This window comes from Geodermatophilus sp. CPCC 205506 (genome assembly GCF_051383635.1).
Taxonomy (GTDB): Bacteria; Actinomycetota; Actinomycetes; order Mycobacteriales; family Geodermatophilaceae; genus Geodermatophilus.
Genome location: NZ_JALPKP010000010.1, coordinates 1 through 57,392, shown reverse-complemented (window position 1 = coordinate 57,392; position 57,392 = coordinate 1). Strand labels below are relative to the sequence as shown.

At 73.8% G+C, this 57,392-nt stretch carries 53 protein-coding genes (1 of these 53 running past the window's edge); 10 read left to right on the top strand and 43 right to left on the bottom strand.

Going from position 1 to position 57,392, the window contains the following annotated elements; genetic code table 11:
- From MY520_RS07905 to MY520_RS07870, 8 genes are all read right to left on the bottom strand, one after another.
- Positions 1–686, bottom strand: partial view of a hypothetical protein gene (locus MY520_RS07905; protein ID WP_436691539.1) — the 5' portion only. The gene continues 427 nt to the left of window position 1, outside the view; 686 of the gene's 1,113 nt are visible here — the first part of the coding sequence; its start codon is at positions 684–686; the stop codon falls past the left edge of the window.
- Entirely contained in the window at positions 683–2,407 is a 1,725-nt protein-coding gene (locus MY520_RS07900) for a right-handed parallel beta-helix repeat-containing protein (protein ID WP_436691538.1), read from the bottom strand. The genes MY520_RS07905 and MY520_RS07900 overlap by 4 nt, the downstream gene beginning before the upstream one ends.
- Positions 2,404–3,666, bottom strand: coding sequence for a glycosyltransferase (locus MY520_RS07895; protein ID WP_436691537.1), 1,263 nt, complete (start codon positions 3,664–3,666; stop codon positions 2,404–2,406). The genes MY520_RS07900 and MY520_RS07895 overlap by 4 nt, the downstream gene beginning before the upstream one ends.
- Positions 3,667–4,100: 434 nt before the next feature.
- A complete protein-coding gene (locus MY520_RS07890; RefSeq protein WP_436691536.1) occupies positions 4,101–5,024 on the bottom strand; it encodes an SDR family oxidoreductase in 924 nt (307 codons plus the stop codon).
- Between the two features lie 65 nt (positions 5,025–5,089).
- Positions 5,090–5,953: an SDR family NAD(P)-dependent oxidoreductase gene (locus tag MY520_RS07885; RefSeq protein WP_436691535.1), complete on the bottom strand. Its 864-nt coding sequence runs from the start codon at positions 5,951–5,953 to the stop codon at positions 5,090–5,092.
- Positions 5,950–6,822, bottom strand: coding sequence for an SDR family NAD(P)-dependent oxidoreductase (locus MY520_RS07880; RefSeq protein ID WP_436691534.1), 873 nt, complete (start codon positions 6,820–6,822; stop codon positions 5,950–5,952). Before MY520_RS07880 ends, MY520_RS07885 begins: the two co-directional genes overlap by 4 nt.
- Positions 6,819–7,922 (bottom strand): hypothetical protein, encoded by a 1,104-nt coding sequence (locus MY520_RS07875; protein WP_436691533.1) that lies wholly within the window; start codon positions 7,920–7,922, stop codon positions 6,819–6,821. Before MY520_RS07875 ends, MY520_RS07880 begins: the two co-directional genes overlap by 4 nt.
- Entirely contained in the window at positions 7,919–8,485 is a 567-nt protein-coding gene (locus tag MY520_RS07870) for a UGSC family (seleno)protein (RefSeq protein WP_436691532.1), read from the bottom strand. The genes MY520_RS07875 and MY520_RS07870 overlap by 4 nt, the downstream gene beginning before the upstream one ends.
- Positions 8,486–8,863: 378 nt before the next feature.
- Between MY520_RS07870 and MY520_RS07865 the strand changes: the two genes are divergently transcribed.
- Positions 8,864–9,715: an IclR family transcriptional regulator gene (locus MY520_RS07865; RefSeq protein ID WP_436691531.1), complete on the top strand. Its 852-nt coding sequence runs from the start codon at positions 8,864–8,866 to the stop codon at positions 9,713–9,715.
- Positions 9,716–9,854: 139 nt separating this feature from the next.
- On the opposite strand, the gene MY520_RS07860 is transcribed toward MY520_RS07865, so the two are convergent.
- From MY520_RS07860 to MY520_RS07850, 3 genes are read right to left on the bottom strand one after another with little or no spacing between them, the layout of a single operon-like run.
- A complete protein-coding gene (locus tag MY520_RS07860; protein WP_436691530.1) occupies positions 9,855–10,979 on the bottom strand; it encodes an NDMA-dependent alcohol dehydrogenase in 1,125 nt (374 codons plus the stop codon).
- A gap of 10 nt (positions 10,980–10,989) precedes the next feature.
- Positions 10,990–12,468 (bottom strand): aldehyde dehydrogenase family protein, encoded by a 1,479-nt coding sequence (locus tag MY520_RS07855; protein ID WP_436691529.1) that lies wholly within the window; start codon positions 12,466–12,468, stop codon positions 10,990–10,992.
- 11 nt (positions 12,469–12,479) lie between these two features.
- A complete protein-coding gene (locus MY520_RS07850) occupies positions 12,480–13,589 on the bottom strand; it encodes an NDMA-dependent alcohol dehydrogenase (RefSeq protein ID WP_436691528.1) in 1,110 nt (369 codons plus the stop codon).
- 410 nt (positions 13,590–13,999) lie between these two features.
- Here MY520_RS07850 and MY520_RS07845 point away from each other — a divergent pair, with 410 nt between their 5' ends.
- The 3 genes from MY520_RS07845 (at position 14,000) to MY520_RS07835 (ending at position 16,434) form a co-directional block, all read left to right on the top strand.
- The gene (locus MY520_RS07845; RefSeq protein ID WP_436691527.1) at positions 14,000–14,764 is read left to right on the top strand and encodes a CoA transferase subunit A; all 765 of its coding nucleotides are present in this window, start codon (positions 14,000–14,002) and stop codon (positions 14,762–14,764) included.
- Entirely contained in the window at positions 14,764–15,435 is a 672-nt protein-coding gene (locus MY520_RS07840; protein WP_436691526.1) for a 3-oxoacid CoA-transferase subunit B, read from the top strand. Before MY520_RS07845 ends, MY520_RS07840 begins: the two co-directional genes overlap by 1 nt.
- A 90-nt stretch (positions 15,436–15,525) precedes the next feature.
- A complete protein-coding gene (locus MY520_RS07835) occupies positions 15,526–16,434 on the top strand; it encodes an SDR family NAD(P)-dependent oxidoreductase (protein WP_436691525.1) in 909 nt (302 codons plus the stop codon).
- A gap of 171 nt (positions 16,435–16,605) precedes the next feature.
- Here MY520_RS07835 and MY520_RS07830 read toward each other — a convergent pair whose 3' ends face one another.
- The 9 genes from MY520_RS07830 to MY520_RS07790 all read right to left on the bottom strand — a co-directional run bounded on the left by MY520_RS07830 (position 16,606) and on the right by MY520_RS07790 (position 25,395).
- A complete protein-coding gene (locus MY520_RS07830) occupies positions 16,606–17,538 on the bottom strand; it encodes an SDR family NAD(P)-dependent oxidoreductase (RefSeq protein ID WP_436691524.1) in 933 nt (310 codons plus the stop codon).
- 154 nt (positions 17,539–17,692) lie between these two features.
- Entirely contained in the window at positions 17,693–17,926 is a 234-nt protein-coding gene (locus tag MY520_RS07825) for a hypothetical protein (protein WP_436691523.1), read from the bottom strand.
- Entirely contained in the window at positions 17,923–18,984 is a 1,062-nt protein-coding gene (locus MY520_RS07820; protein WP_436691522.1) for a hypothetical protein, read from the bottom strand. Before MY520_RS07820 ends, MY520_RS07825 begins: the two co-directional genes overlap by 4 nt.
- On the bottom strand, positions 18,981–19,535 hold the full coding sequence (locus MY520_RS07815) for a UGSC family (seleno)protein (RefSeq protein ID WP_436691521.1): 555 nt from the start codon (positions 19,533–19,535) through the stop codon (positions 18,981–18,983). Before MY520_RS07815 ends, MY520_RS07820 begins: the two co-directional genes overlap by 4 nt.
- A gap of 123 nt (positions 19,536–19,658) precedes the next feature.
- On the bottom strand, positions 19,659–20,771 hold the full coding sequence (locus MY520_RS07810) for an ABC transporter ATP-binding protein (RefSeq protein ID WP_436691520.1): 1,113 nt from the start codon (positions 20,769–20,771) through the stop codon (positions 19,659–19,661).
- Positions 20,768–21,871 (bottom strand): ABC transporter ATP-binding protein, encoded by a 1,104-nt coding sequence (locus MY520_RS07805; protein WP_436691519.1) that lies wholly within the window; start codon positions 21,869–21,871, stop codon positions 20,768–20,770. The genes MY520_RS07810 and MY520_RS07805 overlap by 4 nt, the downstream gene beginning before the upstream one ends.
- Positions 21,868–22,761: an ABC transporter permease gene (locus tag MY520_RS07800; protein ID WP_436691518.1), complete on the bottom strand. Its 894-nt coding sequence runs from the start codon at positions 22,759–22,761 to the stop codon at positions 21,868–21,870. The genes MY520_RS07805 and MY520_RS07800 overlap by 4 nt, the downstream gene beginning before the upstream one ends.
- Positions 22,748–23,788, bottom strand: coding sequence for an ABC transporter permease (locus MY520_RS07795; protein ID WP_436691517.1), 1,041 nt, complete (start codon positions 23,786–23,788; stop codon positions 22,748–22,750). The genes MY520_RS07800 and MY520_RS07795 overlap by 14 nt, the downstream gene beginning before the upstream one ends.
- Complete coding sequence (locus MY520_RS07790; protein ID WP_436691516.1) at positions 23,785–25,395, bottom strand: ABC transporter substrate-binding protein; 1,611 nt, start codon at positions 25,393–25,395, stop codon at positions 23,785–23,787. The genes MY520_RS07795 and MY520_RS07790 overlap by 4 nt, the downstream gene beginning before the upstream one ends.
- A 353-nt stretch (positions 25,396–25,748) precedes the next feature.
- Here MY520_RS07790 and MY520_RS07785 point away from each other — a divergent pair, with 353 nt between their 5' ends.
- A complete protein-coding gene (locus MY520_RS07785) occupies positions 25,749–26,609 on the top strand; it encodes an IclR family transcriptional regulator (protein ID WP_436691515.1) in 861 nt (286 codons plus the stop codon).
- A 40-nt stretch (positions 26,610–26,649) separates the two neighbouring features.
- Here MY520_RS07785 and MY520_RS07780 read toward each other — a convergent pair whose 3' ends face one another.
- The 3 genes from MY520_RS07780 to MY520_RS07770 all read right to left on the bottom strand — a co-directional run bounded on the left by MY520_RS07780 (position 26,650) and on the right by MY520_RS07770 (position 30,111).
- Positions 26,650–27,654 (bottom strand): amidohydrolase family protein, encoded by a 1,005-nt coding sequence (locus MY520_RS07780; RefSeq protein WP_436691514.1) that lies wholly within the window; start codon positions 27,652–27,654, stop codon positions 26,650–26,652.
- 23 nt (positions 27,655–27,677) lie between these two features.
- Positions 27,678–28,781: a zinc-dependent alcohol dehydrogenase gene (locus MY520_RS07775; protein WP_436691513.1), complete on the bottom strand. Its 1,104-nt coding sequence runs from the start codon at positions 28,779–28,781 to the stop codon at positions 27,678–27,680.
- Between the two features lie 181 nt (positions 28,782–28,962).
- On the bottom strand, positions 28,963–30,111 hold the full coding sequence (locus MY520_RS07770) for an alpha-hydroxy acid oxidase (protein ID WP_436691512.1): 1,149 nt from the start codon (positions 30,109–30,111) through the stop codon (positions 28,963–28,965).
- Between the two features lie 124 nt (positions 30,112–30,235).
- Here MY520_RS07770 and MY520_RS07765 point away from each other — a divergent pair, with 124 nt between their 5' ends.
- Together MY520_RS07765 and MY520_RS07760 are read left to right on the top strand one after the other, a co-directional pair.
- A complete protein-coding gene (locus MY520_RS07765; protein WP_436691511.1) occupies positions 30,236–30,853 on the top strand; it encodes a nitroreductase family protein in 618 nt (205 codons plus the stop codon).
- 38 nt (positions 30,854–30,891) lie between these two features.
- Positions 30,892–31,968, top strand: a complete 1,077-nt coding sequence (locus MY520_RS07760) for a molybdopterin-dependent oxidoreductase (RefSeq protein WP_436691510.1) — start codon at positions 30,892–30,894, stop codon at positions 31,966–31,968.
- A gap of 7 nt (positions 31,969–31,975) precedes the next feature.
- On the opposite strand, the gene hisH is transcribed toward MY520_RS07760, so the two are convergent.
- The 5 genes from hisH to hisD all read right to left on the bottom strand — a co-directional run bounded on the left by hisH (position 31,976) and on the right by hisD (position 35,891).
- The gene (gene hisH / locus MY520_RS07755) at positions 31,976–32,614 is read right to left on the bottom strand and encodes an imidazole glycerol phosphate synthase subunit HisH (protein WP_436691509.1); all 639 of its coding nucleotides are present in this window, start codon (positions 32,612–32,614) and stop codon (positions 31,976–31,978) included.
- Between the two features lie 66 nt (positions 32,615–32,680).
- Positions 32,681–32,857 (bottom strand): hypothetical protein, encoded by a 177-nt coding sequence (locus MY520_RS07750; protein ID WP_436691508.1) that lies wholly within the window; start codon positions 32,855–32,857, stop codon positions 32,681–32,683.
- A 4-nt stretch (positions 32,858–32,861) separates the two neighbouring features.
- Positions 32,862–33,458, bottom strand: coding sequence for an imidazoleglycerol-phosphate dehydratase HisB (gene hisB, locus MY520_RS07745; protein ID WP_436691507.1), 597 nt, complete (start codon positions 33,456–33,458; stop codon positions 32,862–32,864).
- Between the two features lie 4 nt (positions 33,459–33,462).
- Positions 33,463–34,632: a histidinol-phosphate transaminase gene (locus MY520_RS07740; RefSeq protein WP_436691506.1), complete on the bottom strand. Its 1,170-nt coding sequence runs from the start codon at positions 34,630–34,632 to the stop codon at positions 33,463–33,465.
- Positions 34,629–35,891: a histidinol dehydrogenase gene (hisD, locus tag MY520_RS07735; RefSeq protein ID WP_436691505.1), complete on the bottom strand. Its 1,263-nt coding sequence runs from the start codon at positions 35,889–35,891 to the stop codon at positions 34,629–34,631. Before hisD ends, MY520_RS07740 begins: the two co-directional genes overlap by 4 nt.
- A 147-nt stretch (positions 35,892–36,038) precedes the next feature.
- Between hisD and MY520_RS07730 the strand changes: the two genes are divergently transcribed.
- Positions 36,039–36,833, top strand: a complete 795-nt coding sequence (locus MY520_RS07730; RefSeq protein ID WP_436691504.1) for an LON peptidase substrate-binding domain-containing protein — start codon at positions 36,039–36,041, stop codon at positions 36,831–36,833.
- On the opposite strand, the gene MY520_RS07725 is transcribed toward MY520_RS07730, so the two are convergent.
- The 6 genes from MY520_RS07725 to lspA all read right to left on the bottom strand — a co-directional run bounded on the left by MY520_RS07725 (position 36,830) and on the right by lspA (position 44,336).
- On the bottom strand, positions 36,830–37,498 hold the full coding sequence (locus MY520_RS07725) for an LPXTG cell wall anchor domain-containing protein (protein ID WP_436691503.1): 669 nt from the start codon (positions 37,496–37,498) through the stop codon (positions 36,830–36,832). The two genes, MY520_RS07730 and MY520_RS07725, sit on opposite strands and share 4 nt — an antisense overlap.
- Positions 37,499–37,583: 85 nt before the next feature.
- Positions 37,584–41,150 carry a DNA polymerase III subunit alpha gene (gene dnaE, locus MY520_RS07720; RefSeq protein ID WP_436691502.1) on the bottom strand — a complete coding sequence of 1,189 codons (3,567 nt, stop codon included), beginning with the start codon at positions 41,148–41,150 and terminating at the stop codon, positions 37,584–37,586.
- 204 nt (positions 41,151–41,354) lie between these two features.
- Positions 41,355–41,780: a GNAT family N-acetyltransferase gene (locus tag MY520_RS07715; RefSeq protein WP_436691501.1), complete on the bottom strand. Its 426-nt coding sequence runs from the start codon at positions 41,778–41,780 to the stop codon at positions 41,355–41,357.
- The gene (locus MY520_RS07710) at positions 41,777–42,556 is read right to left on the bottom strand and encodes a CPBP family intramembrane glutamic endopeptidase (RefSeq protein WP_436691500.1); all 780 of its coding nucleotides are present in this window, start codon (positions 42,554–42,556) and stop codon (positions 41,777–41,779) included. The genes MY520_RS07715 and MY520_RS07710 overlap by 4 nt, the downstream gene beginning before the upstream one ends.
- A gap of 9 nt (positions 42,557–42,565) precedes the next feature.
- Positions 42,566–43,504, bottom strand: a complete 939-nt coding sequence (locus MY520_RS07705; RefSeq protein WP_436691499.1) for an RluA family pseudouridine synthase — start codon at positions 43,502–43,504, stop codon at positions 42,566–42,568.
- 103 nt (positions 43,505–43,607) lie between these two features.
- On the bottom strand, positions 43,608–44,336 hold the full coding sequence (gene lspA / locus MY520_RS07700; protein ID WP_436691498.1) for a signal peptidase II: 729 nt from the start codon (positions 44,334–44,336) through the stop codon (positions 43,608–43,610).
- A 98-nt stretch (positions 44,337–44,434) separates the two neighbouring features.
- On the opposite strand from lspA, the gene mqo reads away from it, so the two are divergent.
- Positions 44,435–45,925 carry a malate dehydrogenase (quinone) gene (gene mqo, locus MY520_RS07695; RefSeq protein WP_436691497.1) on the top strand — a complete coding sequence of 497 codons (1,491 nt, stop codon included), beginning with the start codon at positions 44,435–44,437 and terminating at the stop codon, positions 45,923–45,925.
- A gap of 35 nt (positions 45,926–45,960) precedes the next feature.
- On the opposite strand, the gene MY520_RS07690 is transcribed toward mqo, so the two are convergent.
- Positions 45,961–47,472, bottom strand: a complete 1,512-nt coding sequence (locus tag MY520_RS07690) for a potassium/proton antiporter (RefSeq protein WP_436691496.1) — start codon at positions 47,470–47,472, stop codon at positions 45,961–45,963.
- 122 nt (positions 47,473–47,594) lie between these two features.
- Between MY520_RS07690 and ileS the strand changes: the two genes are divergently transcribed.
- Positions 47,595–50,771: an isoleucine--tRNA ligase gene (gene ileS / locus MY520_RS07685; protein WP_436691495.1), complete on the top strand. Its 3,177-nt coding sequence runs from the start codon at positions 47,595–47,597 to the stop codon at positions 50,769–50,771.
- 66 nt (positions 50,772–50,837) lie between these two features.
- Here the strand turns inward: ileS and MY520_RS07680 are convergent, their stop codons facing one another.
- From MY520_RS07680 to MY520_RS07645, 8 genes are all read right to left on the bottom strand, one after another.
- Positions 50,838–51,557, bottom strand: a complete 720-nt coding sequence (locus tag MY520_RS07680) for a DivIVA domain-containing protein (protein ID WP_436691494.1) — start codon at positions 51,555–51,557, stop codon at positions 50,838–50,840.
- Between the two features lie 103 nt (positions 51,558–51,660).
- On the bottom strand, positions 51,661–51,960 hold the full coding sequence (locus MY520_RS07675; RefSeq protein ID WP_436691493.1) for a YggT family protein: 300 nt from the start codon (positions 51,958–51,960) through the stop codon (positions 51,661–51,663).
- Between the two features lie 54 nt (positions 51,961–52,014).
- Entirely contained in the window at positions 52,015–52,863 is an 849-nt protein-coding gene (locus MY520_RS07670; RefSeq protein ID WP_436691492.1) for a cell division protein SepF, read from the bottom strand.
- Positions 52,864–52,895: 32 nt separating this feature from the next.
- Positions 52,896–53,636: a YggS family pyridoxal phosphate-dependent enzyme gene (locus tag MY520_RS07665; protein WP_436691491.1), complete on the bottom strand. Its 741-nt coding sequence runs from the start codon at positions 53,634–53,636 to the stop codon at positions 52,896–52,898.
- 25 nt (positions 53,637–53,661) lie between these two features.
- The gene (gene pgeF, locus MY520_RS07660; RefSeq protein ID WP_436691490.1) at positions 53,662–54,393 is read right to left on the bottom strand and encodes a peptidoglycan editing factor PgeF; all 732 of its coding nucleotides are present in this window, start codon (positions 54,391–54,393) and stop codon (positions 53,662–53,664) included.
- A 10-nt stretch (positions 54,394–54,403) separates the two neighbouring features.
- The gene (gene ftsZ, locus MY520_RS07655) at positions 54,404–55,681 is read right to left on the bottom strand and encodes a cell division protein FtsZ (RefSeq protein ID WP_436691489.1); all 1,278 of its coding nucleotides are present in this window, start codon (positions 55,679–55,681) and stop codon (positions 54,404–54,406) included.
- A gap of 376 nt (positions 55,682–56,057) precedes the next feature.
- Positions 56,058–56,642 carry a peroxidase-related enzyme gene (locus MY520_RS07650; protein ID WP_436691488.1) on the bottom strand — a complete coding sequence of 195 codons (585 nt, stop codon included), beginning with the start codon at positions 56,640–56,642 and terminating at the stop codon, positions 56,058–56,060.
- Positions 56,643–56,663: 21 nt separating this feature from the next.
- A partial coding sequence (locus MY520_RS07645; RefSeq protein WP_436691487.1) for a cell division protein FtsQ/DivIB occupies positions 56,664–57,392 on the bottom strand: 729 nt, incomplete at its 5' end.

The following is a 57,392-nucleotide window of genomic DNA, read 5'->3' as shown; positions in this document are numbered from 1 at the left end:
CACCAGTTGCTCTCCGCGCTGCCCACGTAGATCCCCTCGCCGAAGCTGGGCTTGCGCAGCCCGGTGTCGCGGACGGTGTTCCCGGCGACGACGTTGTCGCTGCTGTGCGTGCGCAGGTGGATCGCCTCGTCGCCCATCGAGGTGACGAGCAGGCCCTCGAGGCGGATGCCGGACCCGGCGTCGACCATCACCCCCTTCTGCCCGCCGGTGACGGTCAGCCCGCTGACGTGCCAGTGCGTGGCCCCGCTCAGGTGCAGCGTGTAGTCGCCGTCGACCTCACCCCCGTCGAGCACCGCGCCCCGGCCTCCGCACAACCGGATCGGCGCACCCGGCGCGGCCTGGGCGGTGGCGAGGAAGTTGCCCGCGTACCGGCCGTCGGCCAGCCGGATCACCTGGCCGGGCCGGGCGTCGTCCAGCGCCCGCTGCAGGCCGGCGGCGTCGGTGACGTCGACCACCTCGCTCCCGGTGCACTCCGCCGGTGGCGTGCCGGCGGCCGGCGGCGGAACGCCCGGGGGCCGGTCCGGCGGTGAGGGGGTCGCGGACGAGGCCGGCGCGGACGACGACCCGCTCGCGTCCGGGCCGTCGTCGGAGGGTGAGGTGCAGGCGGCGGCCGCGAGCAGCCACAGGAGGACGGCGGAGCACCCGATCCGCCGGCGCGCGGGGTGCCGGGAGGCGACCCGGGTCATGCCGACGCCCCGGACGAGGGGGTGGCGCGGCCGACGTCCACGCGCAGCACCGGCGGCCGCTCCCGGAGCACCGGGTCCGGGTAGGGCGCCGTGCCCGGGGTCAGCGGGCGACGCCGCGCCCGCAGGGCGAGCGCCAGCGGGAGGCCCAGCACCAGGACCCAGAGGACGAGCGTGGGGTGGTCGGGGACGAAGCCGGCCCAGTAGTCCCAGTTGTCCCGGTCCCGCTCCCAGCCCTCGACGTCGTTGCCGGAGACGTGCACGGAGGAGGAGCCCGAGAGCCGGAAGGTGTCCAGGCCGCTGGGCCCCTGGCCGGCGACGGTGTTGCCCTGTACCGACGAGTCACGCACCGTGCCGACGACGGAGATGCCGTGGTCGGAGGCCCCTGCGACGGTGTTCCCGACGACGTCCGAGGTCGCGTCCTCCACCCGGATGGCCGTCTCGCCGCCCGTGACCTCGTTGCCGGAGACGGTCGCCGCGCCGCGCTGCACCGAGATGCCGAAGCGGTGGTCCCCGGAGACGACCGTGTCCTCGACGGTGGTCGGTGCCGAGGTCCCCTCGATCAGGATGCCGTCGCGGTTGTCGAACACCCGGGTACCGCGGATGGCGACCGAGTCCCCGTCGACGACGCGCACCCCGGCTCGGCCGTTGCCCTGGAGCCGCCCGCCGGTGATGACCACGTCCCCGTAGGTCCGCCACGAGGCGCCACCGGCCGACACCCCCTCGGCCAGTGGGCTGCCGCAGAAGTACATGCCGTACCTGCCGTTCCGCACGGCGGTGACGTCGGTGTAGCGCACCGACTCCGACCCCCGGTCGGCGGAGAAGCCGTGCCGGCCGTTGTCGTGGGCGACCGACGACCGGACCGTCGTCTGCTCGGTGCTCCGGTGCAGGGACAGGCCGTCCACCGTGTTGTCCGCGAAGGTTGTCCCCGAGATCTCGAGCCCCTCGCCCTGGGAGGCGAAGGCGCCGTAGTGGTTGGCCCGGAACGAGGAGTCGGTCACCGAGCCGGTGGCGACACTCGTGGAGCTCCCGGTCCAGGCCACCCCGCTCGTCCGGCCCGCCCAGAAGCCGAGGTTCGAGACGTCGGTCTGCCGGAAGGTCATCTCGCCGCCCGCGGTGCGGATGTAGGCCCGCCCGTCGCCGACCGTCTCGTCCGGTCCGCCGCGGCCCGGGTCCCAGCTTGCCACCCGCAGCCGCTGCCCCTCCGCCCCGGAGAGCTCGAGATCGGCCTTCCACGCCACGAGGGAGGCGAACCCGGTGGCCTCGCTGCGCAGGCGCAGGGACGTCCCCGGCGCGTCGACGACCAGCCGGGCACCGGGCGCCACGAACACGTTCCGGATGAGCAGCACCGCGCCGTCCGGCTGCACCTGGGCCGCTCCCAGGGTCTCGAGGTCGGCCAGGCCGTACGCGAGTCCGGCCGCCGTCAGGACGAGGGTGTCGACGCCACCCACCACGACGGTGTAGGGCCCCGACCCCGGGCGGATGGTCGAGACGAGGGTGAGCAGGCGCTGGTCCTCCTCGACGAGCAGGGTGCTCTGCCGGTCGGCACCCACGCCCGTCAGCGCCCTGATGAGGGCGACCGCCGCGCCCGGGGGCCCTGCGGCCTGAACCGCGCGGTCCGATCGCGGCCCGACGAGGGCGGAGACCCCGAGCGCGGCCGCGGTCACCACGAACGCGACCAGCAGGCGGCGGCCGGTGACCCGTCGCCGGCGGGGCCCGGTCACCCGGTCACCGGGGCGGGAGCGGCCGCCGGCGCGGTCGCCGGCGACAGGCTGGCCTCGTCCTGGGCCTCGCCGCCGGTGAGGTCGCTCCGGCGGGTGAGCCAGCCCTGCTTGTTCATGGTGAACAGCGCGTAGGTCTTGATGGGCAGCGCCACCAGCGCGATGACGACGGCCACCAGGGGCAGGATCAGCACGTCCGACGGCCGGCGCCGCAGGTGGCTCGTGCTGCGGATGGCCCGCCCGAGGACGACCCAGGCGAGAGCAAGGGACAGCGCCTGCCACCCGCGTCCGGACGCACCAGCCGCGACGACGTAGTAGACGGCGGCGAACATCGTCACCGGGGTGAGCAGGATCTGCAGCACGGTGACCTGGCTGACCAGTGGCACCCGCCACAGCCAGCCGTTCCACGCAGCGGTCAGGTAGCAGCGGTAGGAGTTCCGGCTCCAGCGGACCCGCTGCTTGCAGAAGGCGCGGAAGGTGCTCGGGAACATCGACACCGCCCGCGCGCTGGCCTGGTGCACCGTCTTGTACCCGCTGGCCAGCACCAGCCAGGTGAGCCGCCCGTCGTCGCCGGCGATGCAGCGGCGACCCAGGAAGAACTCGTGCTCCAGGTGCTCGAGCACCGGCAGGACGGCACTGCGCCGGTAGGCCGCGGTGCGGCCGGAGACGCAGACCACGGCACCGGCACGAGCGGTCGCCGGTACGTAGTCCAGGTACCGCAGGTTGATGATCCAGTCGGCGACCCGACGCCACAGGCTCGACGTCGGCTGGTAGACGTTCTGCCGGGTGCCGACCGCACCGACCGTCGGGTCGGCGAAGGGCATCTGCACCGAACTCAGCACCCCTGGCAGCCAGCTGGTGTCGGAGTCGCACAGCACGAGCACCTCGCCGGTCGCGGCCCGGATGCCGACCCCGAGGGCTGAGCGCTTGCCCTGGTGGGCGAAGGAGATCACCGTCAGCCGCGCGTCCTCCCGCGCGGTCAGCCGTGTGAACGCCTCGGTGTCCCCCACATCGAGGACGACGATCACCTCCGTGGGGCGCTGGGCCAGCCAGCTGTCGAGGCACCGGTCGAGAACGTCGGGGTCCTCGCGGAAGGACGGCACGACGACCGACGTCGTCGTCCGGAAGTCGTTGATCGTCGAGCGGTACCGCGCCGACAGGACCTTGCGGATGAACCAGATGGACCACGACAGGACACCCACGACGCCGAACGGCAGCAGCAGGTGCCAGTCGCGGGCGACCACGGACAGCAGGTCGGACACGACGTTCCCCCTTCAGGACATCGGTGAGGGAGGTGCGCGGGGTGTCCGGCCCGAGGAGGTGCCGTCGACGGAGGCGACCGGAGGAGCGGTCCGGGCCGGACGGGTGGACCGACGGCGTCGTCGGTCGCAGGCGCGCAGGTGCCGAACGGCGCCCATGTGTCGGAACGGGGCCCCGATGTCGGATCAGTCACCTGTGGTCAGTGAGCCCTCGGACGGATCCACGGGGGTGCGGCGAGGGCGCCCGCAGCAGGTGCGGACCCGGGCCGTCCCCCCGTCGGGGACCGGTCCCGCAGCGCAGCCAGCCGCTGGGCCCGGCGGCTCGCTCGGGTGAGATGCTGGTGCCTCGTAACTCAGAGCGCACGCACGATCTGCGCGGGGCAACCGTGTCCTCGCGCTGCCGAGTCGGTCGATCACGGTGTGTGAGAAGTCGCGGGTCAGCGGTAGCCCTCGTCACCGGCCGGGCGTCCGGCGTCCTGCACCTCGACGACGTAGCGCCAGGCGTCGGGCTGCGTGCCGTCGACGTCGGGGAAGCCGTAGACGCGAGCCAGCTCGCCGCTGGAGGTGCTCCGCCCCGACCAGCGGGCCCGGTCCGGGTCGGCGGCGAGGGCGGCGACCGCCCGGCCGACGAACAGGGGGCTCTCGGAGATGCAGAAGTGCGGGTCGACCGCCGTCCCGTCCCGCCAGTTCGCCTCGGTCACGCCGAAGAGCTCGAGCATCATCTCCGAGCGCAGCCAGCCCGGGGTGAGGGCCACCGCGGTGCCGCCCACCGGGCGCAGCTCCGCGGCCTGGGAGAACGCCAGCCGGGTGACGGCGACCTTGACCAGGTCGTAGAAGACCGAGAGCCGGACGTGGGTGGCGTTGTACGCGTCGGTGCCGTCGGTCATCTCGACGACCAGCCCGCCGGGGCGGCGGGTGAGCAGCCGCAGCGCGTGCGCGCTGGTGACCAGGTGGGTCTCCAGGCCGAGGCGGACCAGCCGCAGGCCGCGGTCGAGGTCGGACGCCCAGATCGGAACGCCCTCCTCGTAGAGCGTCTCGCCGCCCCAGATGTCGTTGACCAGCACGTCGAGCCGGCCGGAGTCGGCGTCGACGCGGGCCACCAGCGCGGCGACCTGCCCCGGGTCGAGGTGGTCGCACACGACCGGGATCCCGCGCCCGCCGGCCGCGGTGACCAGCTCCGCGGTCTCCTCGACGGTCTCGGGCCGGTCGTACTCCGAGCGCCGGCCGGCCGTGCTGCGGCCGGTGCACCAGACCGTGGCGCCGGCCGCGCCGAGGGCGACGGCGATGCCCCGCCCGGCGCCGCGGGTGGCCCCGGCGACCAGGGCCACGGTGCCGGAGAGGTCGGGCGGCGTGTACGGCATGCGCGCAGCCTGCCCCGGACCACCGACGGTCCGGGGCAGGCTGCCGGGTCGCTACCGGCGTGCGGTCAGGCCGTCGCCTCGGCGGCGAGCGGCTCCGGGTGTCGCAGCGGGAACGGGCTCATGCCGCCACCGTCGATCGGGATGGCCTGCGCGGTGATGTAGCCGGCCTCGAGCGAGGCGAGGAAGGCCACCGCGGCGGCGATGTCGTCGGGCAGGCCGACCCGGCCGACCGGGATGGCACGGCCGCGGGAGGCCAGCAGGGCCGCCTCGTCGACGTCGGGACCGGAGCTGAGGAACGCCCGGCTGGTGCCGACCAGACCCGGGCACAGCGCGTTGACCGTGATGCCCCACGGGCCCAGGTCCATGGCCAGGGCCCGGGTGAGCCCGATGACGCCGGCCTTCGACGCCGAGTACGGCCCGGAGAACGGTGCGGCGGTGAGGCCGGCCATCGAGGAGATGTTGACGATCCGGCCCGAGCGCTGCTGGCGCATGACCGGCACCGCCGCCCGGCACATGAGCCACGGCCCGCGCAGGTTGACCGCCACTACCCGGTCGAAGACCTCGACCGGGATGTCGGCGACGTCGGCGCGGTCCGGCCCCTGCGGCGCGGCGGCGTTGTTCACCAGGACGTCGAGGCGGCCGAAGCGCTCGACCGCCTCGGCGACCATGCGCTCGGCGTCGGCCTCGACCGCGACGTCGCCCAGCGCGGCCGCCGCCGTCCCGCCGCCGGCGGTGATGTCGGCGACCAGCGCGTCGACCCCGCCCCAGCCGGTGCCGCGGTCCTCCTGCTGCCGGTTGGGTACCCCGGTCGCCTGCAGGTCGGTGACGACGACCGCCGTCCCCTGCGCGGCGAGCCGGCGGGCGATCGCCTGGCCCATGCCGTCCGGCTTGCCGCAGCCGGTGACCAGCGCGACCGGCTGCGCCGTCACGCGTGCACCGCCGGGGCGCCCTCGGGGGTGGCGACCTCGGTGATCGGGGCCGGCTTCGGCGGCTTGGGGCTGCTCGGGCCGCCGTCGACCGACAGGACCTGGCCGGAGATCCAGCGCGCGCGGTCGCTGGAGAGGAACAGCACCGACTGGGCGATGTCCCACGGGCTGCCCTCCGTGCCCAGCGCCGACCAGCCCTTGCGGATCGCACGCATCTCCTGCGACATGTTCGCCGCGGCGAACGCGCCCCAGATGGCACCGACCTGCACGCAGTTCACCCGGATGCCGCGGTCGCCGAGGGTGTTGGCCGCACCGACGGTCATGTTCTCCAGGCCGGCCTTGGCCAGGTTGTAGACCATGCCCGGCCCGCGGGCCCGGACGCCGACGGAGCTGATGTTGACGATCGCGGAGCCCGCGCCCATCACCTCAACGGCGTGCCGGGTCATCTGCCAGGCGGTGGTGAGGTTGAGGTCCATCAGCTGGTGGAACCGCTCGGGGGTCACCTCGAAGATGCCCGCCCGGTCCCCGACCGCCACGTTGTTGACCAGCGTGTCGAAGCCGCCGAACCGCTCGACGACCTCCTGGACGGCCCGTCGGCAGGCGTCGTCGTCGAGCAGGTCGGCGACGACGGCGATGGCCGTGCCGCCGTCGGCCTCGATCGCCTCGACGGTCCGCAGCGCGGCGGTCTCGTCCCGGTCGAGGACGGCCACCCGCGCGCCGTGCGCGGCGAACACCCGGCTGATGGCGTAGCCGACGCCGGGCTCGTTCTGGCTCTGCTGGCCGCCGCCGGTGACCAGGGCGGTCCGGCCGGCCATCCACGGGTCCCCGGCGCCGCCGAAGGGATCGCTGAGCAACTCGCTGAACTCGGTCACTGCGCGGCTCCTGCCTGGTTCGTGGGGGTGGTGCGGCCGGCGACCGGCACCGAACTGGCCGACCAGCCGGAGAAGACGCGCACGACCATGGAGATGCCGGCGTTGCGCGCGCCCGCGACGACGATCGGCAGCACCTCGGGGCCGGATGCGCCGAACAGCGGGTCGAACGCGGCGGGGTCGGTGCCCCCGTCGGCGAAGCGGACGCCGTTGTCGCCGACGCCGTCCTTGCCGACGCGGGCCAGGTCGGCCTTGGTGCGCCCGGAGCGCTCCACCAGCCACGCTCGGACGTCGGCCTTGCTCATCCCGGCGCCGGCCAGCAGCTGCGCGTGCTCCGGGCAGAAGACGATCCCGGCCGGGTGGTGGCGGAAGATCGCCGCGCCGCTGCGGGAGATCGTGTCCGCGAAGTCGGCCAGCAGCTGCTCGGGGTCGGCGGTGTGCCGGTTGTCGACGTACTCGACGGTGCGGGTGAGCATCCCGGAGACCGCGGAGGTGCCGGCGGGCACGCCGCCCTCGACCGAGAGCGGCTCCCAGGGGCTCTCCTCCTCGTTCTCCGCGATGCAGACCTGCCAGCGGCCGGGCAGGCCCTGGGTGGCCTGCTCGAAGCCGTGCGGGACGACGCCGAGGGCGTTGCGGACCATCAGCCCGATGCTGCGGGCGACGGTCGTGTTGGGGCGGAACCCGGGGCCGAACACGCCGCCGGCGGCGTTGAAGCCGAGCTCCTGGCGCACCGGGCCGTTCACCACCAGCAGCGGCGAGGGGCCGCTGGTGCTCTGCCAGCCGCCGCCGGTGGCCGACCGGTCGCGCTGCACGGCCTCCCAGGCGGCGAGGACGACGGGGAAGTACTCGGGCCGGCAGCCGGCCATGGCCGCGTTGATGGCGGCCAGCTCGACGGTGACGGTGCGCTTGAGGTGCTCCAGCGCGCCGATCACCTCGTCGGGCTGCCGGTCGACGGTGGCGAGGAAGCGGTCGACCAGCGAGCGGGTCGCCGGGACCAGCGGCAGGCCGTCGGACCAGCCCTGGGCGTAGCAGTGCTCGATGGCCGCCTGGGCGGCCTCGGGGTCGGCGTCCGGGACGACGACCGGCGTCTCCGCGACGGTCACGAGGCAGCCTTCTGCTGCGCCGCGGCGGCGGTCACGGTGGCGACCACCTGCGGGAGCAGCTGCCGGGCCCGCTCACGGACCGCGTCGGCGTCGAGGATCGCCACCGGGTGCGCGGTGGTCAGGTACCGGTAGTCGGGGGCGCCCTGCACCTCGGCCATGCCGCTGGCGGTGGCGGTGAAGGCGTCGGAGCAGATGACCGCCGCGGGCACGCCGGCGCGCTCCAGCGCGATGCCGTCGGCCACGGCCGAGGCGCTGCAGGAGCCGCAGTCGCCGACCCCGGTGAGGACGACGTCGCACTCGCGGACCAGCTCGCCGAGGGTCTCCTCGGGCAGCGGCAGGGCGAAGGCGGTCTTGGTGCGGCGCAGCACCTCGGCCGAGGCCCCGTGCTCGCGCTGCAGCAGCCCGGCCAGCTCGTCGAGCAGCAGCGCGGCGTTGTGCTTGGTGTTCTCGAGCAGGCCCAGCCGGACGCCGGACAGGTCGGCACGGCGGGGCGCGAGCGCGGAACTGCCGATGCGGGGGGTGGTCTGGCCGGTGGGGTCGAGGATGTCGGCGAGGGTGGCCATCACGCGCCTCCACCCGGGAGTCGGGTCGGGCAGGTCGGGAACGGGTTCACGCTGGCCTCTTGGATCGTCTCGGCGGGATGTGGGCCGTCGGCCGGGCCCCGGGGACCCGGCCGGCACGCAGATCACGGCTGGCGGACGGCGCCCGGCAACCCCGCGGTGGGCGGCGAGGTGGCTGCCGCCGTCCTTGCCGCCCAATCGTGTGCGGGACCACACCGGCCGGGCGACGGGCCTTCCCCCCGGTGGAAGCCGGGCGCACCGGAACGCGCTCGGGTGACGTGCTTGACTCCACCGTGGCGGGCACGCACAGTGACCCCGCCCACCTGCTGGGTGCATGTGCCAACCACTTCCGGAGAAAGGGCGTTGATGGGAGCAACGACGGTGACGGCAGCCCCCACGGAGAGCGCGTCCGGGCGGCTCCCCGGCGGGGGGCAGGCCACGGCCGCGGGCCGCGTGCTCGCCGTCCTCTCCGCCTTCGGGCCGGCACACCCGGCGTTGACGCTCAGCGAGATCAGCCGCCGCTCGGGGCTCACGCTGACCACCACGCACCGGCTGGTCGGCGAGCTGCGGCAGTGGGGCGGCCTCGAGCGCGGGCCGGACGGCCGGTACGCCATCGGGCTGCGGCTGCTGGAGCTCGGCGCACTCGCCCCGCACGGCCTGCAGCTGCGCGAGCTGGCCCTCCCCTACCTCGACGACCTGCACCAGGCCACCCGCGCCAACGTGCACCTCGCCGTCCGCGACGGCTCCGACGGGGTCTACGTCGAGGCGCTGCGCGCCCGCGGCGCGGTCAAGCTGATGAGCCGGATCGGCGGCCGGTGGCCGCTGCACGCCACCGGCACCGGACAGGTTCTGCTCGCCTTCACCGAGCGCGAGGCGCAGGACCAGCTGCTCAGGGGCCCGCTCAAGCGCTTCACCCCCGACACGATCACCGACGTCGCGGTGCTGCGGCGGGTGCTGGCCGACGTCCGCCGCACCGGCGTGGCGATCGCCGAGAACCAGCTGACGCCCGACGCCCTGGCCGTCGCCGTGCCGGTGCGCGGTCAGCGCGACGAGGTGGTCGCCGCCCTCGGCGTCACCGTGCAGCGCGGCACCGTGCAGAGCCACGCGCTCGTGCCGGCCCTGGCCGCGACCGCCCGCGGCATCTCCCGGGCCCTCGGTGCCCCCTCGGCCAAGCCCGAGGCCAGCGGCGCCGTCCGCGCCTCCCGGACGCCGGGGGCCACGGCGCTGCGCTGAGCGCCGTCCTCACCTCGCCGTCGCCGGCCTCGCGCCGTACCACGAGGTCGGCGGCGGCACGCCGTGGTCACGACCGGCCACGCACAGCACCGCGGCCGCCGGCCCCCTCGGGGGGACCGGCGGCCGCGGTGTCGTCCTCCTACTGCTCGTGCAGGATGACGCCGCGGATGTTCTTGCCGTCGGTGAGGTCCTGGTAGGCCTCGTTGACCTCCTCCAGCTTGTACGTGCGGGTGACCAGCTCGTCGAGCTTGAGCTGGCCGGCCCGGTACAGGCCCAGGAGCCGCGGCACGTCGTAGAGCGGGTTGCAGTCGCCGAACAGGGCGCCGCGGACCTGCCGCTGGTAGCCGATGAGCGCGCCGGCGTGGAAGTGCGCGGCCTTCTCGGTCAGCTTCCCGACGCCGGTGATGGTGACCTTGCCGCCCTTGCCGGTCATCTGCAGCGCGGCGTTGACCATCTTCTCGGTCACCACACCCGGGGTGAGGATCGCGTGGTCGGCGAGCTGGCCCCACGTCGTCTCGACGACGAAGTCGTGCGCCTCCTTCGCCGAGGCGAAGGCGTGCGTGGCACCGAAGACCGAGGTGGCCATCTCACGCTTGTACTCGACCGGGTCGACGACGACGACGTTCTTGGCGCCGGCGTACTTGGCGCCCTGGACGGCGTTGCTGCCGACGCCGCCGGAGCCGAAGACCACCACGGTGTCCCCCGCGCGGACGCCGGCGGCGTAGACCGCCGAGCCCCACCCGGTCGGGACGCCGCAGCCGACGAGGCAGGCGACCTCCCAGGGGATGTCGTCGGCGAGCGGGATGGCCGCCCACTCCGAGATCACCGCGTACTGCGAGAACGACCCCACGGTGCAGAAGCCGCCGAGGTCCTCGTCGCCGAGGTGGAACCGGAAGGTGCCGTCGAGGAACATGCCGGTGCCGGCGTTGAGGCCCTTGACGCACATGTTCTGGTGCCCGGTCGAGCAGGGCCGGCAGGCGCCGCACGCCGGGATGTAGGAACAGACGATCCGGTCACCCGGCTTGACCCGGGTGACGTTCGCGCCCACCGACTCGACGATGCCGGCACCCTCGTGACCGCCCACCACGGGCATGCGCACCGGAGCGTCACCCTGGGTGATGTGGTCGTCGGAGTGGCACAGCCCCGAGGCGACGAACTTGACCCGGACCTCGTGCTCCTTGGGGTCGTCGAGCTGGAGGTCGACGAGTTCCCAGCCGCGGTGTGCCGCCCGCGCGATGGCCGCGCGCGTCGTGATGCTGCTCATGCGATCCCTCTCAGTTCCCGGTGCCACGGAGGGACACGGTCTTGACCTGCGTGTAGTCGAGCACGGCGTCGGCGCCCATCGACCGGCCGAAGCCGCTGCGCTTGTAGCCGCCGAACGGGCCGCCGATGACCCCGGCGCCCAGGGCGGCGTTGACCGCGACCTGGCCGGCCTGCAGCCCGCGGGCGAACTTGACGGCCTTGCCCACGTCGCGGGTCCAGACGGAGGCGACCAGGCCGTACTCGGTGCCGTTGGCGACCGCGAGCGCCTGCTCGTCGTCGTCCACCGGGGTGACGCCCAGGACGGGACCGAAGATCTCCTCCTGGTGGATGCGCATGGCCGGGTCGACGTTGTCGAACAGGGTGGGCTCGACGAAGAAGCCGCGCTCGTACTTGTCGCCGGACGGGCGCCCGCCGCCGAGGACGAGGTCGGCGCCCTCCTCCTGGCCGAGCTCCATGTACTTGAGCACCCGCTCGTGCTGCTTGGCGTTGATGAGCGGGCCCATGTTGACCTGCTCGTACCAGGGGCCGACCTTGACCTGCGACATGTGCTCGGCCAGGCGCTGGACGACCTCGGACTGGATGGAGCGCGCGACCACGACCCGCGAGCCGGCCGCGCAGATCTGGCCGGTGTTGAGCGTGATGCCGCGGGCGATCGCCGGGATCGCGGCGTCCAGGTCGGCGTCGGCGAGGATGACCTGCGGCGACTTGCCGCCCAGCTCCAGGTGCAGCGGGGTGAGGTTCTTCGCACAGGCGGCCATGATCAGCTCACCGGTCTGCGGCGAGCCGGTGAAGCTGATCCGCCGGATCCGCGGGTGGGCCGGGATCGCCGCGCCGGCCTCGTGCCCGTAGCCGGTGACGACGTTGACCACGCCCGGCGGGATGCCCGCCTCGAGCGCGAGCTTGGCCAGGGCCAGCCCGGTGAGCGGGGCGTCCTCGGCCGGCTTGATCACGATGGTGTTGCCCGCGGCGATCGCCGGGCCGACGTCGGTGACGAACATCGGGCCGGGCGCGTTCCACGGGATGATCGCTCCGACGACGCCGTAGGGCTCGCGGAGGGTCAGCCCGAGGGCGTCGGGGGTGTAGGTCGGCAGCGAGAGGCCCTGCACCTTGTCGGCCTGGCCGGCCGTGAAGCGCAGCTGGCCGGACATGGGCGGCGGACCCCAGTGCGGGCGGCCGACCTCCTGGGACTCCAGGGAGTCCAGCTCGGCGATGTTCTCGTCGATCAGCGCGGCCCAGCGGAACAGCAGGGCGGCGCGCGCGGTGGCGTTGGTGTCCCGCCAGGCCGGGAAGGCGGCCTCGGCGGCCTGCACGGCGGCCTCGACGTCGGCGGCGGTGCCGCGCGGCACGCGGGCGAGGACGTCGCCGGTCGCCGGGTTGATGACGTCGATCGTCTCGCCGCCGGCCGCGGGGACCCAGTCACCGCCGATGAGCTGGGCATTGTCGATGATCAGGGACGACCCGGCCGTGGGCGCCGGAGGGGCGATGGTCATGGCTGCTGTCCTCAGTGCTCGTGGATGATGACGCCGCGGATGTTCTTGCCGTCGAGCATGTCCTGGTAGCCCTGGTTGACGTCCTCGAGCTTGTAGGTCCGGGTGACCAGCTCGTCGAGCTTGAGCTTCCCGGAGCGGTACAGGCTGAGCAGGCGCGGGACGTCGTGCAGCGGGTTGCACCCGCCGAAGATGCCGCCCTGGATCCGCCGCTGGTACCCGATGAACACGCCCGGGTGCTCGTTCACCCAGCCGTTGCCGACGGCGGTCACGGAGACCTGGCCGGTCTTGCCGACGACCTGCAGGGCGTCGGCGATGACCTCGTCGTGGAGGACGCCGACGGTGATGATGGCGTGGTCGGCCAGCTCGCCCCAGGTCGCCTCGACGACGAAGTCGTGCGCCTCCTTCGCCGAGGCGAAGGTGTGGGTGGCCCCGAAGACGGTGGCCATCTCGCGCTTGAACTCGACCGGGTCGACGACGACGACGCGCTCGGCACCGGCCAGCGCGGCGCCCTGGACGGCGTTGGCGCCGACCCCGCCGGAGCCGTAGATGACCACCGTGTCACCGGCCTTGACGCCGGCGAGGTGCACCGCGCTGCCCCACCCGGTGGGGACGCCGCAGCCGACGAGCGCGGCGATCTCGAACGGGATGTCCTCGGGGATCTCGATGACCGAGTACTCGCTGACGACGGCGTACTGGGAGAAGGTGCCCAGCACGCACAGCCCGCCGAAGTCCTCACCGTTCTCGTGGAAGCGGAAGGTGCCGTCGGGGAACACGCCGGTCGAGGCGTTCTTGCCCTCGTCGCACAGGTTCTGCCGGCCCGTCGAGCAGTAGCGGCACTTGCCGCAGGCGGGGATGAAGGAGCAGACCACGTGGTCGCCGACCTTCACCCGGGTGACGCCCTCGCCGACGGCGTCGACGATCCCGGCGCCCTCGTGCCCGCCGACCACCGGGAAACGCATCATCGCGTCGCCCTTCTGGATGTGGTCGTCCGAGTGGCACATCCCGGCCGCCATGAACTTGATGCGGACCTCGTTGGCCTTCGGGTCGTCGAGCTCGAGCTCGGTGATCTCCCACGGCCGACCCGGCTCGCGGCAGACCGCGGCGCGCGTGGTCATGCTCATATGGGCTCCTTCCCAGTTCTGGACGTCGGCCGCTGTGGGGTGCTCGTCGACGGCGGCGGCCTGGTGGGCCGTCCGTGCGCTGCACGAGCGCGCTCCCCGGCCGGATCCCACCCTGCGCCCCCAGGGTGGCGCGGACCACAGGTCTTCCCCATCACGGAAGACCACGCGGCCAGCGATCCCGCCCGAGGGCCGGCGGCCGCCCTGTGCCCTGGGTCTCTTTTCCGGCCCGTGGAAGATGCGGTTCTGCCCGGGCGGTCCGGCTGCTGGACTCTCCCCGCTCGACCGACGTCGACCGTGTCCCGGTCGTACCGGTCCGGACCCTGCGCCGCCGGCTCCTCCGGGGCGCCACCGACCGGCCCGCGAGCCCGCCCGCCCTGTGGAAGGACCCCTCCCCCCGTGAAGGACCGCCCGTGATCGACAAGTTCCGCGAGGATCTCCTGTCCGTGGTGGACGCCGTGCCCTCGGGTGCCTCCATCGCCGTCGGCGGCTTCGGCAGCTCCGGCCGGCCCGACGGCCTCATCGACGCGCTGTGCGAGCTCGACCGCCGCGACCTGCACGTCTACGTCAACAACGTGGGCCACGACTTCACCGGCGTCGGCCGGCTGCTGCACGAGGGCCGCCTGCGCCGGGTGACGGCGTCCTTCCCGATCCTGCAGGAGTTCTACGACGAGTACTTCGCCGGCAAGGTGGAGCTGGAGCTGATCCCGCAGGGCACGCTGGCCGAGCGGATGCGGGCCGGTGGCGCGGGCATCCCCGCCTTCTTCACGCCGTCCGGCGCCGGCACGATGCTCTCCGACGGGTCGTTCACCCTGCGCTACTCCCCCGACGGCGGCGGCGTCGCCGAGCACGTGCCGGCCAAGGAGACCCGCCTCATCCACGGCCGCGAGCACGTCCTCGAGGAGGGCATCGTCGCCGACTTCGGCTTCGTGAAGGCCAACAAGGCCGACCGGAAGGGCAACCTCCGATTCCGGCTGTCGGCCCGCAACTTCAACCCGATGGCGGGTATGTGCGGGAAGACGACGATCGCCGAGGTCGAGGAGCTCGTCGAGGTCGACGCGATCCACCCGGACGACGTCCACCTCCCCGGGGTGTTCGTGGACCACGTCGTCATGTCCACCGGCAAGGCCGCCAGCTCCCCGAGCTCCGCCGCCGAGACGACGAGGAAGGCCTCCTGATGACCGACACCATGCCCGCTGCCCCGCCGGTCACCGGCCGCACCCGCGAGGGCATCGCGGAACGGCTCGCCCAGGACCTGCACGACGGCTACGTCGTCAACCTCGGCGTCGGCATCCCGCTGCTGGTCCCCCGCTTCCTGCCCGAGGGCAAGGAGATCGTGCTGCACGCCGAGAACGGCGTCCTGGGCATCGGCGGCGACGCCGACCCCGGTGAGGAGGACCCCGACCTCACCGACGCCGGCAAGCAGCCGATCACCCTGATCCCCGGCGCGGCGATCACCGACTCGGCGCTGTCGTTCGCGATCATCCGCGGCGGCCACCTGGACGCCACCATCCTCGGCGCCCTGCAGGTCTCGGCCTCCGGCGACCTGGCGAACTGGTACGTCCCGGGGAAGAACCCCGCTGTCGGCGGCGCGATGGACCTGGTGGCCGGCACCCCGCAGGTGTGGGTCGCGATGGAGCACGTCGACCGCAAGGGCCGGCCGAAGATCGTGCCCGAGTGCACGATGCCGCTCACCGGCAAGGGCGTGGTCACCCGCGTCTACACCGACCTCGCCGTCTTCCACGTCGTCGACGGGCAGCTGCGGCTGGTGGAGTGCGCTCCGGGCGTCACGCCCGAGGTGGTCCGCGAGCACACGTCGGCGCCGTACACCGAGCACCTCGACGGCTGACCGAGGCCGCACTCCCCCTGGTTCCCGGGCCCGCACCGCCGTCCCGCGGTGCGGGCCCGGCCCGTTCTCTCCCCATCCGAAGGAGCACACATGCAGGACGTCGACGGCAAGATCGCCTTCATCACCGGCGGGTCCAGCGGCATCGGCCGCGGCATCGGGCTGGCGTTCGCCCGCGCGGGCATGCAGGTCGTCATCAGCGGCCGCCGGCAGGAGCACATCGACGAGACGAAGGCCGAGTTCGCCGCGGCCGGGCTCCAGGTCGACTCGGTGGTCTTGGACGTGACCGACCGGGAGGCCGTCGAGCGCGCCGCCGAGGAGACCGAGCGCCGCTACGGGCGGATCGACGTCCTGGTGAACAACGCCGGGATCGGCCTGACCGGGCCGGTCATGAAGGCCACCCCGACGGACTGGGACTGGGTCATCGACGTCAACATCAAGGGCGTCGCGCACGGGATCCACGCCTTCGTGCCGCGGATCCAGAAGCACGGCCAGGGGGGCCACGTGGTCAACACCTCGTCGATGGCCGGCCTCCTGCCGATCGTGGCGGGCCTGTACTCGATGACGAAGGCCGCGGTGATCGCGCTGTCGGAGGCGCTGGCCATCGAGCTGGCCCCCGACGGCATCGGCGTCTCGGCCTACTGCCCCGGGCCTACGCACAGCAACATCGCCGGCGGGGTGGCCCGTCGTCCCGAGCAGTACGGGGAGAGCGGCTACACGCCGCCGCCCGCGGAGTTCCTCGAGCGGGCCAAGACCCAGCCCTACATGAGCTACGTCGAGGCCGGCGAGCGGGTGCTCGAGGGCGTCCGCCGCAACGACCTGTTCATCCTCACCCACCCGGAGTTCAGGGACGGCGTGCGCGACCGGTTCGACACCACGCTGGCCGCCTTCCCCGACGAGCCGATCGACGAGGTGCGGGCCGCGGCGATCCCGTTCCTGACCGCGCACACCATCTACGCGCCGGAGAAGCGCCTCCCCTCCCCCCGCCACGACCCCAGCTGACCGACCCCGTGAGGGGCAGGCCCCGCCGTATCCGCTGGGGCCGGCCTCTGTCGTCCGCCCTGGAAGCGCTGCCCCTCGGCGTCGGTGTGCGGGGATGCGCAACTTCCCGCCCAGAACTGCGCATCCGCGCACACGGTCGGCCCGGATGCCCGGTCCGCGCCGGGCGCCGGGTCAGGGCAGCGGGGTCTCGTCCAGCGGGATGAGCGGGACCGGGCCGGCGAGATCCTCGGGGTCGGCCGGGAAGTAGGCGAAGTTCTTCGCCCGCGCGCCGCCGTCGACCACGAGGTCGGTGCCGGTGATCAGCCGCGCGTAGTCCGAGCACAGCCACGCGACGGCGTGCCCGATGTCGGTCGGCGTCCCGGTGCTGCCCATGGGCACCAGCGGCGGGCGCTCGCCCGACCAGCGGGCCGGACGCCGCCACGGCTCGTCCCCGGTGTTGCCGCCGAGGCCGCCGCCCTTCCGGCCGGCGTTGAGCATGTCGGCCGGCCGGCCCTGGGCGGCCAGCTGGGCCAGCAGCTCGGGGTTGTCGATGGTCGGCGCGGTCGGGGTGTAGCTGTTCACCCGGATGCCGTAGGGCGCGAGGTCCATGGCCGCGGCCCGGACGAAGTTGTTCACGCCGCCCTTGTTGAACGCGTAGGCGATGACGCCGGCCGAGCCGTTCCAGCCGTTGGACGACGAGATGCAGACGATCGAGCCGCGGATGCCGCGCTCGGCCATCGCCCGGCCGACGATCTTGGTGTTGAGGAAGTAGCCGAGGCCGGAGACCTTGATCGACCGCTCGAAGGTCTCGGCGGTCTCGTCGAGCACGCCCTTGCCGCCCAGCATCGCAGCGTTGTTGACCAGGATGTCGATGCGGCCCCACTGCTCCAGGACGGCGTCGACGTAGCCCTGCACCGCGGCCTCGTCCGTGACGTCACCCGGGGCGGCCATCGCCTCGCCGCCGTTGCGCTCGATCCGGGCGATCGCGGTCTTGATCACGTCGTCGTCGACGTCGTTGCAGGCCACCTTCGCGCCGTACTTGGAGAGGGCGAGCGCGAGGCCGCTGCCGATGTTGGGGCCGACGCCGGTGACCAGCGCGACCTTCCCCTCGAGGGAGATCTCCACTCCGTGCTCCGTTCGATCGGGCTGCAGTGAGCCTGCAGCGGGTGCTCGGGCATGCCGGAGACCCGCGGGTGAGGGCACTCCCCTCACCCGCGGGTCCCTGCGGCGGGTGTCCGGACGGCGGCGGGCCGGTCAGCCCGCGACCGCCCGGCGCGGATCAGGAGCTGACGTCGGTCGGGTAGGTCAGCCGGATGCTCTCCGGCTGGACGCCGAGCACCGGCGCGAGCATCGACTGCATGAGCGGCTTGGGCACGAGGCACTCCTCGCACGCGTCCGGGCCGGCGACGATCGAGACGTCGGCGCCGTCGCCGGTGACGTCCACGTCGAGCCGGTAGTCGTCGGCCTGCAGCGTCTGCTTCAACTGGTCGAGCTGAGCCTGGTCGATGCTCACGGGGACACCTCCTGGAGAGCGGTCGGCCGCGAGGAGGCCGACCAGCGGACGGGGACGGAGCGGCCGGACCACGGGGCCCAGCCGAACGGACGGAACACCATCGAGATCGCGGCGTTGGCCGCACCGGCGACGATCACGGGGATCTCGGCGGCCGACGGCATCATCGTCACCACGCCGTCCCGAACGGGGGCACCGCCGCCCTTGCCGGCGGCGGCGAGCTCGGCCTCGGTGTGCGTGGCGTGCTCGAACAGCCACTGCTGCACGTCGGCGCGGCTGTACCCGGCGTCGGCGAGGGTCTGGGCGTGCTCGGGGCCGAGCACCAGGCCGCCGCTGGAGTGCCGGACGCCGAGGTAGGCGCCGATGCGGGCCAGCGAGTCGGCGAAGTCCTGCAGCACCGCCTCGGCGCTGTCGGTGTGCCGGTTGTCGACGTACTCGCAGCAGCGGATGAGCACGGCCGACACCGCGTCGACGCCGGGCTCGAGGCCGCCGACGACGCTGAGCGGCTCCCACGGGGAGAGCTCCTCGTGCTCGCCGATGAGCAGCTGCCAGCGGCCGGGCACGCCCTGGGTGGCCTGCTCGAGCTCCTGCGGCTTGATGCCGTAGCCGTTGCGTACGAGCAGCCCGATGGCGCGGGCGATGGTGGCGTTGGCCCGGAAGCCGGGACCGAACACCCCGCCGGCGCAGTTGATGCCCAGCCGCCCGCGCATGGGGCCGTTGGCGACCAGCAGCGGCGCGGGGCCGCTGGTGGACTGCCACGCCCCGCCGTTGGTGGAGGCCTCGCCGTTGAGGGCGTCCCAGGCGGCCAGCACGACCGGGAAGTACTCCGGCTCGCAGCCGGCCATGATCGCGTTGACCGCGGCCTGCCGGACGGTCACCCGGCGGTTGAGGTGGGCCTGGGCGCCGATGACCTCGTCGGGGTCGCGGTCGGTGGTGGCCAGGAAGGCGTCGAGGTCCTCCCGGGTGGCGGGGACGACGGGGAGGCCGTCGGTCCAGCCCTGCTCGTAGCAGTACCGGATCGCCTCCCTCGCGGTCCGCGCCGGGTCGTCGACCGCTGTCATGAGGCCACCGCCACCGAGGAGCGGGTGAGCATGCCGACGATCTCGGGCAGCGCCTGGACGGCGCGCTCGCGCACACCCTCCCGGGAGAGGCTCGCCACCGGGTGCGCGGTGGTGACGTACTCGTACCCCGGGGTGCCCTGGAGGCCGGCCATGGCGTCGGCGCTGACCCGGAAGGCGTCGCTGCAGATGACCGCGGCCGGGATGCCGGCGGCCTCGAGCTGCAGCCCGTCGGCGATCGCCGAGGCGCTGCAGGACCCGCAGTCGCCCACACCGACGACCACGACGTCGGTCTCCCCGCGGAACTCCTCGAGCATCTCCGGCGGGGCCGGGTGCACGATGCTCGGCTTGGTCCGGGTGAGGACGGTCGTCACGCCGTGCTCGGACTCCAGCAGGGCGGCGACCTCCTCGAGGAAGTCCGCCGCGTTGCGCTTGGTGTTGACGAGCAGGCCCAGGCGCAGGCCGTTCAGCCCGCCGGGGCGGGAGGCCAGCGCCGTGCGTCCCCGCTCGTCGCCGGGTGCGCCCACGGTCGGGTCGATGATGGTGTCGAACACGTCTCTCCTCGCTCCGTGGACGCCGGCCCGCGCGGCGCCGTCCCTGGGAGGAACGCTAGGCGCGCGCGCGAGCCGGCTCCACGTCCTTCCCGCGCGGCGGAACCGGCGGGCCGACGTGGGATCTCAGACGACCGTGGACCCGGCCGGTGGCTTCGCGGTCGGGGACTCCCCGGGCAGGCTGGCCCCACCGGTCGCCTTCGGGACCTCCGGCATCGGGAGGTCCAGCGGGAAGTGGCAGGCCACCTGGTGCGCGGGCTGGTGCTCGACCAGCTTCGGCGCCTCGTCCGCGCACTTCTGCTGGGCCCGCGGGCAGCGGGTGCGGAACCGGCACCCGCTGGGCGGGTCGATCGGCGACGGCGGCTCGCCCGGCAGCGCGACCGGCCGGTGGGCGGCCCCGGTGACCGGGTCGACCCGCGGGATGGAGTCCAGCAGCGCCGACGTGTACGGGTGCAGCGGCTGCCGGTACATGGCCTCGGACGGGCCGATCTCGGCCAGCTGGCCGAGGTACATGACCGCCACCCGGTCGCTGACCTGCTTGACCATCGCCAGGTCGTGGGCGATGAACAGGTAGGAGAGGTTCATCTCCCGCCGCAGCTTCTCGAACAGGTTGAGGACCTGCGCCTGGATCAGCACGTCGAGGGAGGAGACCGCCTCGTCGGCGACGATCAGCGCCGGCTCCAGCGCGATGGCGCGGGCGATGGCCACCCTCTGGCACTGGCCACCGGAGAGCTCGAACGGACGGCGCTTCGCGTACTGGGACGGGTCCAGCCCGACGAGGTCCAGCAGCTCCTCCACCCGCCGCTTCCGGGAGTCGGCGTTGCCCCAGCCGTGGCCGACCAGGGGCTCCTCGACCAGCTCGGTCACCCGCCAGCGCGGGTTCAGCGAGCCGAACGGGTCCTGGTAGACCATCTGCATCTGCCGGCGGGACTCCTTGAGCTCCCGGCGGCCCAGCGTCATGAGGTCCTTGCCCTGGAACTCCACGACGCCGGACTTCGGCCGGGGCAGCTGGATCACCGACCGGGCCAGGGTCGACTTGCCCGAGCCGGTCTCGCCCACCACGCCGAGGGTCTCCCCCGGGTAGATGTCGAACGACACGTCCGACACGGCGTGGACGACGCCGCCCTTGACGCCGCCCGCGGCGCGCACGGGGAACTCCTGGACGAGGTTGCGGGCGCTCAGCAGCGGCGTGCGCGCCTCCGCCCGGTCGCCCGTCATGCGCTCCTCGACGGCGGTCATCGCTGCTCTCCGTTCGCGGTGGCGGTACCGGCCCCGACGGGGTGCCAGCACGCCCAGTGGTGCTCGGGCTCGTGCTCGGTGAGGGGCGGGGTCTCCAGGCACTTGTCGGTCGCGTTGGAGCACCGGGGCCGGAAGGGGCAGCCCTTGGGCAGCGCGGACAGGTCCGGCGGCTGCCCGGGAGTCACCTCGAACAGCGAGTGCGGCTCCCGGTCCAGGGCCGGGATGGCCCCCAGCAGGGCGTGGGTGTAGGGCATGCGGACGTTGGCGAACAGCGTCTTCGTCGGCGCCTGCTCGACCGCGCGGCCCGCGTACATGACGACGACGTCCTGGGCGTAGCTGGCCGCCAGCCCCAGGTCGTGGCTGATCATGATGACCGCCATGCCGAGACGCTGCTGGAGCTCGACCAGCAGCTCCATGATCTGCGCCTGCGTCGTGACGTCGAGCGCCGTGGTGGCCTCGTCGGCGATGAGCAGCCGCGGCTCGCCGGCGAGGGCGATGGCGATCATGACGCGCTGGCGCATACCGCCGGACAGCTGGTGCGGGTACTCGTGGAAGCGCCGCTCGGCGGCGGGCAGCCGGACCAGCTTGAGCAGCTCGACCGCACGGGCGTGCGCGCCCTTCTTGTCCAGGTCGCTGTGCAGCCGGACCGCCTCGGTGATCTGCGTGCCGATCTTCATGGTCGGGTTGAGCGACCGGGCCGGGTCCTGGAACACCATGGCGATGTCGCCGCCGCGCAGGGCCCGCATGTCCTTCTCGGCCATGCCGATCAGCTCGCGGCCCTCGAACCGCGCCGAGCCGGTGATCTTCGCCGTCGGCGGGAGCAGGCCCATGAGCGCGCGCGAGCTCACGCTCTTGCCCGACCCGGACTCGCCGATGATCGCCATCATCGCGCCGGGGACGAGCTCGTAGGAGAGCCCGTTGACCGCGTTGATCTTCCGGCCGCCGCGGGAGAACTGGACCCGGAGGTCCTCCACCACCAGCAGCGGCTCGCCCGGCTGCGCCGGGGTGACCCGGGACGGCTTGCCCATCGACACCGGGTCGATGACTCCTTCGGACACCTGGGCCTCCCCCGCGGCGTAGGTCGCCGTTCGCTTGCTCATCGACCACTCCAACGTGCCCGCAGGTTCTCGCCGAGGAGGTTGAAGGCGAGCACGGTGATCAGCAGGGCCAGACTCGGCCAGACGACGAGCATCGGCGTGGCCGAGAGGCTGAGCTGACCGGTCGCGACCATGTTCCCCCAGCTGGGCGCAGGGTCCGGGATCCCGAGACCGAGGAAGCTCAGCGCGCCCTCGATGATGATCACGATGCCCATGCCCAGCATGCCGAAGGTGATCAGCTGCGGGGCGATGTTGGGCGCCAGGTGCTTGAACAGCATCCGGCGCGCCGGCGTCCCGGCCAGCTGTGCGGCCGCCATGAACGGCATCTCGCGCAGCCGGAGGACCGCCGAGCGGGCCACCCGGGCGAACGCCGGGATGCTGAAGAAGGCCAGCGCCAGGATCGTGTTGGTCATCGACGGGCCCAGCGCCTGGGCCACCGCGAGGGTGAGCACCAGGGACGGGAAGGCGATCAGCACGTCGAGGATGCGCATGATCAGCGTGTCGACCATCCCGGCGACGTAGCCCGACAGCGCCCCGAGGGTCCCGCCGATGGCCAGGCCGAGCAGGTTCACGGCCACGGCGATCCACAGCGAGGACTGACCGCCGTGGAGCAGCCGCGACAGGATGTCGTTGCCGTTCGGGTCGGTGCCCAGGATGTGCCCCGGGGAGAACGCCGGCAGGTTGCTCTCCAGGATGTTGCCGCCGACGGGGCTCGGCAGGGACAGCAGCGTGGGGCCCAGGTAGCAGGCGATCACCACGAAGGCGATCAGGCCGGCCGGGATCCAGGTGCCCAGGTTGTGGCCCCAGCGGCGACCACGGCCGCCGATCTTGGCCTCGGCCTCGTCGATCTCGGGGCCGATGGAGAACGACGGGGCCGGCTCAACGACTGCCATAGCGGATCCTCGGGTCCAGGACGGCGTACAGGATGTCGACGACCAGGTTCGCCAGCACCGCGACGAGCGCGAAGATGACGACCGCCGCCTGCACGACGACGAAGTCACGGGTGTTGATGGCCTGCAGCAGCATCTGACCGATACCCGGCAGCGCGAAGATCTGCTCGATGATCACGGTGCCGCCGATCAGGGCACCCAGGTTCAGCCCGACGATGGTGATCAGGCCGAAGGACGAGTTCCGGAACGCGTGCTTGAGCAGCACCGACCAGGAGCCGACGCCCTTGGCGCGGGCGGTGGTGACGTACTCCTCCTGCTGCATCTGGTCCACGAGGTCGCCGCGGAGGAACCGGGTGTAGAAGCAGAACAGCGGCAGGCCGATCGCCGCGGACGGCAGGATCATCGACTTGAGGTTGAGCCACAGCCCGTCCTCCAGCGGGACGAAGCCGATGGCCGGCAGCCAGCCGAGGTTCACCGCGAACACCAGCACCAGCAGCAGCGCCAGCACGTAGTTGGCGACCGAGAGGCCCAGCGTGCTGACGACCATGCTGATCCGGTCCAGGATCCCGCCCGGCTTGTGGGCGGCGAGGAGGGCCACCGGGATGGCCAGGAGCAGCGAGACGACGAACGCGAGGAACACGAGCTCGGCGGTCACGGGGAGGCGCTGGGCGAGGATGTCGCTCACCGGCTGGCGGCTGACGATGGACTGGCCGAGGTCACCGGTGACGGCGCCCTGCAGCCACTCCAGGTAGCGCTCCAGCCCGGGCTTGTCGAGGCCGAGCTGCTGCTCGAGGAGCGCGATGTCCTCGGGCGTGGCCTCGGGGCCCAGCAGCTGCTGGGCGGCGTTGCCGGGGATCAGGCTGAGCACCCAGAACGTCAGGATCGTGACGCCCAGCATGATCGGGATGGCCATCAGCAGGCGCTTGACGACCAGCCGGAGGACCGGCGACCCGGTGACCCGGGAGAGGCGGGAGGCCCGCGGGCCCCGGCTGTCAGCCGGGACCCGCGGGGTTGTTGCGGTGGCGGTCACTGCTCCCGCCAGACCTCGTCCCAGATGACCCCGGCGTTGACCAGGATCGGCGGGATCTTGGTGGTGAGGCCCGGGCCGTGCACGCCGACGGCGGCGAGGTTGGCCGGGGCGAAGGCCAGCCCGAAGGGCGCGTAGAAGTTCTGCGCGATGAGCTCGGCGGCCTGCCGGTAGAGGTCGGCCCGCTGCGTCTCGTCCAGGGTCGAGGCCGCGTCGTTCAGCAGCTGGTCGAGCTTCGGGTCCGCCACGCCGCTGTACGGGACACCGGAGTTGAACCGGAAGCCGACGCCGACACCGGCCGCCGGGTCCCAGGCGCCCGCGGTCTGCAGCATGGCCTGCCACTGACCGCCGGTGAACTCCTGGATGACGCCAGAGAGCTGGTAGTCGTTGATCTCCACGTCGATGCCGGCCTCCTGCCACTGCGTCTGCAGGGCGGTGTTGATCTGGGTGGCGACGTAGTTGCTGATCGTGCCGAGCCGGATCGTCATGCCGCCGAGCTCCTCGACGATCTCCTTGGCCCGGTCGAGGTCGTACTCCGGGTAGCCCTCGACCTCGGGCTCGTAGAAGAGGCCACCGGGGCCGGTGAAGCCCTGGCTCACCTCGTACTGGCCGCCGAAGATGCCCTCGTTGATGGCCTCGAAGTCGGTGGCCCGGTAGATGGCCTCACGAGCGCGGGCGTCGTTGAACGGCGCGATCTTCGTGTTCAGCTGGATGACGTAGGGAGACGTCGCCGGCTGGATCGTCACCTGCAGCTGCGGGTTGGCCTGCGCCTGCTCGAGCAGCGGGGTGGTGTTGAGGCCCTCGTAGGCCTGCGCCTGGCCGGCCTGCAGCGCCTGGTAGGCGGGCTGGTCGCCACCGATCGACTGGAAGGTCAGCCGGTCCAGGTAGGGCAGGCCCTCCTTGAAGTAGTTCTCGTTCCGCTCGAGCTCGAGCACCGAGCTGAGCTGGTTCTCGACGACCGTGAACGGACCGGCGCCGACCGGGGTGATCTTGAAGGCGTCCTCGCCCTGCGCCTCGAGCGCGGTCGGGGAGGCGATCCAGTTGACGTTCGCCGACGGGAAGGACGCGAGCACCGCGGGGTAGGGCCGGGTGAAGGACAGCTGGATGGTCAGCGGGTCGATCACCTGGATGCCGCCCTCGGCCAGCGGCCAGGTCGGCTTGCAGGTGCAGGGGTTGGCGAGGTCGCGCTCCCAGTTGAAGCGGACGGCCTCGGCGTCGAGCGGCGTGCCGTCGCTGAACTGGATGCCCTCACGCAGCTTGACGGTGAAGGTCAGCCCGTCCTCGGAGAACTCGTAGCTCTCCGCCTGGTTCGGCGTGACCTCGGCGTTGGAGCCGTCGTCGTCGGCCTTGAGCAGGAAGAGGCCACCGAAGACCGCCTGCATCATCGCGATGTTGGAGCCACCGGTGGTGTTGGTCGCCGGGTCGATGCCGGCCGGCCAGCTGCCGGCGAAGGCGGCGTCCTCCAGGACGGTCAGCTCGCCGCCCTGCTGCGGCTCGCCCGCCGGTCCCGCGGTGCCGGCGGCCGTGCCTCCGGAATCGCCGCCACCGCCGCAGGCTGACAACGCCAGCGCAGCGGCGGTGAGAAGGGACAGGATCGTCCGTTGCTTCATGTAGGTGCTCCCCTTGGGGCCTCGGTGACTCTGGGGTGGACGGTGGAGCTGCACGTCGAGGACTCGCTCGATCGGTCGCATGGCTCAGTGATGGGGGTCACTGGCGGCCGGTCCAGAGTCCGGGAGGGGGCCGCTCCGGGGCTCCGCCGCTTTCGCCTCGCGGAAGACAACTTGGGCCCCACGCGGCGGACCAGCCAGTCCGCACCGGGACGGGACGCAACCCCGCCTTGCCGATCGGGCTGTGCCCCGGGCGGCCCCGTTTGACACCCTCGACCGGCGGACCGACAGTGGGCCGGGACACGCCGTGCCCCGGTGCTGGATGCTGCCCTCGGGGCAGGGGCGGGAGGCTGCGGGTGACGACGACGAGAGCGCTCCCCCCGGCCGAACGACCCGGCCGGGAGATCGACCGGCGCGTGGCCGGCCGCGTCTCGGCCGGCGCCACCGCGGCCGGCCGGGTGCTCGCCGTCCTGGACGCGTTCGGCCCGGCCCACGCCGCCCTGACCCTCAGTGAGATCAGCCGCCGGTCGGGGCTGTCGCTGACCACCACCCACCGGCTCGTCGGGGAGCTGCGCACGTGGGGGGCCCTGGAGCGGGGCCCCGACGGGCGGTACGGCATCGGCCTGCGGCTGCTCGAGCTGGGCGCCCTGGCCCCCCACGGCCTGCAGCTGCGCGAGGTCGCCGTGCCCTACCTCGACGACCTGCACCAGGCCACGCGGGCCAATGTCGTCCTGGGAGTGCGCGATGGCTCCGACGTCGTCTACGTGGAGGCGCTGCGGGCCCGGGGCGCGGTCAAGCTGATGAGCCGGATCGGCGGGCGGTGGCCGCTGCACGTGACCGGCACCGGGCTGGTCCTGCTGGCCTTCGCCGCGCCGGAGGTCCAGGAGGAGGTCCTCAGCGGGCCGCTGAAGCGCTTCACCTCGGAGACGATCACCGATCCGCAGGTGCTGCGGCGCCGGCTGGCGGACGTGCGCCGGACCGGCGTCGGGATCGCCGAGAACCAGCTGACCGCCGACGTGCCGGCGCTCGCCGTGGCCGTCCCGGTGCGCGGCGCGGGCGACGAGGTGGTGGCGGCCCTGGGCGTGACGGTGGAGCAGGGCACGGTGCAGGCCCAGGCGCTGGTGCCGGTGCTGAACGCGACCGCACGCGGCATCTCCCGCGCGCTCGGCGCGCCCTCGGCGCAGCCCACCCGGCGCAGCGCGCACACGCACGGCTGACCGGCGCCGGGACCCCTGCGGGCCCCGGCGCCGGAGGCGCTCAGCGGGTGGGCTCCATGCCCAGCCAGCGGAACGCGTTGTTCCAGAGGATGTCCTCGAGGACGTCGTCGTCGAGGCCCATGGACCGCAGCGTCCGGCCGGCGGGCTCCTCGCGCGGCATCGCCGGGAAGTCCGAGCCCACCAGCAGCCGGTCGGACCCCAGCAGCTCGATGAGGTAGGTCAGCGCGCGCCGGTCGAAGACCAGCGAGTCGTAGAAGAAGCGCCGCGCGTACTCCAGCGGGGAGGGGCCGTCGTCGGGCATGACGGCGCGCTCGGGGTTCCTCGGCTCCTCGTTCCACGAGCCGCCCCAGAAGTACTGGTGGCGCGGGATCATCAGCGGGAAGCCGCCGGCCGCGTGGCTGAACGAGATCCGCAGGTCGGGGCACTTGGCCGCGGTGCCGCCGGTGACCATCGAGGCGGCGGCGAAGGCGCCCTCGATGCCCACGACGTAGGTGCCCATGGCCGACATGGGCAGCCGCTCGGTGGGCGAGGGCATGGCGTGCACGAAGACCGACAGGCCCAGCCGCTCGACCTCGGAGAAGAACGGCAGGAACTTCTCGTGACCGATCGAGGAGCCGAGGATGTTGGACGCGATCTCGACGCCCTTGAGCCCCTGCTCCTTGATCGCGGCCAGCTCGTCGGTCGCCGCGTCCGGGTCCTGCATCGGCACCATGCCGAGGGCGATCATCCGGGTCGGGTCGGCCTGCACGAGCGTGGCGCTGAACTCGTTGACGTGGCGGGCCAGCGACAGCCCGTCGGACGCGGGCAGGTCATAGCGCAGCAGCGGCGGCATCGGGGTGATCACCTCGACGTCCACCCCGGAGGCGTCCATCGCCTCGATGCGGCGCTCGGCGTCGAAGAAGACGTCCTTGGCCGTGAACCTCATCGACCCGAACAGCAGCGTGCGGGCGGTCTGGCCGTCCACCGGCTCCATGCGGGGGAAGCACTCCGGCGCGTCGGCCGGGTAGTCGTACGGCAGCAGGTGGGCGTGGGTGTCGCAGAGCATGCGGAGGGCCCTCCGGTCGGGCGTCAGTTGTTGGGGTGGACGGAGACGTGGACGGCGTTCTCGCCCGGGACCTCGCCGGCGAGGACCTCGATGGCGTGCCCGGTGTCCTCCAGGCCGAACGTGTGGGTGTGCATCCGCTCGAGCGGGAAGCGGCGGGACTCGATCAGGGCGATCGCCTCGGCCATGGCCTTGGCGTCCACGCCGTAGGCGCCCTGGAGGGTGAGCGCCCGGTTGATGATCACGTCGGTGCGGACGGGGATCTCCCGGTCGCCCTTGATGCCGGCGAGGACGACCCGGCCGCCGTGCTTGGTGGCCAGCAGGGCGTCGGTGACCGGGCCGGCGGCCATCGGGGTGAGCTCGAGGGTGACGTCGACCCCGCGGCCGTCGGTCAGCTCCCGCACCCGCTCCACCACGTCCACGGCGTCGTCGCCGTCGACGACGACGGTGTGGTCGGCGCCGAACTCGCGGGCCAGGGCCAGCTTGTGCGCGTCGGCCTCGAGGCCGGTGACGACGACGGTGCCGGCCCCGGCCGACTTGGCCGCGATGACGGCGGCGATCCCGCGCTGGCCGGCGCCGAGCACGAGGACGGTGTCGCCGAGCCGGACCTGGCCGTAGTGCAGCGCCCAGCGCACGCCGGCGCCCATCGAGTTGTACATGGCCGCGACCTCGGTCGGCAGCGTCTTGTCGATCTTGTGCACGACGGCGCCCGGCGCGAGGTACATGTGCTCGGCGAAGCCGCCCCACAGCGCCGGCGCGACGTCGACGGGGGTGACGCCGTGGCCGCCGACGCGGTTGCGGCAGGCCTGGTAGTTGCCGGTCAGGCAGTCGAAGCAGTTGCGGCACGGGATGACGACCTCGAGCGCCACCCGGTCACCGGGCTGCACGCCCCAGCGCTTGGCGGCGTTCTCACCGACCTCCTCGACGATGCCCATCGGCTCGTGCCCGGGCACGAACGCCGGCATGTCCTGGCGCAGGTGCCCCTTGTAGAACTCGACGTCGCTGCCGCAGAGGCCGTTGGCCTCCACGCGCAGGAGACCGTCGTCCGGGCCGACCTCCGGCCGGGGGAACTCCTGGATCTCGATCTTGCGCGGCCCCACCTGGACCGCGGCGCGCACCATCTCGCTCATGTGGACCTCATCTCTCCCGACCGAGCCGGGACGCCGACCGTGCGTCGGGCGCGTCCCCGCGGACGGCGGAGCCGTGCACCGGCCCCGCACAGCTCGGTGTGCCGCCGGTCACGGTAGGTCGGGCCGGACGGCGGTCACCACGGGACTTCCGCCGTGCGGGCATCGGGCTCCGGGGAGCCGGTCAGCGGGCCGGGTGCAGCAGGCCGGCGTCGACGTCGGCGGGGGTGGCGCAGCCGGTGAGCGCCAGCGCGCGGACGAACTCCGCGCGCAGCAGCTCGAGCACCCGCTCCACCCCGGCCTGCCCGCCGGCCGCCAGCCCGTAGAGGTAGGGCCGGCCGATGAGCACCGCCCGCGCGCCGAGGGCCAGGGCCTTGAGGACGTCGGTGCCGCGCCGCACGCCGCCGTCGAGGTAGACCTCCGCCCGGCCGGCGACCGCGGCCACGACCGCCGGCAGCGCCTCGATGCTGGCCGGCACGCCGTCGAGCTGGCGGCCGCCGTGGTTGGAGACGACCAGCCCGTCGACGCCGCCGTCCAGCAGCCCGGGCACCTCCTGCGGCCGCAGCACGCCCTTGACCACCAGCGGCCCGTCCCAGAGGTCGCGGACGACGGCGAGGTCGGCCCACGTCACCGGGCGCGGGGCGGCCAGGATCTGCCGCTGCGTCGCCCAGGCCGAGAGCCGGCCGTCCCGCCGGGTCGGCAGGTTGCCGCGCAGGAAGTCCACCGCCCAGACCGGGCGGGAGGCGCCCTGCAGGAGCATGCGCGGGTGCGGCCGGACGGGGAGCGAGAAGCCGTTGCGCCGGTCGCGCTCGCGGCCACCGAAGACCGGGGTGTCCACGGTGAGCACCAGCGCCCGGTACCCGGCGGCGGCGACCCGCTCGACCATCGGCCGCAGCCGTTCCCGGCTCTCCGGGAGGTAGAGCTGGTACCAGAGCTGTCCGCCACCGGCCCGCGCCACCTCCTCGAGCGGGTAGCCGGTCACGGTGCTCTGCACGTAGACGGTGCCGTGCGCGCGGGCCGCCGCCGCGACCGCCGGCTCGGCGCGGCGGTGGGCGACGCGGCCGCCGCCGGTCGGCGCCAGCAGCACCGGCATCGACACCCGGCGGCCGAGCACCTCCACCGCCGGGTCGACGGTGGCGACGTCGGCCATCGACGCGGGGCTGAGCAGCAGCTCGCGGAAGGCGGCCTCGTTGCGGGCCAGGGTCAGCTCGTCGTCCGCCCCGCCGTCGACCATGTCGAAGACCGGGCGGGGCAGCCGCCGCCGGGCCAGCTCGCGGACGTCGGCGAGGTTCACGGCGGCGCGCAGCCGCCGCGGGGTCGTCCTCGTCGCCATGCGCTGCTCCCCCTGCCGGGACGGGCGCCGGCCGGCGCCCCGTGACGCGGGCCACGGTCCACCGGCCGGTCCGGCGACGGGGAGCGCCCTTCCGCCGGGTGGCACAGAACTCCGGCCCACCCGCGTGGCAGTCTCGCCGGTCGTGGAGTTCGCCGACGTCGTCCGCCGACGGCGCATGGTCCGGGACTACGACCCCGACCGGCCGGTCCCCCCGGAGGTGCGCGAGCGGCTGCTGGAGCACGCCGTCCGCGCGCCGTCCGCCGGGTTCAGCCAGGGCTGGGCGTTCCTGGTCCTGGAGTCCCCGGAGGAGCGCGAGCGCTTCTGGACGGCGACCACCGGCGACGGCACCCCGGACGGCTGGCTGACCCGGATGCGCCGGGCACCGCTGCTGGTGGTGCCGCTGTCGTCGAAGGCGGCCTACCTGGACCGCTACGCCGAGCCGGACAAAGGCTGGACCGACCGCGACGAGGCCCGCTGGCCGGTCCCCTACTGGGACGTCGACGCCGGGATGGCGGCCCTGCTGATGCTGCTCACCGCGGTCGACGAGGGGCTGGGCGCCTGCTTCTTCGGCGTCCCGGCCGAGCGGGTGGCGTCCTTCCGCGCCGCGTTCGGGGTGCCGGAGACCCACCGGCCGGTCGGCTGCGTCTCGGTCGGCTACCCGGGGAGCGAGGACCGGCGCTCCCCCTCGCTGCGGCGCGGCCGGCGCGGGGTCGGCGAGGTCGTGCACCGCGGCCGGTGGTGATCCGGGGCCGGTCGCGGCCGCGGCGCACACTGGACACCGTGGCCGGGCCGCCGACACCGGTGCCGACGACGCCGGGGCCGCTCCGGCGGGCCGGGCGGCGGACCAACCTCGGCCTGCTCGGCCTGCTCCTCGTCGCCGGCGGCACGGGGGTGCTGTCCTTCGGTGTCGGGACGCTGCCCGCCGCGTCGCTCGTGGTGGCCGCGCACGGCGCCGCCGGGCTGGGGCTCCTGCTGCTGGTGCCGTGGAAGTCGGTCGTGGTCCGGCGGTCGCGGCACCGCACCGCCGGGCGCCGCGACCCGGTTGTCGCGCTCGCCCTCGCCGTCCTCGTCACGGTGACCGTCGGCAGCGGCGTGCTGCACGCCGTCGGGCTGCCCGGGCCGTGGCCGGCGTCGGGCGGGATCGCCGCGCTGCAGGTGCACGTCGGCGCGGCGGTGGGCACTGGTGCCCTGCTGGTCGTGCACGTGTGGGGCAGCCGCCAGCGGCCGCGCCGCACGGACCTCTCCCGCCGGTCACTGCTGCGCGCCGCGGCGCTGGGCCTGGGGGCGGCGGCGGTCTGGGCCGGCACGGAGGCCGCACTGGGACTGGGCGGCGTCCCGGGAGCGCGCCGCCGGAGCACCGGGTCCTTCGAGCGCGGCACCGGCGACCCCGCCGCGATGCCGGTCACCCAGTGGATCGGCGACGGCGTCCCCGCCACGGAGCACCGCGTCCTGGACCTGGTGGCCGGTGACCGGCGGGTGTCGGTGCCGGTGGCCGACCTCGGCGACGAGGACGCGGTGCGGGCGGCGCTGGACTGCACCGGGGGCTGGTTCGCCGTCCAGGAGTGGCGGGGCACCCGGCTGGACCGGTTGCTCGCCGAGCACCTGCCGGACCTGCCGCCCGAGGGCAGCGTCGACGTCGTGTCGGTGACCGGCTACCGCCGGCGGCTGCCGCTGCGCGACGCGGGGCACCTGGTGCTGGCGACGTCCGCCGGCGGCCGCCGGCTGTCGGCCGGCCACGGGGCGCCCGTGCGGCTCGTCGCCCCGGGACGGCGCGGCTTCTGGTGGGTGAAGTGGGTGCGCCGGGTCGAGGTGGTCGACGCGCCGTGGTGGGTGCAGCCGCCGTTCCCCCTGCAGTGACGGCGGGTCAGTGCAGCGTGCGCAGCCAGTTGCTGAGCAGCTGGGCGCCGGCGTCGCCGCTCTTCTCCGGGTGGAACTGGGTCGCCGAGAGCGGACCGTTCTCCACGCCGGCGACGAACCGGTCGCCGTGCTCGGCCCAGGTGACCAGCGGCTTCGGCAGCGGGGACGGGACGCCGCCGGCACCGAGCGGGAACTCGCGCACGCCGTAGGAGTGGACGAAGTAGAACCGCTGGTCGGCCAGCCCGTCGAACAGCACGCTGCCGGCCGGCGCCTCCACGGTGTTCCAGCCCATGTGCGGCAGCACCGGCGCCTGCAACGGCTCGACGACGCCGGGCCACTCGCCGCAGCCCTCGGCGTCCTGGCCGTGCTCGACGCCGCGCTCGAACAGGATCTGCATGCCGACGCAGACGCCGAGCACCGGCCGGCCCCCGGCGAGCCGGCGGTCGATCACCCGCGGCCCGTCCACGGCGCGCAGGCCGGTCATGCAGGCGGCGAACGCGCCCACGCCGGGGACGACGAGCCCGTCGGCGTCCAGGGCGACCTGCGGGTCGGAGGTCACGGTGACGTCGGCGCCGACGCGGGCCAGCGCCCGCTCGGCCGAGCGCAGGTTGCCCGACCCGTAGTCGAGGACGGCGACCTTCTTCATGGCTCCCACGGTATCGATCAGCTACGGCTGGACCTGCGGTGTTCCCGGAGGCCGGTCACAGCGCGGTCACACCATCCGCAGGATGCCCGCCGCAGTCGCCAGCAGCGCCGCCACCAGCAGCACGACGGCGAAGAGCACCTGCGGACCGGTGCGGCCGCGGCTGTCGGAGTCGGCCTTCCAGATGCTCCACGCCCCGCCGAGCAGGAACCCGCCGAGGACGAGGAGCAGGACGGCGAACGTCATGCGGCTACAGCGCGCCCTTGGTGGAGGGGACGTCGGTGACCCGCGGGTCCAGCGCCACGGCGGTGCGCAGCGCCCGCGCCAGCGCCTTGAACTGGCCCTCGACGATGTGGTGGGCGTCGCGGCCGGCGTAGAGCACGCGCACGTGGAGGCTGATCCGCGCGTTGAACGCGAAGGACTCCAGCACGTGCTTGGTCAGGCTGGTCGGGTAGTCCGGCCCGATCATCGGCGTCATGTTCTCGGGCTCGGCGTGCACGAAGTACGGCCGGCCCGACAGGTCGACCGCCGCCTGCGCCAGCACCTCGTCCATGGGGATCGTGGCGTCGCCGTAGCGGGTGATGCCCTTCTTGTCCCCGAGCGCCTGGGCGAACGCCTGCCCCAGGGCGATCGCGACGTCCTCCACCGTGTGGTGGGCGTCGATGTGCAGGTCGCCGTCGGCCCGCACGGTGAGGTCGATGCCGCTGTGCTTGGACAGCGCGGTGAGCATGTGGTCGTAGAACCCGACCCCGGTGCTGATCGAGCTCTTCCCGGTGCCGTCGAGGTCCAGTTCGACGACGAGTTTCGTCTCGCTGGTCTCCCGCTCCACCCGTGCAGTCCGCGCCATGCGCTCATCCTCCCTCAGTGGTGCGGTGGTCCGGCGCGACCTCACCCAGGGCGGTGAGGAACGCGTCGGTCTCCTCCGCGGTGCCGGCGGTGACCCGCAGCCAGCCGGGCAGCCCGACGTCGCGCACCAGCACGTCCCGGTCGAGCAGCGCCTGCCAAGCGGCCGGGGCGTCGGCGAAGCGGCCGAACAGCACGAAGTTGGCGTCGCTGGGGACGCTGGTCAGCCCCATCCCCGGCAGCGCGGCCACGATCCGGTCGCGCTCGGCCTTGACCGCGTCGACGGTGGCCAGCAGGGCGTCGGTGTGCGTCAGCGCGGTCCGCGCGGCCGCCTGGGTCAGCGAGCTCAGGTGGTAGGGCAGCCGGACCAGCTGCAGCGCGTCGACGACGGCGGGATCGGCGGCGAGGTAGCCCAGCCGCAGTCCCGCCATGCCGAACGCCTTGCTCATGGTCCGGCTGACGATCAGCCGGGGCCGCCCGGCCAGCAGGGTGAGCGCCGACGGCGTGCCGCTGCGCGCGAACTCCGCGTAGGCCTCGTCGACGACGACCACGCCGGTGGTGGCCTCGTACAGCGCCTCGATCGTCGCCAGCTCCACCGCGGTGCCGGTCGGGTTGTTCGGGCTGGTCACGAAGACGACGTCCGGCGCCACCTCGCGGACCTGCGCCGCGGCCGCCCCGGGGTCGATGGTGAAGTCCGGCCGGCGGCGGCCGTCCACCCAGGCGGTGCCGGTTCCGGCGGCGATGATCGGGTGCATCGAGTAGGACGGCGTGAAGCCCAGCGCCCGGCGTCCGGCGCCGCCGAAGGTCTGCAGGATCTGCTGGAGCACCTCGTTGGAGCCGTTGGCCGCCCACACCTGCCCGGCCGCCAGCGACACGCCCCCGGTGCGGGTCAGGTACGCGGCGAGGTCGGCGCGCAGGGCCAGGGCGTCCCGGTCGGGATAGCGGTTGAGGTCGACCGCGGCGTGCCGGAGCGCCTCGGCGAGGTCGGTGAGCAGCGCGTCGGGCAGCGGGTGCGGGTTCTCGTTGGTGTTGAGCCGGTACTTGGCCGGCAGCTGGGGGGCACCGTAGGGGGTGCGGCCCCGCAGCTCCGGCCGCAGCGGGAGCTCGTCGAGCCGCGTCGCCGGGGTCCCCGCGGGAACGTGGAGCGCCGGCGGAGCGCTTTCGTGGGGTTGGCTCATGCGCGCTGCCGGGCCCGGACGGCGGCGGCGTGCGCGGGGAGGTCCTCGGCCCCGGCGAGGGCGTCGATGTGCCCGGCGACCTCGGCGAGGGCCTGCTCGTCGTACTCGACGACGTGGATGCCGCGGAGGAAGGACTGCACGGACAGGCCGCTGGAGTGCCGCGCGCAGCCGCCGGTGGGCAGCACGTGGTTGGACCCGGCGCAGTAGTCGCCGAGCGACACCGGCGACCAGGCGCCGACGAAGACCGCACCGGCGTTGCGCACCCGGCCGGCCACCTCGCGGGCGTCCCGCGTCTGGATCTCCAGGTGCTCGGCGGCGTAGGCGTCCACGACCCGCAGCCCGGCGTCGAGGTCGTCCACCAGGACGACGCCCGACTGGCTTCCGTCCAGAGCCGTCGTGATGCGGTCGGAGTGCTTGGTCGCGGCGACCTGGCCGGGCACGAGCCCGAGGACGGCGTCCGCGAGCTCCTCGCTGGTGGTGACCAGCACCGCGCCGGCCAGCGGGTCGTGCTCGGCCTGGCTGATCAGGTCGGCGGCGACGTGCACCGGGTCGGCGGTGTCGTCGGCGAGGATCGCCACCTCGGTGGGGCCGGCCTCGGAGTCGATGCCGATGAGGCCGCGCAGCAGGCGCTTGGCCGCGGTCACGTAGACGTTGCCCGGGCCGGTGACCATGTCGACCGGCTCGCAGGAGCCCGCGCCGTACCCGAAGACGGCGATCGCCTGGGCGCCGCCGACGGCGTAGACCTCCGTGACGCCGAGCAGCGCGCACGCGGCGAGGACGCCGGGGTCGGGCAGGCCGCCGTGGTCGCGCTGCGGCGGGGAGGCGACCGCGATCGACTCGACGCCGGCGATCTGGGCGGGGACGACGTTCATGACCACGCTGGACAGCAGCGGGGCCAGCCCGCCGGGCACGTAGAGCCCGACCCGGCGCACCGGCACCCACCGCTCGGTGACGGTGCCGCCGCGGACGACCTCGGTGGTGACGTCGGTGCGGGCCTGGTCGGCGTGCACCCGGCGCACCCGCGCGATCGCCTCCTCGAGGGCGGCACGAACGGCCGGGTCGACCTCGGCCAGCGCGCGGTCGATCGCGGCGCGCGGCACCGCGAAGTCCTCGAGGTCGACACCGTCGATCCGGGCGGTGATCTCGCGGACCGCCTGCGCGCCCCGCACGCGGACGTCCTCGCAGAGCGGACGGACCGTCGCCAGCACCGAGTCGATGTCGGTGGCGGCCCGGGGCAGCAGGCCGGAGAGCTCACGCACTCCCGGCAACGTGGACCCACGCAGGTCGATGCGGGCGAGCACGGGCGGACCTCCGAGGCGGTTCCGGGGCGCGGACGGGAACACCCCAGGGTAGACGGGCGGCCGAGGTGCCCGGTCCGGGCGCTCCCTCCCCTAGTGTCAGCGCCCGTGGGCGACCTGATCCCGCTCTTCCCGCTGGGGACGCCGCTGTTCCCCGGGGTGGTCCTCCCCCTCCACGTGTTCGAGCCGCGCTACCGCCGGCTGATCCGGGACCTGTTGGCCGTGCCCGAGGGCCAGGAGCGGTTCTTCGGCGTGGTCGGCATCCGGCAGGGCTGGGAGGTCGAGCGGGTGGCCCCGGCCGAGGCGCTCTACGACGTCGGGTGCACGGCCCGGCTGAAGGCGATCCGCCCGCAGCCCGACGGCGGCTTCCGGATCGTCACCGTCGGCGGCGACCGGTTCCGCCTCCTGGACGTCGTCGTCGCCGAGGACCCGCCGTACCTGCGCGCGGAGGTCGAGTGGCTGGCCGAGGAGGAGGCGGCCGAGGAGGCCGCCGGCGACCAGGAGGGCCTGGCCGCCGACGGCGGCGTGCCCGACCCGGACGACGCGCTGGTCACCGCCGTCGCCCGGGGCTCGCTGGAGGTGCTCGTCCGCGGGGTGGGGAACCTGTTCGGCCGGTACGTGGCGGCGGTGTCGAGCCTGACCGGGGAGGGAGGAGACGACGAGCCCGAGGCCGAGCAGCTGCTGTCGGTGGTCGCCGGTGATCCGCGCGCCCTGTCCTACCTGGTCGCCTCCTCGGCGCTGCTGACCACCGAGGACCGCCAGGCGCTGCTGGCCGAGTCGGCGACCCGCCGGAGGCTGCGGGCGGAGTCCCGGCTGCTGCGCCGCGAGCTCACCCTGCTGGAGACCCTGGGCGCGGTACCGGCGCCGCTGCAGCGCTTCGCCGGCCCGGGCAGCGTCAACTAGCGCGCGGCGGGATCGGGCTCGACCGGCCGGACCTCCGACGGCAGCGCCCCCTCGACCGGGGGCGGCACGACCGACGGCGCGGGGCCGGGCCGGCCGAGGTCCTCCGCCGCTGCGAGCAGCGTGGCGACCACGTAGACCAGCACCGCGGCGAACGGGCCGACGGCGAGCGCGGGCAGGGAGTTCAGCCTCAGCGCGGTGGTGACCTGCGAGCCGACGTCGGCCAGCTGCGCCTCGGTGGGGCCGGCGCCGAGCACCTGCCCCAGCTGCCAGGCGGCGAGCGCGGCCAGCAGCGTGCCCAGGGCCAGCGCGATCAGCGTGCCGACCCCGCGACGGCGGCGCAGCGCCCACCCGGCCGCGCCGGCCAGGAGGCCCAGTCCCGCGAGCACCAGGGTGAAGACGCCGTCGTCGGCGGCGAGCAGCTCCGCCGAGGGGTGGCCGAGCACCAGCGGGCCGTCCGCGGTGACCTCGAACCGGGCCCGCGGTGCCAGCGCCCACCACAGCAGCCCGGCCGGCAGCCCGGTGAGCAGCAGCACGCCGGTGAGGAGCAGGGAGCTGGGCCGGTCGGCCCGCAGCTCGGCGGCACCGGGCCAGCGCGCGCCGGCGTCCGGGCGGGGGCGCCGCACGGCCGGCGTCGGCTCGCCGGGGCGGTCGGCGGCGCTGTGCACGTCCCCAGTGAACCCCGTCTCGCCGGCCGCGCCGTCCCGGGGAGCTCCCGGCGCGCTCAGCGCGGTGTCCTCGACCGCACCGCCCTCACAGCAGCGCCACGCTGGTCGGCCCGAGCAGCGCCTTGATGTCGCCCATGAGCGCGGTGCTGGGGCGGACCCGCAGGCCCTGGTCCAGCCGCAGCACGGTCTCCCGGCTGCCGTTGACCAGCTTGAGCTGGACCTCGGTGGTGCCCGGGTGGCTGCCCAGCACCTCGCGCAGCCGCTCGACCACCGGCGGGGTGCAGCGGGCCGCGGCCATCGAGACGAGCACCGGCCCGCGGGGACCCTCGGTGAGCTCGGGGAGGGTGACCTCGGAGCCGAACAGCGAGGGCTGGTCGTCCCGCCGGCTGATCCGGCCCTTGACCACCACGATCTGGTCGCGGACGACCTTCTCCGACACCTCGGCCCACGTCTTCGGGAAGAACAGCACCTCGATGCCCGACTCGAGGTCCTCCACCGTCGCGATGGCCCAGGGCGCGCCCTGCTTGTTGGTGCGCGGGGAGACCGACGTGAGGATGCCGGCGATGGTCGCGTTCGCGCCGTCCTCGACGCCGCCGGCGTTGATCTCGGCGATCGGGGTGTCGGCGTGCGCGGTGAGGACGTGCTCGACGCCGTGCAGCGGGTGGTCGGAGACGTAGAGCCCGAGCATGTCCCGCTCGAAGACCAGTCGCTCGGACTTCGACCAGTCCGCCGTCGGGATCACGATGTCCAGCGCCCCGCTGAACGGGTCGTCCTCCGCCGCGCCGTCGCCGAAGCTGCCGAACAGGTCGAACTGCCCCTCGGCCTCCTTGCGCTTGAGCGCCATGGCCGAGTCGACGGCCTGGGCGTGCACCGCGGCGATGCCCTGCCGGGAGTGGCCCATCGAGTCGAAGGCGCCGGCCTTGGCCAGGGACTCGATGACCTTCTTGTTGCAGGCCACCGTGTCGATCTTGCGCATGAAGTCGGCGAAGTCCTTGAAGGCGCCCTTCTCCTCGCGGGCGCGCACGATCGAGTCGACGACGTTGTGCCCGACGTTGCGCACCGACGCCAGGCCGAAGCGGATGTCGGTGCCGACGGCGGTGAAGTCCCAGGAGGACTCGTTGACGTCCGGCGGCAGCACCTTGATGCCCATCCGCCGGCACTCGGCCAGGTAGATCGGCCGGCGCTCCTTGTCGTCGCCGACGCTGGTGAGCAGGCCGGCCATGTACTCGGCCGGGTAGTTGGCCTTGAGGTAGGCGGTCCAGTAGGAGATCAGCCCGTAGGCCGCCGAGTGGGCCTTGTTGAACGCGTAGTCGGCGAACGGGACGAGGATGTCCCAGAGCGTCTTGATCGCGGCGGCGGAGAAGCCGTTGGCCGTCATGCCGGCCTCGAACCCGACGAACTCCGCGTCCAGGACCGACTTCTTCTTCTTGCCCATCGCGCGGCGCAGCAGGTCGGCCTTGCCGAGGGAGTACCCGGCGACCTTCTGCGCGATCGCCATGACCTGCTCCTGGTAGACGATCAGGCCGTAGGTCTGGCCGAGGATCTCCTCCAGCGGCTCCGCCAGTTCCGGGTGGATCGGCGTGATCTCCTGCTGGCCGTTCTTGCGCAGCGCGTAGTTGGTGTGCGAGTTCGCACCCATCGGGCCCGGCCGGTAGAGCGCGCCGACGGCGGAGATGTCCTCGAAGTTGTCCGGGCGCATCAGCCGCAGCAGCGACCGCATCGGGCCGCCGTCGAACTGGAAGACGCCGAGGGTGTCGCCCCGGCCCAGCAGCTCGTAGGTGGCCTTGTCGGTGAGGTCCTTGCTGAGCTCGTCGAGGTCGATCGGCTCCTTGCCGTTGAGCACGATGTTGCGCAGCGCGTCGTCGATGACCGTCAGGTTGCGCAGGCCCAGGAAGTCCATCTTGAGCAGGCCGAGCGTCTCGCAGGTCGGGTAGTCGAACTGCGTGATGACGGCGCCGTCGGCCTCGCGGCGCATGATCGGGATGCTGTCGATCAGCGGGTGGCGGCCGATGATGACGCCGGCGGCGTGCACGCCCCACTGCCGCTTCAGCCCCTCGAGCTTGCGGGCCTGGTCGACGACCTCGGCGGCGCCCGGGTCGGACTCGTACCGGGCGCGGAACTCCGCGGCCTCCTTGTAGCGCGGGTGGGCCGGGTCGAAGATCCCCGACAGCGGGATGTCCTTGCCCATCACGCCCGGGGGCATGAGCTTGGTCAGCTCGTCACCGACCGAGTAGGGCCGGTCGAGCACGCGGGCGGCGTCCTTGATCGCGGCCTTGGCCTTGATCGTCCCGTAGGTGACGATCTGGCTGACCCGCTCCTCGCCGTACTTCTCCGACACGTAGCGGATGACCTCGCCGCGGCGGCGGTCGTCGAAGTCGATGTCGACGTCGGGCATGGAGACGCGCTCGGGGTTGAGGAACCGCTCGAAGATCAGCCCGTGCGCGAGCGGGTCGAGGTCGGTGATGCCCATCGCGTAGGCGGCCAGCGACCCGGCGGCCGAGCCACGGCCGGGACCGACGCGGATGCCGTTGTCCTTGGCCCAGTTGATGAAGTCGGCGACCACGAGGAAGTACCCCGGGAAGCCCATCTGGCAGATGATCCCGGTCTCGTAGTCGGCCTGCTTGCGCACGTGGTCGGGGATCCCGTTCGGCCAGCGCTTGTGCAGCCCGCGCTCGACCTCCTTGATGAACCAGGAGGTCTCGTCCTCCCCCGGCGGCAGCGGGAAGCGCGGCATGAGGTCCGCGCCCTCGGTGAACTGCACCTCGCACTGCTCGGCGATCAGCAGCGTGTTGTCGCAGGCCTCGGCCAGCTCGCCGGGGAACAGCGCGCGCATCTCCGCGGCGCTCTTCAGGTAGTAGCCGTCACCGTTGAACTTGAAGCGGTTCGGCTCGTTGAGCCGCGACCCGGTCTGGATGCACAGCAGGGCGTCGTGGGCCTCGGCGTCCTCCTTGTGCGTGTAGTGCAGGTCGTTGGTCGCCAGCAGCGGGATGCCGAGGTCCTTGGCGATCTGCAGCAGCGCCGGCCGGGTCTTCTTCTCGATCGACAGACCGTGGTCCATCAGCTCGGCGTAGAAGTTCTCCCGCCCGAAGATGTCCTGGAAGTCGGCGGCGGCCTGGCGGGCCTTCTCCTCCTTGCCCGCGCGCAGCCACATGTTGACCTCGCCCGACGGGCACCCGGTGGTGGCGATCAGGCCGGCGCCGTAGCGCTCCAGCAGGTCGCGGTCGAAGCGCGGCTTGCGGTACTGGCCCTCGAGGCTGGCCAGCGACGAGATCCGGAAGAGGTTGTGCATCCCCTCCGTCGTCCGCGCCAGGAGGGTCATGTGGGTGTACGCGGCCTTGCCGCGGTTGGACCCGCCGTCACCCTCCTCGTCGATGAGGTTGTCGCCGAAGTCGAACGGCGCGCGGTCGAACCGCGAGCCGGGCGTGTAGTAGCCCTCCATGCCTATGATCGGCTTCACGCCGGCCGCGTTGGCCTGCTTGTAGAAGTCGTAGGCGCCGAAGACGTTCCCGTGGTCGGTCATCGCCAGCGCCGGCATCCCCTGCTCGGCGGCGGCCTTGGTGACCTCCGGCAGCTTCGCCGCACCGTCGAGCATCGAGTACTCGGTGTGGACGTGCAGGTGCACGAACGAGTCGGACGAGGGGGTGCTGCTCACGGGGGTGCGTGCTCCTCACAGGTCGTGCGTGCCCGGCCGTCGGGATCCGGCGGGCGACCGGCGGGGAAGACCGGCGGTGCTGTGGTCCGGGGTGCGGGCCGGGGGATGACCCGATCCTCGCACCACGGAGGTCTACTCCGGGGGACCGACAGAACGTGTCTCGCCACAGGCGGACCGATCGGTCACAGCGGCCCCGCGGGCCCGTCAGGTCAGGTCCCGGCGCATCGTGACGTGCGCGATGCCGGCCTCCTCGTACTCCTCCCCCACCGCGACGTAGCCGGCCCGCTCGTAGAAGCGGCGGGCGGTCAGCTGGGCGTGCAGCTCGACCTCGGCCAGCCCCAGCCGCCGCGCCTGCCGGTGCAGCACGGCGAGGACGGCGGCGCCGTGGCCCCGGCCCCGGACGGACGCGTCGACCGCCATCCGGCCGATCACCGCCCGCCCGTCGCGGACCAGCAGGCGCCCGGTGGCGACCACCCGGCCGTCGTCGTCCCGGGCGAGGGCGTGCACCGCGGTGGCGTCGTGCTCGTCCTGCTCGATCTCGGCCGGCACGCCCTGCTCCTCGACGAAGACCCGGGTGCGCAGCGCGAGGATCTCCGGCCGGTCGGCGGCCGTCGCCAGGTCGGCCCTCACCGGGCGCCCGCCGGGAGGGCGCTGGCCGGCACGAGCAGGAACCGCAGGTCGATGAGGACGTGCAGCAGGACCGGCAGCAGCAGCGACCCGGTGTCCAGGTACAGCGCGGCCATCACGCCCCCGAGGACGCCGGTGGTGAGCACCCCCGCCACGCCCTGGTAGGCGTGCGCCAGCCCGAAGCCGGCCGCGCCGACCGCGACCAGCACCGGCGTCGACAGCCCGCCGGCCACCGCGGCCGCGACGGCCAGGAAGAACCCGCGGTACAGCCACTCCTCGCAGACGCCGGCGGTGACCCCGACGACGGTGAACAACCGGCGTTCGGCCCCGGTGCGCGGGAGCAGCGCCAGCGTCGCGTGGACCTGCGGCTCGGCGTGCCGCCCCTCGCCCGGCCGCCGGACCTGCGCGGCGGCCACCGCCAGCGCCCCGGACCGCAGCGCCCGCGTGGAGAGGACCACGAACACCAGCACGAGGACGGCGGCCACCCCGGAGACCGGCCCCGGCCACGACTGCGGCCAGCGCAGCCCGACCCCCGCGGCGTCGACGCCGGGCGCGGACAGCCAGACCACCAGGGCCAGCAGGGCCAGTCCCCACTCCAGGACGAGCAGCCGCCGGTAGAACGAGCGGCGGGCGCCGTCGTCGGTGCGCAGCCGGCCCTCGAACCGGCGGTGCAGCACATGGCCGACCAGCGGCTCCCCCAGCACCAGGTAGCCGGCGACGGCGACCGCCGACAGCGCGGCCGGGCCGTAGTCGGCGAGTGAGCCGGGCAGCCCGTCCACCGCCGGGCCTCAGCTCTCGGCGCGCAGGATGTCGAGCGCGCCGGCCAGATCGGGCGGGTACGGGCTGGTGAACTCCATCCAGTGGCCGTCGGCCGGGTGCGGGATGCCCAGCCGGACGGCGTGCAGCCACTGTCGCGAGACCCCGAGCCGGGCGGCCAGCGTCGGGTCGGCCCCGTAGGTCGTGTCGCCGACGCACGGGTGGCGCAGCGCGGAGAAGTGCACCCGGATCTGGTGAGTGCGGCCGGTCTCCAACCGGATGTCGACCAGGCTGGCCGCCGGGAAGGCCTCCACCACCTCGTAGTGGGTGACCGACGGGCGCCCGCCCTGGACGACGGCGAACCGCCAGTCGTGCTTGGGGTGCCGGTCGATCGGCGCGTCGATGGTGCCGCGGGAGGGGTCGGGGTGCCCCTGGACGAGGGCGTTGTACCCCTTCTCCACGGTGCGCTCCTTGAACGCCGCCTTGAGCAGCGTGTACGCCCGCTCGCTCTTGGCCACGACCATGAGCCCCGTGGTGGCGGCGTCCAGCCGGTGGACGACGCCCTGCCGCTCGGCCGCCCCCGAGGTGGAGACGCGGTAGCCGGCCGCGGCGAGGCCACCGACGACGGTGGGCCCCTCCCAGCCGGGGCTGGCGTGCGCGGCCACCCCGACGGGCTTGTCGACCACCACGATGTCGTCGTCGTCGTGGACGACGGTGAGCCCGGCGACCGGCTCCGGCGCGGTGGGTTCGCCCGGCGGCGGGGGTAGCTCGACCTCCAGCCAGCCGCCTCCGGTGACCCGGTCGCCCTTGCCGTGGACCCGCCCGTCGATCAGCACCCGCCCGCCGTCGGCGAGGTCGGCGGCGGCCGTGCGCGACAGCCCGAACAGCCGGGACAGGGCCTGGTCGACGCGCTGGCCCTCCAGCCCGTCCGGCACCGGGAGCGCGCGGTGCTGGCCCGGGGAGTCGATCACGGCACCCATCGTGACAGAGGAAGGACCGCGTCCTCCTCACCCCTGGCAGGCTCGCGGCGAGCCTCTGGACGGGGCCGGGACCCGCGCAGCGCCGCCGGAGCGGTCAGGGGTGGGCCGGGCCGCCGTCGCGCGCGGCCCGGTCGCCGGACGTCCGGGAGCCGTCGAACTCGATCCCGCGCAGGGCCAGCAGCACCCCGAGGATGCCGCCGCAGACGATCGCGGAGTCGGCGACGTTGAAGATCGGGTAGACCTGCCCGTCCGGGGCGAAGACGGAGACGAAGTCGACGACGCCGCCGCGGAGGAACCCGGGCTCGCGGAAGACGCGGTCGACCAGGTTGCCGACGGCGCCCCCGAGCACCAGACCCAGCGCGACCGCCCACGCGGTGGAGAACAGCCGGCGGGCGGTGCGGACGATCACCACCGCCACCGCGACGGCGATCAGCGTGAAGACCACGGTGAAGCCCTCCGCGAAGGAGAAGGCGGCACCGGTGTTGCGTGCGTGGGTGAGGTACACCGCGCCGCCCAGCAGCCGGATGTTCTCGCCCGCGTCGATCGTGGCGACGACGAGCAGCTTGGTGCCGAGGTCGGCCAGCAGCACCGCCGTCGCCAGGAGGAGCAGCAGCCGGGTGCGCGGCCGCCGCCGGGCGTCGTCCGCGGGTCCGGTCGCCCGGTCGCCGCCGTCCTCGGGCTCGCTGCGTTCGGACAGGACGGGCTCCTCGGTCGTGGCTCCTGCGGCCGGCTGCCGCGCCTCCCGACGATAGCCGCGCCCGCGCCGGGCCCCGCCGCACCGAGCGGCCGGGCGCGCATCCGGGGCCGCGGTGATCCGTCTCATGCCGGTGTGCGACGGATCTCACAACGCCGGGTGACATGTTCTGCGCAGAAAAGGCCGAAGTTGGAGGGGATCGTCATCCCCGAGCCCGGAAGGCCGACGTGTCCACCGACCTCGCACCATCGACCGACCCCGACGTGGTCCTCGTGGGCGGCGGCATCATGAGCGCGACCCTCGCGTCGCTGCTCGGTGTCGTGGCCCCCGACTGGAGCGTCACCCTCTTCGAGTCCGGCCCCGACGTGGCCGCCGAGAGCTCGGACGCCTGGAACAACGCCGGGACCGGTCACGCGGCCCTCTGCGAGCTCAACTACACGCCGGCCGGCCCGGACGGGTCGGTGGACACCAGCAAGGCCGAGACGATCAACGAGCAGTTCCAGGTGTCGCGCCAGTTCTGGTCGCACCTGGTCCGCTCGGGCCTGACCGGGGCGCCGAAGGAGTTCATCACCCCGGTCCCGCACGTCGGCTTCGTCACCGGCGAGGACGGCCGCGCGTACATGCGCAACCGGTACGCGGCGATGTCCGCCTCCCCGCTGTTCGCCGGCCTGGAGTACACCGACGACGCCACCGAGCTGGCCGGGTGGCTGCCGCTGATGATGGCCGGCCGCCCCGCCGGCGAGGTCGTCGCGGCCACCCGCTCGTCCGCCGGCACCGACGTGGACTTCGGCGCGCTGACCCGGCTGCTGATCGAGGCGGCCGAGGAGCGCGGCGTGCACGTGCACGTGCACCAGCGGGTCACCGGCGTGGAGCGCCGCACCGACGGCCGCTGGACGGTCACGATCACCGACGCGCTCACCGGCGAGGAGCGCACCGTGCGCACCCGCTTCCTCTTCGTCGGGGCCGGCGGCGGCGCGCTGCCGCTGCTGCAGCGGGCCGGCATCCCCGAGATCCGCGGCTTCGGCGGCTTCCCGGTCAGCGGCAAGTTCCTGCGCACCGGCTCGCCCGAGCTGGTGTCGGCGCACCAGGCGAAGGTCTACGGGCAGGCCGCCGTCGGCGCGCCGCCGATGTCGGTGCCGCACCTGGACCTGCGGCTGATCGACGGCGACCACTCGCTGCTGTTCGGCCCCTACGCCGGCTTCTCCCCCAAGTTCCTCAAGGCCGGCTCGCTGTTCGACCTGCCCCGCTCGGTCCGCGGCCACAACCTCGGCTCGATGCTGGGCGTGGCGAAGGACAACGTGCCGCTGACCCGGTACCTGATCACCGAGCTGCTCAGGGGCGGCAGGTCGCGGCACAACACGCTGACCGAGTTCGTGCCCGAGGCCGAGGCGGCCGACTGGGAGCTCATCACCGCGGGACAGCGGGTGCAGGTCATCAAGCGCGACGCCGCCGGCCACCCGGTGCTGCAGTTCGGCACCGAGCTGGTCGTCGGCGGCGAGGGCACCATCGCCGGCCTGCTGGGCGCCTCCCCCGGCGCCTCGACGGCGGTCTCGGCGATGCTGACCGTGCTCGAGCGCTGCTTCCCGGACCGGATCGACGCCTGGCGGCCGTCGCTGCAGGAGGCGATCCCCTCCTACGGCCGCCGGCTGGTCGACGACCCGGCGCTGCTGGCCGAGGTCCGCGCGGAGACGATGCAGACCCTCGAGCTCAACGGCTGACCCGACCGAGGGGCAGAGATGGCCATGTCCGCTCCTCAGTCGATCTCGGTGGCGCCGCCGGTCTCGCCGCGCCAGCTGGCCAGCCGGCCGGCGCGGCTGACCGCCCGCAGCCGCCGCTCGGCCTCCAGCCGGGACCGCCGCGCCGACACCAGCAGCGCCTGGTCGCCGCGCATCAGGCGGGTGCTCGCGTCGGGCACGAACGGCCGGCCGTCGCGGACGATGAGGACCACGGCGGCGTCGTCGGGCAGGCGCAGCTCCGGGAGGTAGACGCCGTGCAGCCGGGACCCGGCGGGCACGGTCACCTGGAGCAGGTCGGCGTCCAGCTCGTCCAGCGGCGCGGACTCGACGTCGACGTCCCGCGGGGTCACCGGCGCGGCGATGCCCAGCCGCCGCGCCACCCAGGGCAGCGACCAGCCCTGGATCAGGGTGAAGACGACGACCAGCACGAAGACGGTGTCGAAGATGACCAGGGCGTCCGGCACACCGGCGGCGACCGGGAAGGTCGCCAGGACGATCGGGACCGCGCCGCGCAGCCCGGCCCACGAGATGAACGCCTGCTGCGACAGCGGCATGCGGAACCACACGAGGCTGGCCAGCACCGACAGCGGCCGGGCCACCAGCAGCAGCGCCCCGCCGACGAGGAGCGCCGGCAGCAGGGCCTCGTCCAGCCGGGTCGGCGACGCCAGCAGCCCGAGCATCACGAACAGCCCGATCTGCGCCAGCGAGGCCATGCCCTCGGCGAAGCCGATGCTCGCCGAGCGGTGCGGCAGCGCGGCGTTGCCGAGCGCGACCCCGGCCAGGTAGACCGCGACGAAGCCGGAGGTGTGCGCCAGGGACGCCGCGGAGAACGCCAGCACGCACAGCGCGAGGGTCGCCAGCGGGTAGAAGCCGGCGAGCGGGAGGGCCACCCGGCGCAGCAGCTCCGCACCGCCGAGCCCGACGGCCGCGCCGATGGCCGCCCCACCGACCAGCTCCACCACGATCTCCAGCGCCACCAGCCACCAGGCGTGCGCCTCGGCGCCGGTGAGGTAGGCCGAGAGCGCCGTCACCAGCAGGATCGCCGGGGCGTCGTTGAGCCCGCTCTCGGCCTCGATCGACGCGGCCAGCCGGCGCGGCAGGGGCAGCCGGCGCAGGGCGGCGAACACGGCGGCGGCGTCGGTCGACCCGATGACCGCGCCGAGCAGCAGGGCGAAGGCCCAGGGGAAGTCGAGCAGCCAGACCGTGATGCCCGCCGTGACGCCCACGCTCACCAGGACGCCGATCGTGGCCAGGGACACCCCCGGCCCGATCGCCCGCCGGACGTCGTGCCACCGGGTGGTGAGACCGCCCTCGGCGAGGATGACCACCAGCGCCGCGACGCCGAGGGTGGAGGTGAGCTGCACGTCCTCGAAGTCGACGCCCACGCCGTTCTCGCCGAGCGCAATGCCGAGGGCCAGGTAGATCAGCAGGCTGGGCAGCCCCAGCCGGTCGGCCAGCCGCAGCGCGACCGCCGCCACGAGGACGACCAGCGCCCCGGCCGCGAGCCCGACGGTGACGGTCGTGTTCACCGCGGGGCCCTGTCCACCTCCGCAGTCTCCCGTACGCCGGTCGCGCGCCCGTGACCTCCGGCTGCGGACCGGGGTCGGGCACCGCCGCCGGTCCCCCGCGGGCCTCGGGGATGATGGACGGCGTGAGTTCTCCAGGCCCCTTCCGCGCACTGCCCCCTCAGGTCGACCTGCCCGCCCTCGAGCAGGAGATCCTGGGCCGCTGGGAGGCGGAGAAGGTCTTCGCGCGCACGCTAGACACCTCGGCCGGCAAGCCGCAGTGGAACTTCTACGAGGGCCCGCCGACCGCCAACGGCCGCCCCGGCACCCACCACATCGAGGCCCGTGTCTTCAAGGACGTGTTCCCGCGGTTCAAGACGATGCAGGGCTGGCACGTGCCCCGTCGCGCCGGGTGGGACTGCCACGGCCTGCCGGTCGAGATCGCCGTCGAGCAGGAGCTGGGCTTCGCCGGGAAGCCCGACATCGAGCGCTACGGCATCGCCGAGTTCAACGCCCGCTGCCGGGAGTCCGTCGAGCGGCACGTCGACGCGTTCACGGGCCTGACCCGCCGGATGGGCTACTGGGTCGACATGTCCACGGCCTACTGGACGATGGACCCGGCCTACATCGAGAGCGTCTGGTGGTCGCTCAAGCAGGTCTTCGAGAAGGGCCTGCTGGTCGAGGACCACCGGGTCGCCCCCTACTGCCCCCGGTGCGGCACCGGCCTGTCCGACCACGAGGTCGCCCAGGGGTACGAGTCGATCACCGATCCCTCGGTCTACGTGCGGCTGCCGGTCACCAGCGGCGAGTGGGCCGGCAAGGCCGACCTGCTGATCTGGACGACGACGCCGTGGACGCTGCCGTCCAACACCGCGGTCGCCGTCCACCCGGACGTCCCCTACGTCGTGGCACGGCGCGGCGACGACACCCTGGTCGTGGCCGAGCCGCTGCTGGGTGCCGTCTTCGGCGACACCGACGACGTCGAGGTGCTGGCCCGCACCACCGGCCGGGAGTGGGAGCGGGTGCACTACCAGCGGCCGTTCGAGCTGGTCGACTTCCCCGAGGGCCCCGACGGCGGTCCGGTCGACGCGCACTTCGTCGTCCTGGCCGACTACGTGACCACCGAGGACGGCACCGGCCTGGTGCACCAGTCCCCCGCCTTCGGCGCCGACGACCTCGCCGTGTGCCGCGCCTACGGGCTGCCCGTGGTCAACCCGATCGACCCGTCCGGGCACTTCCTGCGCGAGGTCCGGCTGGTCGGCGGCCGGTTCTTCAAGGCCGCCGACGACGAGCTGCTCGTCGACCTCGAGCACCGCGGCGTGCTGTGGCGCGAGCAGCGGTACGAGCACAGCTATCCGCACTGCTGGCGCTGCCACACGCCGCTCATGTACTACGCGCAGCCCTCCTGGTACATCCGGACGAGCGCGGTGAAGGACCAGCTGCTCGCCGAGAACGAGAAGACGCACTGGCACCCGGAGCACATCCAGTGGGGCCGCTACGGCGACTGGCTGCGCAACAACGTCGACTGGGCGCTGTCCCGGGACCGGTACTGGGGCACGCCGCTGCCGATCTGGCGCAACGACGCCGACCCGTCGCGCGTGGTGGCGGTGGGGTCGCTGGCCGAGCTGTCGGAGCTGTCCGGGCGCGACCTGTCCGACCTCGACCCGCACCGGCCGTTCATCGACGACGTCACCTTCACGCTCCCCGGCGAGGAGGGCACCTTCCGGCGGGTGCCGCAGGTGATCGACGCCTGGTACGACTCCGGGGCCATGCCCTTCGCCCAGTGGGGCGCGCCGTACCGGAACCAGGCGGAGTTCGAGGCGGCCTACCCGGCGCAGTTCATCTGCGAGGCGATCGACCAGACCCGCGGCTGGTTCTACTCGCTGATGGCCGTGGGCACGCTGGTGTTCGACCGGAGCTCGTACGAGAACGTGCTGTGCCTGGGCCACATCCTGGCCGAGGACGGCCGGAAGATGAGCAAGCACCTGGGCAACATCCTCGAGCCGATCCCGCTCATGGACCGGCACGGCGCCGACGCCGTCCGCTGGTTCATGCTGGCCGGCGGCTCGCCGTGGTCGGCGCGCCGGGTGGGCCACGAGACGCTGTCCGAGGTGGTCCGCAAGGTGCTGCTCACCTACTGGAACACCGCGAGCTTCTTCACCCTGTACGCCGACACGAACGGCTGGGACCCGCGCTCGACGCCGGCCCCCGCGCGGGCCGAGCGGCCGCTGCTCGACCGCTGGGCGCTGGCCGAGCTGGCTGCGGTGACCGAGGGGGTCACCACCGCCCTCGAGGACTTCGACACCCAGGGCGCCGGACGCCTGCTCGCCGAGTTCGTCGACGACCTCTCCAACTGGTACGTGCGCCGCTCGCGGCGCCGGTTCTGGGACGGCGACGCCGCCGCCCTGGCCACGCTGCACGAGGTGCTCGACGGGCTGACCCGGCTGATGGCGCCGTTCACCCCGTTCGTCACCGAGGAGGTGTGGGCCCGGGCGGTCGCCCCGGGCGTGCCCGACGCGGTCGACAGCGTCCACCTCACCTCGTGGCCGCTGGTGGACGCCGGGGCGCGGGACGACGAGCTGGTGGCGCAGGTGGCTCTGGTGCGCCGGCTGGTCGAGCTGGGCCGTTCCGCCCGGACGTCGGCCAAGGTGCGCACCCGCCAGCCGCTGGCCCGCGCCGTCGTCGCCGCCCCCGGCTGGTCGGCGCTGCCCGGCGAGCTGGTCGCCGAGATCGCCGACGAGCTGAACGTCCAGGGGCTGCTCGACCTCTCCGCGGTCGGCGGCGACCTCGTCGACGTCAGCGTGAAGATCGACTTCCGCGCGGTCGGCCGGCGGCTGGGCAAGCAGGTGCAGGCCGTCGCCAAGGCGGTCGCTGCGGCCGACCCGGCCGCCCTGGTCGCCGCCTACCGGGCCGGCACCGCCACCGTCGAGGTCGACGGCGCCCCGGTGCCGCTGGAGGAGGGCGACCTGGTCGTCACCGAGACCCCGCGCGAGGGCTGGACGGTCGCCAGCGGCGGCGGGCTCACCGTGGCGCTGGACCTCCAGCTCACCCCGGAGCTGGAGCGGGCCGGGCTGGTGCGCGAGGCCGTCCGGCTGGTGCAGGAGGCCCGCAAGAGCAGCGGTCTGGCCGTCAGCGACCGGATCGAGCTGTGGTGGACCGCCGAGGACTCCACCGACCCCATGGCCGAGGCGCTCCGCGAGCAGGCCGACCAGGTCGCTGCCGAGGTGCTGGCGGTGCGGGTGCACGCCGGCACCGCGGGCTCCGGCGCCGGCCTCGAGGGGCCCGGCGGGTCGCGCTTCTGGCTGGCCCGCGCGACGGACTAGCCGCGCGAACGCGAGAGCGGCCCCCGGACGGATCGTCCGGGGGCCCCTCTCACGTCAGGCCGTTCGTCAGGCCGGGGCGTGCTGGTTCTGCCGGCTGTTGGACGCCGGCTCGGCCGAGCCGCGGCTGTCCAGGTCGCGCAGGTGCGACTCGAGGTAGGACCGCAGCCGGGTGCGGTACTCGCGCTCGAAGGTGCGCAGCTCCTCGATCTTGCGCTCCAGGCTGCTCTTCTTCTCCTCGAGCGTGCCCATGACCTCGGTGTGCCGGCGCTCGGCGTCCTGGTCGAGGGCCGCGGCCTTGGCGCGGGCCTCGCGCTCCATCGTCTCCGACCGGGTGCGGGCGTCGTTGACCATCGAGTCGGCGCGCATCTTCGCCTCGCTGACCATCTGCTCGCTCTTGGCCCGCGCGTCGGTGACCATGCGCTCGCTGTTGGTCTTGGCGGACACGACCATCTGGTCGGCCTGCGCCTTGGCCTCGTTGACGTACCGGTCCGCGGTCTCGGTGGCCAGGGCCAGCATCCGCGAGGCGCGGGCGCTGTCGTCCTCCCGCGGGGCGGGCGGAGGCGGCGGCGGGGCGGCCGCTGGGGCCGGCGCCTCGACGCTCTCGGCGCGCGGCGTGCGGCCGGTGGCCGAACCGGCGCGGAGCTCGTTGTTCTCCTCGATCAGCCGGGCCAGCTCGGCCTCCACCACGTCGAGGAACGCGTCGACCTCGTCCTCGTCGTAGCCGCGTTTGCCGATCGGAGGCTTCTTGAAGACGACGTTGTGCACGTCGGCAGGCGTGAGTGGCATCGGGGTCACCTCGGGTCGGACTGCGGGAACAGGGACGTTCTCGGACGAGCGACGGCGGACCACACCCGGCCCCCGGTGACGCCGTCCTCAAGGGACTCAGCGGTCACACGGCGCCCCGTGCGAGGCTGTCCACGATCCCCTTCAGGATGTACACGGCGATCAGGAGCACCATAAACCCGAGGTCCAGCCGGATGGTGCCCAGGTTCAGGGGCGGGATGACCTTCCGGATGGCCTTGAGGGGCGGGTCGGTCGTGGCGTAGACGACCTCGAGACCCGCCGCCACCAGCCCCGACGGCCGCCAGCTGCGCGCCAGCACCATGACCCAGTCGACGACGAACCGTGCGAAGAGCAGGACGAGGAAGACGAGCAGCACCGATGAGACGATCTGCCAGAAGAGAGCCACGGTCCTCGTTCGTTCAGGGCACTCCGCGTGCCGGGTCCACTCCTGCCGTCGGCCTCAGGGCTGGCTGAGGAACCCGCCTTCGCGGATCCGCGCCTTGTCCTCGGCCGTCACGTCGACGTCCCTCGGGCTGAGCAGGAACACCTTGTTCGTGACGCGCTCGATACTACCGCGCAGACCGAAGGACAGACCTGCAGCGAAGTCGACGAGGCGCTTCGCGTCGGCGTCGTTCATCTCGGTGAGGTTCATGATGACCGGCATCCCGTCGCGGAAGTTCTCGCCGATCTGGCGGGCCTCGTTGTACGTGCGCGGGTGCAGCGTGGTGATCCGGTAGGGCTTCGGCGCCGGGGCGGGGGCCGGCGCGGGGGTCGGCTCCGGGGTCGCGGCCACCGGCTCGCGGACGGCGAGACCCGCGGCGCCCGAGGCGGACGAGCCACCGCCGAGGCCGGGCGTGGACGTGCTGCCGATCCCGGGCGTGGACGCGCTGCCGAGCCCGGCACCGGCCGAACCGCCGATACCGGCGCCGGCGGTGCCACCGAGGCGCGTGGAGCGGTCGGCGCCCACCGAGGGGGCGAGGCCGATGTTCCGGCCCGCGCCGGCGGTGGTGCGGCGGGGCAGGGCCACCGGCTCGGGGTCCGGCGCCGGCAGCTCGGGCTCGAGGTCGGCCTCGTAGTCGTCGGCGCGGTAGTCGGTGGCGTAGCGGTCGCCGGCGTCGTAGGGGTCGTCGTACGCGTCGTCCGAGGCGTACCGGCCGTAGCGGCGGTCGTCGAGCCGGCGGTCGTCCGGACGACGGTCGTCGTGCCGGTCGTAGTCGGCCTGCCGGGCGTCGTACCGGCCGTAGGCGCGAGCGTCGTCGTCCTCGACGAGCCCGAGGTAGATGCCCATCTTCCGCATGGCTCCGGCCATCAGCCCTCCCCCTCTGGTGAACAGCGCGTCGGTCACCCGGGTTCGTGGGACCCGTGTGACTGGTGTGACTCGTCCTCTGGGGAGGGTAGGGGGCGCTCCCCGAAGACGGCAGTTCCGACACGCACGAGTGTGCTGCCGGCCGCGATCGCCTCCTCGAGGTCCGCGCTCATCCCCGCCGAGATCTCGCCGGCCTCCGGGTGGTCGGCCCGCACCCGGTCGGCCAGGGCGGCCAGGCGGGCGAACGCCGGTCCCGGCTCGACGTCCCGGGGGGCCACCGCCATGAGGCCGCGGAGCCGCAGGCCCTCCTCGACCGCGACCGCGTCGGCCAGCCCGGGAACGGCGTCGGGGTCGGCGCCGCCCCGGGCCGCCAGCTCCCCCTCCGGCCCGCCGAGATCGACCTGGAGGAAGACCTCGACGGCGTGCCCGGCCTCGGCGCCGGCCCGGCCGAGGACCCGGGCGAGCGGGAGCCGGTCGACCGAGTGCACCACCGCGCCCAGGCGGGCGACGGCGGCGGCCTTGTTGCGCTGCAGCTGGCCCACGAAGTGCCAGCGGAGCGGGAGGTCGGTCAGCTCCGCGGCCTTGGTGACGAGCTCCTGGGCCCGGTTCTCGCCGAAGTCGGCCTGCCCCAGCGCGGCCAGCCCGCGGACCGCCGCGGCGGGCCAGGTCTTGCTCACCGCGAGCAGCCCGACGGAGGCGGGGTCGCGGCCGGCCGCCCGTGCCGCGGCGTCGATGCGGGCCCGCACCGCGCGCAGCCGGTCCGCCGGGGAGGTCATGCGCCGATCCTCCCCGATCGCCGGATCACCCGAGCCAGACCACGCCCGCCTGGCGGCCCGTCACGCCGTCGCGCCGGTGGGAGAACAGGAAGCGGTCCTCGACGGTGCACCGCGGGTCGTGCACCACCTGGCCGACGCCCGCGCCGCGGAGCACCTCGGCCAGCCCGGCGCGCAGGTCCAGCCCGGGTGTCCCCCGGCGGGTCCGGACCGCCGCCGCCGGCGCCACCCGGGCCACCTCGGCCTGCATGGCCCGTGGCACCTCGTAGCAGGCGCCGCAGACGGCCGGGCCGAGCAGCGCGGTGACGTCGGCCGGCCGGCTGCCCAGCCCCCGCATCGCGGCCAGTGCCGCGGGGACGACGCCCTGCCGGACGCCCTCCCGGCCGGCGTGCACGGCGGCCACCACCCCCGCTGCGGGATCGGCCATCAGGACCGGCACGCAGTCAGCCACGAGGGCGCACAGCACGAGGCCGGGCGTCCTGGTGACGAGGGCGTCGGTGGCCGGCAGCGGCCCGTCGGGTGGGCCGTCCACCACTGTCACGCCCGTCCCGTGCACCTGGTCCATCCAGACCAGCCGGGACGTGTCCACGCCCAGCTCGCGGGCCAGGCGGTCCCGGTTGGCGGCGACGTCGGCTGGGTCGTCACCGACGTGTCCGCCGAGGTTGAACGACTCGTAGGGCGAACGGGACCGGCCGCCCCGCCGGTCGGTGACGACCCGTCGGGGTCGCACCGCCTGCGGGGCGGCCGGTGACGAGGTCACGGGGCTCCTCCTACTGGCGGAGGAACTCCGGGATGTCGAGCTCCTCCTCGAAGTCCTCGCTCGACAGCGGCCGGCGGGCGCCGCCCGAGCCGGAGCTCGGGACCGGCGGGAGCGGGGGCACGGTGATGCCGCCGCCGGCCGCCGGGCGCTGCGGCAGCTGCGAGGTGGACGGCAACGACGCCGGCGGGGTCGACGCGGACCCGACCAGGCGCTCGCCGGTGGGCGCCGGCGAGGCCGCGGTCACCGGCTGCGGGTGCATCGGCATCCGGGAGGTGACCGGCGGGGCCACGGGGGGCGCCGTCGGCAGCGACGTCGTGCCCGCGTTCTTCCGGTCGCTCGGCTTGCCGCCGTCGAAGCCCGCGGCGATGACGGTGACCCGCACCTCGTCACCCAGGGCGTCGTCGATCACGGCACCGAAGATGATGTTGGCGTCGGCGTGCGCGGCGTCCGACACCAGCGAGGCGGCCTCGTTGATCTCGAACAGGCCCAGGTCCGAGCCACCGGAGATCGACAGCAGGACGCCGTGGGCGCCCTCCATCGAGGCCTCCAGCAGCGGGCTGGCGATCGCCTGCTCCGCGGCCAGCAGCGCCCGGTTGTCCCCGCGCGCGCTGCCGATGCCCATCAGCGCCGAGCCCGCGCCGGACATGACCGACTTGACGTCGGCGAAGTCCAGGTTGATCAGGCCGGGCGTGGTGATCAGGTCAGTGATGCCCTGGACACCGGAGAGCAGCACCTGGTCGGCGGTGCGGAAGGCGTCCATGACGCTGACGTTCCGGTCACCGAGCTGCAGCAGCCGGTCGTTGGGGATGACGATGAGCGTGTCGCACTCGTTGCGCAGCTCCTCGATGCCCGACTCGGCCTGCACGGCCCGCCGCTTGCCCTCGAAGGAGAACGGACGGGTGACCACGCCGATGGTGAGGGCGCCGAGCTTGCGCGCGATCGAGGCGACGACGGGCGCGCCGCCGGTGCCGGTGCCACCACCCTCGCCCGCCGTCACGAAGACCATGTCGGCGCCCTTGAGCACCTCTTCGATCTCCTCGCGGTGGTCCTCGGCGGCCTGCCGCCCGACGTCGGGCTGGGCGCCGGCGCCCAGCCCGCGGGTCAGCTCGCGACCGACGTCGAGCTTGACGTCGGCGTCGCTCATCAGCAGCGCCTGCGCGTCGGTGTTGATGGCGATGAACTCGACCCCCTTGAGGCCGACCTCGATCATCCGGTTCACCGCGTTCACACCGCCGCCGCCGATGCCGACGACCTTGATGACCGCGAGGTAGTTGTGCGGAGGTGTCATGTTGGGGCTCCCGACCTCGACCCTCATCCTCAAGTAAAGCCTTATAGTTATGTCAACTGGGTCGACGCGGCTGAAGTTAGGTGGGCCGCCGCACGCCCTACAAGCACCCTCCCGGGACCGGCGTGTCGGGCCGGCGGCTTCGCACCGATCCCACCGGACCCAGTGGTCACTCAGACACCACTGACAGTGACGACCCGCGCCGGGAACGTCTCATGTGGTGGTTGATGGCCGGGACACGCCGGGTCCTCGGAACTCGGAAAAGTGATGCTGCGCGTCGGGCGTGTCGTGGAGCCGCGCGTGTCGGTTCGGGCTGGTCAGGACGCCGCTGCGGAGCCGGGGGGCCACCGTGTGCGAGCACGGCCGGCGCCCGGACCGCTCACTGCCGCGGGATGCGGCCCATGAGGTAGAACTCGTCGTTCGGCGGGATGGCCGCCCAGTGCGCGAGCCGGTTCGACAGCGCGAACAACGACACGATCGCGCCGACGTCCCACACGTCGTCCTCCGTCAGGCCGTGCCCGCGCAGCCGGTCCAGGTCGGCCGCCGTCACCTCGGCCGGCCGCACGGCGAGGCGCACGGCTACGTCGAGGACGGCGTGCACCCGGTCCGGCAGCGGCGCCTTGCGCCAGTCGACGGCCACCTGGTCGGCGATGTGCGGGTCCCGGGCGCGGATGCGGGCGATCGCACCGTGCGCGACGACGCAGTAGAGGCAGTCGTTGGCCGCGCTGGTGGCGACCACGATCAGCTCACGCTCGGCCTTCGACAGGCCGGGGGTCTCTTTGTCCATGAGCGCGTCGTGCAGGGCGAAGAACGCCGCGGCCTCGGCCGGCCGCCAGGCCAGCGCGCCGAAGACGTTGGGCAGGAAACCCGAGCGCTCCTCGACGTCGGCGTAGCGCTCGCGCAGCTCCGGGGCGAGCTCGTCGGCGGTCGGGACGGGGAACCGGCTGATCGGCGAGGACGTCACGGGGACAGCCTTCCCCGCCGTTCAGCGGAGGACCACCGCCGAGGGCGCGCTGACGTCGATGGTGTCCGCGGGCTCGAGCGTCCCGGCGGCGAGCTGGCCGAGCAGGGCGACGAGCGCGGCGGCCTTGTCCCCGGCCTCCTCCGCGCTCCCCCACAGCACCGTGGTGCCGTCCACGAGGGTGAGGGTGACGTCCTCGGCCGAGGTGGCCGTGGCCGAGAGGACCCCCGCGCGGACGTCGGCCGGCAGCGCCACCAGCGCGGCGAGGACGGCGCGCGTGGCGCGGTCGTCGGGACCGGGGTCGGCGACCTCCAGCGGGACGACGCCGACCGGCGGCGGACCGGTCACCGTGTCGAAGAGCACGCCGCCGGCGTCGACCAGGGTGCGGCTGCCGGCCTCGTCGACGACGGCGACCGGAACCCGCTCGACCACGGTGATGACGACGCTGCGCGGCCAGCCGCGGGTGACCTCCACCGAGGCGACCTGCGGCAGCCGGGCGACCCGTGCCCGGGCGGCGTCGACGTCCACCCGCAGCAGGGGCGTGCCCTCCGCGACCCCGGCCACCTCGATCACCTCGTCCGCGGTGAGGGAGCCCGCGCCGTCGACCCGGACCTCGGAGACGGCGAGCACGGGGCTCGCCCACAGCAGCCAGACGAGCACCAGGACCGCGGCCAGGCCGGCACCGGCGCGCAGCAGCAGCCGGCGGCGCCGGTCGCGCGGGCTGTCCCGGCGCCGGCGCGCGGGCGCCGCGGC

Bases quoted from the DNA above. Each gene is read 5' to 3' on its own strand.
- hisB (WP_436691507.1), bottom strand. From the start codon at position 33,458: ATGGCGCGGACTGCACGGGTGGAGCGGGAGACCAGCGAGACGAAACTC.
- MY520_RS07870 (WP_436691532.1), bottom strand. From the start codon at position 8,485: ATGGCCACCCTCGCCGACATCCTCGACCCCACCGGCCAGACCACCCCC.
- MY520_RS07810 (WP_436691520.1), bottom strand. From the start codon at position 20,771: ATGACCGCCGTCGAGGAGCGCATGACGGGCGACCGGGCGGAGGCGCGC.
- MY520_RS07670 (WP_436691492.1), bottom strand. From the start codon at position 52,863: ATGGCCGGAGCCATGCGGAAGATGGGCATCTACCTCGGGCTCGTCGAG.
- MY520_RS07770 (WP_436691512.1), bottom strand. From the start codon at position 30,111: ATGGCGACGAGGACGACCCCGCGGCGGCTGCGCGCCGCCGTGAACCTC.
- MY520_RS07855 (WP_436691529.1), bottom strand. From the start codon at position 12,468: ATGACCATCGCCCCTCCGGCGCCCACGGCCGGGTCGTCCCTGATCATC.
- MY520_RS07680 (WP_436691494.1), bottom strand. From the start codon at position 51,557: ATGCCACTCACGCCTGCCGACGTGCACAACGTCGTCTTCAAGAAGCCT.
- MY520_RS07665 (WP_436691491.1), bottom strand. From the start codon at position 53,636: ATGACCTCCCCGGCGGACCGGCTGCGCGCGGTGCGGGCCCGCATCGAC.
- ftsZ (WP_436691489.1), bottom strand. From the start codon at position 55,681: ATGACACCTCCGCACAACTACCTCGCGGTCATCAAGGTCGTCGGCATC.
- MY520_RS07835 (WP_436691525.1), top strand. From the start codon at position 15,526: ATGCAGGACGTCGACGGCAAGATCGCCTTCATCACCGGCGGGTCCAGC.
- MY520_RS07860 (WP_436691530.1), bottom strand. From the start codon at position 10,979: ATGAGCAGCATCACGACGCGCGCGGCCATCGCGCGGGCGGCACACCGC.
- MY520_RS07890 (WP_436691536.1), bottom strand. From the start codon at position 5,024: ATGCCGTACACGCCGCCCGACCTCTCCGGCACCGTGGCCCTGGTCGCC.
- hisH (WP_436691509.1), bottom strand. From the start codon at position 32,614: ATGAAGAAGGTCGCCGTCCTCGACTACGGGTCGGGCAACCTGCGCTCG.
- MY520_RS07740 (WP_436691506.1), bottom strand. From the start codon at position 34,632: ATGAGCCAACCCCACGAAAGCGCTCCGCCGGCGCTCCACGTTCCCGCG.
- MY520_RS07775 (WP_436691513.1), bottom strand. From the start codon at position 28,781: ATGAGCGAGATGGTGCGCGCCGCGGTCCAGGTGGGGCCGCGCAAGATC.
- MY520_RS07840 (WP_436691526.1), top strand. From the start codon at position 14,764: ATGACCGACACCATGCCCGCTGCCCCGCCGGTCACCGGCCGCACCCGC.
- MY520_RS07850 (WP_436691528.1), bottom strand. From the start codon at position 13,589: ATGAGCATGACCACGCGCGCCGCGGTCTGCCGCGAGCCGGGTCGGCCG.
- MY520_RS07790 (WP_436691516.1), bottom strand. From the start codon at position 25,395: ATGAAGCAACGGACGATCCTGTCCCTTCTCACCGCCGCTGCGCTGGCG.
- MY520_RS07750 (WP_436691508.1), bottom strand. From the start codon at position 32,857: ATGACGTTCGCCGTCCTGCTCCTCGTCCTCGGCGGGTTCCTGCTCGGC.
- MY520_RS07805 (WP_436691519.1), bottom strand. From the start codon at position 21,871: ATGAGCAAGCGAACGGCGACCTACGCCGCGGGGGAGGCCCAGGTGTCC.
- MY520_RS07780 (WP_436691514.1), bottom strand. From the start codon at position 27,654: ATGCTCTGCGACACCCACGCCCACCTGCTGCCGTACGACTACCCGGCC.
- MY520_RS07800 (WP_436691518.1), bottom strand. From the start codon at position 22,761: ATGGCAGTCGTTGAGCCGGCCCCGTCGTTCTCCATCGGCCCCGAGATC.
- lspA (WP_436691498.1), bottom strand. From the start codon at position 44,336: ATGAGACGGATCACCGCGGCCCCGGATGCGCGCCCGGCCGCTCGGTGC.
- MY520_RS07820 (WP_436691522.1), bottom strand. From the start codon at position 18,984: ATGACAGCGGTCGACGACCCGGCGCGGACCGCGAGGGAGGCGATCCGG.